The sequence below is a fragment of the Anaerolineales bacterium genome, assembly GCA_030583885.1.
In the GTDB taxonomy this organism is placed as follows: domain Bacteria; phylum Chloroflexota; class Anaerolineae; order Anaerolineales; family Villigracilaceae; genus Villigracilis.
The window spans coordinates 916,925-974,337 of the sequence record CP129480.1 but is presented as its reverse complement, the minus strand read 5'-3'; the positions used below and the strand labels follow the sequence as shown (position 1 = coordinate 974,337).

The following is a 57,413-nucleotide window of genomic DNA, read 5'->3' as shown; positions in this document are numbered from 1 at the left end:
CGAACTTCTGGAAGAGGCGGATCGCGCCTTCATTATAGGCAGCCACCACCGCAGTGACACGGTACAGGTTCAACTCGCCAAAGGCATAGCGCAGGAGCATGGTCAATGCCTGCGAGCCGTAGCCCTTGCGTCTATCCTCCAGCGCGCCGATCCCAAGGCGGACAAAGCCATTGCCGTTCGCCCAATCGATCCATTCCACAAGCGCCTTGCCGATGAAACGGTCATCTTCGCGGGCACGGATGGTGAAATAGAAGAGGTTCTTATCCTGCTCCATCTCCTTTTCGACAGCTTCATACTGTTTCTTCACCATCGCCGGCGAAAGCGGACGGACTGGTTTAAGTTCCATCAGGCGCATGAAATCAGTATCATGCGACCATTTGGATTCGATCTCAGGATGCGTTTCATGGTCAATGGGACCGAAACGGATATCCGTCGCTTCAAACAACTGGGTTTGAATGTCTAGCATTTCTCCTCCAAAACAACAAAAAAAGCCATGGGTCATCATTAACCCATGGCCGCTTTGCAAACGGTTAAATAAAAACGACCACGGGCTTGGCGCGCCGTGGTCGCGGGACAACAAGGTTGTTGCCTAGCGACGAACAGGCGCACTACGGCTATCGACACCAGCAACGCCGGTGAGAGAGGGGGGAATGTAAATCTTGTCCATAAACATTGGGCGTGCGCCTCCTTCCATAAGATGTGCTTTTTTCAAGTGGGTGTGAGTTTATCATGCAACCCGAAGGGGAGTCAAGACCATTTTTATCGGGACATATACATACAAGGCGGACTGTTCATCGCATTAAGCATGCACTTTGTCCGACAACCCGAACCATAATCGATCCGATCGTTGACAGGCCTCACCTGATAGAATAAAAACAAAACAGAAACAACAAGGAGAATGACCATGCTCAAGGAATTCAGGGAATTCATCATGCGCGGCAACGTGCTCGACCTCGCCGTTGCCGTTATCATCGGCGGCGCCTTCGGCAAGATCGTCACCTCGCTCGTCAACGACATCTTTATGCCGTTGATCGGTCTGTTGATGGGAGGCATTGACTTCAGCAAACAATCGATCCCCATTAGTGAAGAGGCAGCCATTGCCTGGGGCGCATTCGTGCAATCCATCATTGACTTTCTCATCATTGCCTTCGTCATTTTCCTGATTATCAAAGCCGTCAACAAGATGAAGAAAGCCCCGCCGCCCGCGGACACGACCACAAAAGATTGTCCATATTGTATAAGTGTCATCCCCATCAAAGCCACGCGCTGTCCGAACTGCACATCTGAACTTGACGAGTAAGGGCGGCCCGTCAGGCGCATCAAGATAAATGGTTCAAACAGGGCGGGTCACCCCTGCCCTGTAAACCATTTATATAAGGCGGGGGCAATGTCGTCGCCAGAGCCTTTATAATGTCTCTCATGGACTTCCTCGATAAACTCAACCCCCAGCAACGAAACGCTGTCACAGCGGCGGACGGGCCTGTTTTGGTCGTGGCAGGTCCCGGGTCCGGAAAGACGCGGGTGCTGACACAGCGCATCGCCTACCTCATCGCCAACGAAGGCGTCCGCCCGTGGCAGATCCTCGCTGTCACCTTCACCAACAAAGCCGCCAAAGAAATGGATGCGCGTGTCAAATCCATTTTGAACGAGCAGGCGACCGAAGGGATGATGCTCGGAACCTTCCACTCCATCTGCGCGCGGATTCTACGCCGCGAGTCCGAACACCTGCCGATTGAATCAAATTTCGTCATCTTCGATTCAGACGACCAGCAAAGCCTGACCAAAGCCATCATCCGCGAGATGAATTTGAATGAGAAGTTGTACCGCGCCCAAAGTGTGCATGCTTCGATCTCGCGCGTCAAGAACGAACTGATCCTGCCCGATGACTTCCCCATCAACACCTACCGCGACGAAGTGGTCAAGCGAGTATATACCGAGTATCAAAAGCGGCTCGTCGCCAGCAACGCCGTGGACTTTGACGACATTTTGGTTTACACCGCGCAACTTCTAGAGGACAACCCGCCTGTGCGTGACAAATACGCCCAGCGTTTCCGTCATGTCCTAGTGGATGAATTTCAGGATACCAATCTCGCGCAGTATGCGTTGGTGAAACACCTTGCATCACATCATAGAAATATATTTTGCGTTGGGGATCCCGATCAATCAGTGTACGGATGGCGCGGGGCGGACTACCGAAACATAAGAAGATTTGAGCAAGACTTTCCTGATGCACAAGTGATACTCTTAGAACAGAATTATCGCTCGCATCAAAACATCCTCGACGTGGCAATGGGCGTCATTGATCGCGCCAGCAACCGCCGCAAAAAACGCCTGTTCAGTCACCGCGGCGCGGGCGAGAAGATCTTCTTTTATGAAGCGCGTGACGATTACGGCGAAGCCTCCTTCGTTGTGGATACCATCGCGCAGCTCGTTGCCTCGGGAGATTTCGAGCCAAAAGATTGCGCGGTGATGTACCGCACCAACGCCATGTCCCGTTTGCTTGAAGAAGCCTTCTTGCAGGCACGCCTTCCTTATAAACTGGTCGGCGCACAACGCTTTTACGGACGCCGCGAAGTCAAGGACATGATCGCCTTCCTGCGCCTTGCCCACAATCCTGCGGACGAAGCCGCCCTCGGGCGCATCATCAACGTTCCGCCGCGCGGCATCGGCGAAAAGACTCTCACCACCCTGCACATGGTCGCACGCCAGAACAACACCAATGCAGGGAACATCCTGCTCGATCTTGCTCGTGGCGCAGAGTCACCTTTCTACAAATCCTTCACCGGGCGCGCCGCCGTCCCGCTCGCAGACTTTGGCGGCATGTTCACCAACTGGCATGCGCTCACGCAAACCGCCACCGTCGCCGAACTTTTCGACCGCATCGTGCGCGACATCAATTACAAAGAACACATTGTCGAAGATGACTCAGAAGAAAGCCTCGACCGCTGGGAGAATGTGCAGGAGTTGAAACGTCTCGCACTCGAATATTCCACGCGCACGCTCGATGAATTTCTCGAAAACGTCGCACTCGTCTCCGACCAGGACACGCTCACCGACGCCAACGCGCCCACCCTGCTCACGCTCCACGCCGCCAAGGGGCTCGAATATGGCGCGGTCTTCATCGTCGGACTCGACGACGGCATCATGCCGCACAGCCGCTCCTTCGACGAGCCCGAACAAATGGAGGAAGAACGCCGCCTTTTTTACGTCGGCATCACCCGCGCCAAAGACCGCCTCTATCTCCTGCGCGCCATTCAACGCGGCGGTCGCGGCATGGCGGAGGAAACCTTCCCCTCGCGCTTCATGGATGACATCCCAACGGATATGCTGGTCGGGCGCACCCGCACAGGACGTTCGATGCGCGGCGCACCATCCGATGTAAAGTGGTCGCTTCCTTCTTCGGGGAAATCTGCTCCTGTCACCCAAGCCTTGTACAAAGCTGGGACTCGCGTCCAGCACCCCATGTGGGGCGAAGGCATCGTCCTTGACACAAGAATGCAAGACGGTGACGAGATCATTGACGTGGTCTTTGAATCGGTCGGCATCAAACGTCTCGCCGCAAGTTTGGCGAATTTGAAAATTATCTAAACGCTCTAAGCGCCGTCCTCGGCGCTGCGGATTAAGGTGTAATTTCGATTTATGACTTTCAACTCCATTCACGACCCAACTCACCTTTACTTTGTCACAGCTTCCGTCGTTGAATGGATTCCCTTGTTCAAAAATCCAAAATACGCTGAAGTTATTTTGAGTTCGCTTTCATGGATGCAACAAGAGAAACGGCTCTTGCTTTTCGCGTTTGTTATCATGCCAACCCATGCCCATATCATCATCAAACCAGAAAAGCAAACCATGGGAGAAACTGTACAACAATTTGGCTCATATACAACGCATGAAATCCTCAGGAAAGTTCGGGAAGATGAAAGAAATGAATGGCTAAAGATATTTCAGCAACAAAAGCGCGATCCGCGTCATCATCACAGCATCTGGCAGGATATTCAGGCGAAAAATATCTTCTCCATGGAAATTCTTCAACAGAAAATGGAATATATTCATCAAAACCCGATAGCAAGGGATTGGAGATTGGCAAACGACAGGGCGGATTATGTTTATTCCAGCGCGGGCTATTATGACTATGGGAGGAGCCCAATCATTGGGATTACTGATATGAACGAATGGCAGGCTTCGACAGCTCCGCCGGGGACGGCGGAGGGAGCACAGTAATAAAGGAGACCCCCATGCAATACACCAACCTCGGCAAAACTGGAATGAAAGTCTCACGCCTGTGTCTCGGCATGATGACCTACGGCTCGAAGACCTGGCGCGAGTGGATATTGACCGAAGAAGAAGCCAAGCCTTTCGTGAAAAAGGCGCTGGATGCGGGCATCAACTTCTTCGACACAGCGGATGTGTACTCGCTTGGCGAAAGTGAAAAAATCACAGGTAATGTACTCCGTCACTTTGGCGTGAAGCGGCAGAATGTGATCGTTGCAACCAAAGTCCACGGGCAGATGAGCAATGATGTCAACGACCGCGGACTCTCCCGCAAGCACATCATGGACTCCATTGACAACTCGCTCAAACGCCTGCAAATGGATTATGTGGACCTGTACCAGATCCACCGCTGGGACTACAACACCCCCATCGAAGAGACGCTGGAAGGTTTGAACGATGTCGTCCGCGCGGGGAAGGCGCGTTATATCGGCGCGTCGTCCATGTTTGCGTGGCAGTTCTCAAAAGCACAGCATGTCGCCGAAATGAACGGCTGGACGAAGTTCGTGTCCATGCAGAATCACTACAACCTTGTGTATCGCGAAGAAGAACGCGAGATGATTCCGCTGTGCGTTGATCAGGGCATTGGTCTCATCCCCTGGAGCCCGATGGCGCGCGGATTCTTTGCCCGCAACAGCAAAAGCGGTGTAGAAACTCCTCGCTATAAAACCGACGGCTTTTTCAAAGAACTTTACGGGCGTGAAGATGATTTCAAGGTGGCGAACCGCGCTGCAGAAGTTGCAAAAGAACGCGGCATGACGTCCTCTCAAATTGCACTTGCCTGGGTGTTGAACAAGCCCCATATCGCCGCACCAATTATCGGGTCCAGCAAGATCGAGTATTTGGATCAGGCAATTACCGCGCTTGACATCAAACTCACGGAAGAAGAAATCAAACGACTGGAAGAGCTCTATCAGCCCCACCCGGTGCTGGGGCATACATAAATGTATTACCGCCTGCTCTACCTTGGCTTCAAAATCTATTGTTTCCTTTTTCGTCCCGTCCGCATGGGAGTGCGGGTGATGCTGGTGGAAAATGACGCGGTCTGGCTTGTCCGCCACACATACTTGCCGGGCTGGTTCCTGCCCGGCGGCGGATTGAATCGAAACGAAACCCTTGAGCAAGCCGCACGCCGCGAAGCCCGCGAAGAGACAGGTGCAGAATTGAACGGTGTCGCATTGCTGGGAGTCTTCACGAACTTCATCCAATGGAAGACCGATCACACGGTTGTTTTTTTATGCAAGGATTTCAAGATAACGGGAAAATCCGATGGTGAGATTGCAGAAGTACGGATTTTTCCATTACGTGAACTCCCTGAAAACACCTACACCTCCCACCACAGTCTGTTGGAAAAATACAGGACAGGAACATTGCAGTCAAAATTTGGGGAATGGTAGCAATTTTCAAAGCTGTTGTTGGCGGAGAATTTGCAGACGGTATAATACAGAAAAGACAATTCAACTTCAAAACGGACAATCAATGACATGGCAGAAACCCTGAAAATCGTCATCCCCATGGCCGGCTGGGGAACCCGCATGCGGCCGCACACCTGGAGCAAGCCCAAACCGCTGGTCAGCGTGGCGGGCAAGACCTCGCTCGAGCATCTGCTTGACATGTTCAAGTCCCTGCCTGACCCTGAAAACACGGAGTATGTTTTCATTGTCGGACCTTATCTCGGCGAGATGCAAATCCCAGCCTTCATTAAAGAGAACTACCCGAATCTCAAGGCGCATTATGTTGTCCAACATGAGATGAAGGGACAGTCCCATGCCCTGTCATTGGCGCGTGAATATTTAGATGGACCGCTGATCGTGTGTTTTTCCGATACTTTGATGGAAACGGATTTCTCCTTCCTTTCAAAGGAGGATTCGGACGGTGTGGCGTGGGTGATGCCCGTGGAAGATCCGCGCCGCTTCGGCGTGGCGGAGGAAGGCACAGACGGCTGGGTGAAGCGCTTCATTGAAAAGCCGCAAAGCATGGACAACAACCTCGTGGTGGTTGGGTGTTACTACTTCAAAAACTCGAAAAAACTTCTTGCCGCAATTGATGAACAAATGGAACGCGGGTTGATGCTCAAGGGCGAGTACTTTCTCACCGACACCATCACACTGATGATCGAAGGTGGAGCGAAGGTGCGCACGAACAAGATCAGCACCTGGCTGGATACCGGCACGATCGAGGCAACATTAGACACGAACAAGTTTCTCTTGGAGAAGATCGGTTCGCAAGCAGGAAAATTCAAAGGTTCAAATGTTGAAATCATTGGGCCTGTTGCCATTCATGAAAGCGCCGCAATAAGCAATTCAAAAATTGGACCGTTCACTTCGATCGGTGCGAATTGCAAGATCGAGAATGCTCAAATTTCAGAATCCATCGTCGAGGCGGATTGCGAGATAAAAGATGCAACCTTGACCCGCTCCCTCGTGGGCAGGCAGGCCAGGGTCAGGGGAAGAGGCGATGGCCACGTGTCGCAATTGAATATCGGCGACACAAGTTCGGTCACATCATAGAATCATGCACACAGTTGAATGCCGCTCGGATACGGAATACGCGGAGCGCCCGCTTTCGCTTGTGTGGCAGGGACAGCGCCATGAAATTGCGGAGATTTTTTCGCGCTGGCGCGGGCCCGCCGAAAAAGGATTTTGCGTCAAGACCGTGGAAGGTCTGGCGTTTGAATTAACGTACCAGGAAATTTCAGACGACTGGCACGTGCGACCCATTTAAACCTCGCCGCCGGGGACGGCGGCTGAGCGTAAGGAGGCTCGATGCAGGAAATCAGTGAAGTGCAAAGACTTTCAAAACGTGTGGCCGGGTTGAAACCCAGCGGCATTCGCAAGTTTTTCGATATTGCCGCGACGATGAAGGATGTGATCTCGCTCGGCATCGGCGAACCGGATTTCACCACGCCCAAGCCGATCCTGGATGCAGGCATCCGCTCGTTGCAAAACGGCGAGACGCATTACACATCCAATCACGGCAGGATCGAACTGCGGCAGGGTATTTCAGATAATCTGCAAAAATTATACAACGTGAAATATGACCCTGCGAGCGAGATCGTTGCAACGGTCGGCGTCTCGGAGGCGTTGTACCTCACGTTTACTGCGATCCTGAATCCCGGTGACGAGGTCATCATCCCCACGCCATGTTTTGTCTCGTATCAAGCCGAGGTCATCCTCGCCGGCGGCCTGCCGGTGGAAATCCCTGCGCGGCTTGAGAACAATTTCACCATTGACCCCGACGACATCCGCAAAGCCATCACGCCGCGCACAAAAGTTATCTTTATTGGGTACCCATCCAACCCAACAGGCGCTGTTGCTCCCCGCGAAGTGATGCTGGAGATCGGCAGAATCGCGGAGCAGCACGACCTGCTCGTCGTCTCGGATGAAATCTACGACCGCCTCGTCTATGACTTTGAACATGTCTGCTTCCCCGCATTGGATGAAGGCCTGCGGCGGCGCACAGTGTTGCTGGGCGGCTTTTCAAAAGATTATGCCATGACAGGCTGGCGCATCGGTTACGCCTGCGGACCAAGCGACATCATTTCGGGCATGGTGCGCATCCATCAATACACCATCATGTCCGCGCCCACCACCGCACAGGACGCCGCCATCGAAGCCTTGAAGACCGGCGAACCCTACGTGCAGGAAATGGTGACAGAATATGACCGCCGCCGCAGGCTGTTGGTGGCTGGACTTAACCGCCTCGGTCTTTCGACGTTCGAGCCGCGCGGCGCTTTTTATGCATTTCCCAACATCCGGGCATCCGGCATGGACGACGAGACCTTTGCGGAGACTCTCCTGCATGAAGAGGGGGTTGCCGTGGTGCCTGGCAATGCCTTTGGCCCCGGCGGGGACGGCTTTGTACGGGCATGTTACGCAACCGCATATGAAAAGATCGAGGAAGCCCTCCTGCGAATGGAAAGGTTCATGAGCAGGCACGGGTAGGAACATCAACCATAAAAAGGACGGATACCTCGAAAGGTATCCGTCCTTTTTATTCACCCCCATCCATAGCAGGGTATACTTCCAAAATGTTGGCGCGATTGATTGCAGTTTTGGAATCTGCAGGCAGAATCTTCTGGACCACAACGGGGGTTATCCTTCTGTTTATCGTCTCGGCACTCGATTATGTAACGGGCGCGGAACTTTCCTTTTCGCTTTTCTATTTAATACCCATTACCATTTTCTCGTGGGCGATCAAGGGCAACTCGGGCATCCTGGTTGCATGTATCAGCGCAGGGATATGGCTTGCGGTCGACATCCTCTCCGGCGCAAGATACTCGAACATATTCACCTATTTCTGGAACACCATCATCCGCCTGGGTTTCTTTTTATTCCCCGTGCTGCTCCTGAGAACGCTCGAACAGGAGAGGAGCCAGGCGCGCACGGATTTCCTGACCGGCACGGTCAACAACCGCCTCTTCAATGAGCTCATGCAAAGGGAGCTTGACCGTTCCATTCGTTATAAGCATCCCTTCACCATCGCATTCATTGACATCGATAATTTCAAAACCATCAACGATACATACGGCCACTCGTTCGGCAATACCGTCCTGCGCGCGATTGCGGAACACATCAAGAAAAATCTGCGGAAGACCGACATCATTGCCCGCATGGGAGGCGATGAGTTTGCCATCCTTCTCCCCGAGACGGATGCAACATCCGCCCGCACCGCCATTTCGAACATGGTTGAAAAATTATCGGGGAAAATGCTGGACCGCAAATGGTCTGTCACCTTCAGCATTGGGGTATTGACCCTGACCTCTCCCAACATCTCGGTAGACCAGATCCTGGGCATCGCCGATACGCTAATGTATTCGGTGAAAAACAACGGAAAGAATGGTGTCGAGTATTTGATTTATATGGATGAATAATATGGGGAATCCTGCCGCCCGGCCTGCGGCATTAATGTACCACAGTCAAAATACAGATCAGCGCATGGATACATCCGATATTTTGTATTTCACAGTAAAGAAGTCTTATGCAGCTCACTATCACCAATCTCGGCGAACAATACAAACGCGATTTCTGGGGGCTGAAAGATTTCTCCCCTGAAGTTCAGCCTGGCATTTTAGGCTTATGCGGACCGAACGGCGCGGGCAAATCCACATTCATGCGGATGCTGGCGGTCATCACCAAGCCAGCCAAAGGGACGATTCTATGGAACGATGTGGATGTCGTCAAATCACCCGATATGATGCGCGCGGTGCCCGGATATTTGCCGCATGAACCATACCAAATAAAAAATCCCGGGGGTACTCCCGGGATTTTTTGTACAGTTATGCATCAATCAGCTGACGACAACGACTTCGCTGGCTTGCGGACCCTTCGGTCCCTGCTCAACGATAAACTCGACCTTCTGCCCCTCTTCGAGATTCTTGAAGCCATCACCCTGGATCGCGGAGAAATGCACGAAAACATCCGCGCCGCCTTCACGTTCGAGAAAGCCGTAGCCCTTGCTTCCGTTGAACCACTTGACTGTACCTGAAATACGTTCTGACATCGTTTGCCTCCTTCGGCAAAAAAGAAATATGGAGGAACCGGTCCTTTCGCCAGAACAGATAAAACAAAACGGCCCATGGATTTGAACCCATGAGCCGATCGACATACTTCCAAAGCGAACGTACTGGTATCCTTAAGGCGCAACTTTATCATGTGCGCGAAAATGTGTCAATGGATGTTACGATTTCGCCAGGCTGAATTTATCCCTGCCGATGCGATAGTTGCCGTTGTGCTTCAAGACTTTTTCCACGAGGTCCTGCGGCACATCCACATAGGTAAAACGATCCTCGATGCGGATCTTGCCGATCGAACTGCCGGGGATATCGGCATGATGCGCAATCGTGCCGACAATATCATTCGGACGGACCCCATGCTCCCTGCCCTTGTTCATCTTCAGTCGGATCATGCCCGCCTCATGCGAGGTGCGCTTGTTCCCGGCCGCATCGCGTCTCCCTCTGACCTGGGTCCTGCCGCGACCAAATTCGCGTTCGCCACGCGGAGAGCGACTCTCGACCACGGCATCCACAACATTTGCAACGGGGCGCTGTTTCTCCGCCGCGCGGGATAACTTCAAGGCGGCGGCGGCAATCTCCATGGGGTCGTGACCTTCCTCCACCAAACGCGCGACCAGCTCACGCTCCTGCTGGAAACGTCCACGCCCAAGCCAGATCTTCATCTGCTCCAGCACCTGATTCTCGCGGCGTTGATTGATTTCCTGCGCGGTGGGAAGTTTGGCAAGGGTAAGCACCTGCCTGGTCATGGATTCGATCTCGCGCAAACGACGTTTCTCACGCGGAGCAAATAATGAAATGGCAATGCCCGTCTTGCCGGCGCGCCCTGTGCGCCCAATCCGATGGATGTACACCTCGGCATCGTCAGGCAGGTGGTAGTTGAAGACGTGCGAAATATTGTCAATATCCAAACCGCGCGCGGCAACGTCGGTTGCAACCAGCACCTTGATCTGCCCGGAGCGGAACCTGCCGAGAATCTGTTCACGCGCATTTTGCTCGAGATCGCCGTTCAAGGCTTCGGCGGGGAATCCGCGCGAGGAGAGCTGGCCGGCGAGTTGTCCCGTCTCGACACGGGTGCGGACGAAGATCAACGCGCTGGTGATGGGCTCCACCTCAAAAAGATTTGTCAACGCGGACAATTTGTCGCCTTCGTGGACGAGGTAATAGCGTTGTTCAGTGCCTGAAAGGGTAAGGGTCGATTTTTTTATGGTGACAGATTGAGGATCGCGCATGAAGCGGTCTGCCAGCGCACGTATGCGTGTGGGCAGCGTCGCGCTGAAGAGTGCCATCTGTCGGGTGGAGGGAGTCGCAGAGAGGATCTCCTCCACCGGTTCGATGAAACCCATGTTGAGCATTTCATCGGCTTCATCCAGCACGACGGTCCTGACGGCGCTCAGGTCGAGCACCTTGCGCGCCATCAGGTCAATGATGCGACCCGGTGTGCCGACGATAATATCCACGCCGCGTTTGAGCTGGTTGATCTGCGGTCCATAGGGCTGCCCGCCATAGACAGCCAGCACGCGCACTTTAAGATGCTTGCCGAAGTCGTTCATGGCGGCGGCCACTTGAAGCGCGAGTTCGCGCGTGGGGGCCAGCACCAGGGCCTGCGGCAGGCGTTGATGAATGTAATTGTTGAGCATGGGGAGGGCGAAGGCGGCGGTTTTGCCGGTGCCGGTTTGGGCCTGACCGATCACATCCACGCCGGTGAGCATGAGCGGAATCATGCCCAGTTGAATGGGTGTCGGCTCGGCATAGCCGAGTTCAGTGATCGCCTGCATGATCTCGTCACGCAGGTGGAGAGAAGAAAAATCGGTTGTCATCTTTATCCTTGTTGCAGGGACGCAGCGAGGCTGTGTCCCCACGGTTATGGGTTGTTTTGATGACTCCGCTTACTTTCTTCCTGTCAACAAGGTTTCCTTTTGCAAGGAAGCCCGCCCAACAAAAAAGCCCGATATTGTTTCATCGGGCTTGTCGTTCAGAGTGACCAAAACTATTTCCCAGAAATTCGCCCTCCATTGAGAGCGGACGAAAGTGTACCACAGATATTGCAGAATCTCTATTCCAATGTCTCCATGCTCAACAGCACCCATGCACCCTGATCTTTCACGGCGTAGACGCGGTACATCCGTTTTGGCTGGATGACCTCGAAAAACGAGTCGCTGAGCCTGAATTCGATGCCCTCCATTTTCAAGATGCAGGAAACGTTTGGCGATTGATGCCCACGGCGGTTGATGCCACCCTGCGACTTGAACGTCTCTGCGCATGCTTCGATCACCTGGATATCACCCAAGGGACCCGCTGCAAGCGGTGTACCCAAGCCCTTCGCCATCTCCACAGAAGATCGATACTGGCGCGGGACGATGACGAAAACGAACAGGACGGCAAGGATTCCCGCACATGCCATCACAGGCAGGAACAATCCACTCAGGCTGGATTGAAGAACATCAAAGACACCTACAAAATATAAAACCACGGCAAAGGCGACCAGTCCAAAACTGAAAACCAGGGAGATCAACGGGCTTTTGTTCTCGTACTTTACTGCATTGTATTGCATAAAATCGCGTTCGTTTTGGAAGCGTTGCAACTGGGCGGGTGAATAGCGTCCCTGCTGATTCTCTTTGAGATCAGCGGAAGAGAACATCCCCTTTTGCTCTAAAACATAATTGTGTTCATAGGCGGAATCCATAAGATGATCTCCTTATATGGTCATTAAAACAATCGCGGTCAATGCTGCGAAAATTCCAATCCACTGATTGCGGTTGAGACGTTCTTTAAGGAAAACCCACGCGAGAAAAACCGTTGCACCCGGGAAGAGCGAACTGATCACAGCGGCAACGTCCAACCGCCCCGCCTGCCCAGCCAGGATGAAGAAGAAATTTCCGCCGATATCGAGCAGTCCGTTCGCGGAGATGATGGGCATGGCGTTTAATTCGACCTTCCACGAGGAGCGGGTGAGCAGAAGGTACGTGACGACAAGCGCCATGCCGCTTGAGCGTGAAAGGATCATCTGCCAGATTGAGCCTCCATCGTACGTGGCTTCGTGCATGAAGACAAAGTAAAAGCCGAATCCAATGCCTGCGAGCAGGGGCAGTTTCAAGTCCGAGAGATGCGCCAGAATGTCCGTCATGCCGCCTTCGCTGTGGGAGATCATCCACACCCCGAAGAGGGCGAAGCCAAATCCGATGAAGGTTAAATAGCCGGGGAAGCCTTCGGTGATCATGCCAACCGCCACAGGCAGCGCCGCCGCCAGCAGCGCGGAAACGGGCGTGGCAATGCTCATCAAGCCGAGGGTCATGGAGTGATACAGCAGCATCAGTCCCATCGTGCCAAATACGCCAGCAACCAGCGCAAATATCTGTGCGCGGCGGTCAGGCAGAGGTTCGCCGACAAAGGCAAGCACGATAAAAAGAAAAAGTACGCCGACGACCTCGGCATAAAATACGGCGCGGTACGCGCCCACGCGCCGCGCCGCAAGCCCGCCCGTAAAATCGCCCGCGCCCCAACTGAGCGCGGATGCAAGACCAAAGATGATGGATAGCAATGTAATCTCCTGTTTCGGATTGCGGACTTCAGTCCGCGTTTTCACCATGCGCGGGCAGACTGAAGTCTGCTTTCCGTTTTTTTGCCCGCGCCAGCACCTTCTGTGCGCTCTTCACCAGCGGCATGTCGATCATTTTACCGTCGAGTGAGTACGCGCCTTTGCCCTCTTTTTGACTCGCTTCGAACATCCCGACGATTCTTCGTGCGTAGGCAACCGCTTCATCGGACGGAGTGAACGCCTCCTGCACCACCGAAACTTGATTCGGGTGAATGACCTGTTTCCCGCTGAAGCCTAGTCCTGCCCCGAACTCCGCTTCGGCTTTAAGTGCATCCAGGTCTTTGTAATCGATCGTGACTATATCAATGGGCTGCAAGTCAAACGCCGCGCAAGCGACGATGACCGCCTGCCGCGCATACAGCAATTCGACGGCATCCTTCGTGCGCGTCGCGCCAATGGACGCGGCGAAGTCCTCCCCGCCGAAGATGACCGCATCCAAACGCGGATGCGCTGCGATCTCCTTGAGATTCAAAATTCCCTTCGCGGTTTCCACGCCGATCAAAATGCGGATCGAATTGATTTGCCAGCCGTGTTTCAACTCGGCATCTTCGATAATTTTGCTTGCCCATTCGACTTGTTCAAACGATTCAACCTTCGGAATCACAATGCCAGCAGGATGATACGGCAGGACGGCTTCAATATCATCCTTCTCCCAGCCCGAACCGACCGAGTTGATGCGCGCCAGTTTTTCGCTCCCACCGAAGTCCAATTCCTGCAGCGCCTTGGCAATCGTGGCGCGTGCCTCCGCCTTCTTGTTGACGGCGGTGCCGTCTTCCATATCCATGCAAATCGAATCCACGCCCAGTGTGATGGACTTGGCGATCATCTTCCAGTTGTCACCGGGCATGTAGAGCAAGGCTCGTCGCGAACGCATTGATTCTCCGTTTCAAGGTTTGAATGTTGGAAAGTTGAAACGTTCAAACCTTCCGACCTGTAAACTTTCTAACTCGCTTTTTTCAAAAACATCGCCGTCCGTTCAAACTCGACAACAACCGTGCCATCGGGCTTTTTCCCCGTGCATTTGATTTTCACCAACCCTGCATTGGGTCGTGATTTGGATTCGCGCTTTTCAATAATTTCGCTTTCCGCATAGACCGTGTCGCCGTGAAAGACGGGGTTGGGATGCACGATTTTATCGTAGCCCAAATTTGCCACGATGGTGCCTTCCGTCAGGTCTGCCACGGTCAGGCCGACGACCAGACCGAAGGTGAAGATCCCATTCACCAGCCGCTGACCGAATTCGGTGCGGGAGGCAAAATCCTCGTTAAGGTGAAGCGGCTGGGTGTTCATCGTCAGCGCGGAGAACAGCACGTTATCCATCTCCGTCACCGTGCGCCCGCCGTGTTTGAACTTCATCCCAACTTCGAGTTCATCGAAATATTTTCCGGTCATTATGCCTCCATCTCGATCAGGATCTGTTCGCGCTCCACCGTCTGCCCTTGCGTCACCGAAACCGATTTGACCACGCCATCCTTCAACGCCTGAATGCGGATTTCCATCTTCATGGCTTCCATCGTCAAAAGAGTTTGACCCTTCTTCACGGCATCCCCCACGCCCACCGCAACGCTTCGAATCTGACCCGGCATCGGGGCGGTCAATCCCCCGGCATGGTCGTGGCGGACGCCGCGTTTTGCGCCGGATGTTTTCGTGAGCGCGGATGTGTGCCCGCCCACCGTCACCCAGCGCTTCGCGCCATCCAAAGAGATGTACGCTACAACCCGTTGACCGTCCACCAGCAGGTCCATCCTGCCATTCTCCGCGCGGAGGACATGAACGGATATCTCCCGCCCGTCCAGCACAGCCATGTACCCATCATCCGACGGATTGATCTCAATGGATGTTGTCTCGAAGGTCACTTTCATTTGAATATATTTATCCGTTCCTGCAGGGTTTTATCGAGATTGGTATAGATCAGGAACAAGCCGACCGTGTCGATACATCCATGAGTCAAAATAGGGAGCCAGAGATTATAGCCAGTGTAGATGAAGATCAATCCCATCATGAAGCCGATAACTCCCGTGCTGAGTGCGCCGCTCTGCCCCTGATACCAGTGCGCCAGCCCAAAGATGACCGAGGTGAGTACCAGGATAGCGCCAACAACAAGTTTCGAATTCCCGAACACGGCAATGAGTTCACCCATCATGTAGCCGCGGAAGATGACCTCTTCCACGAACGCCACTACAACCCAAACAACCACCAGCATCAGCAGGAAACCCTTCAAATTTCCGCGCAAACCATCGAACATGGAATGGTCGGTTTTGCTTTTCGTGACCCTGTCCGAGAACGGCTCGATCACCAGCGTGGAAAGCAGTTGGATCACCAGGCCCAGAAAAATGCTCCAAAGGACCGTCGTGATCCAGTTTTCCAGTGGAAGGAATCCCAAGCCCGCCAGCCCATCGCCTCTCAACCAGAGGGTGACGGCAATGATCAGCAGAGCGGCAACGATGCCAATTCCGGGCAGGCGGCGAAAGCTGGTAAGCAAGATTATTGTTGTAACAAGCAACAGGATTCCCATTGAGATCACGGTTCATCCTCCAATTCGGTATCCGCTTGCCTGTCGCCACGGGTTGAAGGGATCGGTTTCGTTCGAGACGGCGGATTGTGCCCTGCCGCCCACAAAGACCACATCCGCCAGGGCGGCGGCGATCAACATATTAAGTTCGGATGATTGCTGGGTCAAGCCGCCCGAGTCCAAAACCTTCTCCACCCACCTCGTGGACACTTTGCCTCGTTGAAAATCAGCATGTGCCAACACCGCCTGCATGAAGTCAATATTCGTCACCACGCCGTGGACGATAAAATCACGCAATGCGGTTTCCATCCTCCGAATTGCGGCTTCGCGAGTCTCGGCATGGACGATCAACTTCGCCAGCAGGGGATCGTAGAAATGCGTAACTTCACTGCCGGTCGCAAAACCGGAATCTACACGGATGCCCGGTCCGCGCGGTTCGATGAATTGCAAAAGCCTGCCCGTGCTCGGTAAAAATCCATCCGCAGGGTCTTCGGCATAGACACGGCACTCAATGGCATGTCCACGCGGGTGGATGTCATTTTGCGCAAAGGGGAATTTCCGGCCGGCCGCGATGCGAATCTGCCAGTGGACAAGGTCAAGCCCCGTGACGGCTTCGGTGACGGGATGCTCGACCTGCAGACGGGTGTTCATTTCGAGGAAGTAATATTGCGATGCCTGCGGGTCAAAAATAAATTCGACTGTACCCGCATTGAAATAATCCACCGCCTTGGCGGCTGTGACCGCCGCTTTCCCCATTTCCGCGCGGATTTCCGGCGTAAGCAACGGGGATGGGGATTCTTCGATGATCTTTTGATGCCTGCGCTGCACGGAACATTCGCGCTCAAATAAGTGCACGAGGTTGCCGTGTTTATCGCCAAAGACTTGAATTTCAATGTGATGCGCGTCCGCCAGATATGTTTCGATGAGCAATCGCCCGTCGCCGAAGGAATTCCATGCCTCGCGCCGCGCGGATTCAACGGCTTCGCTCAATTCGCTTTCGGCATCGACCACGCGCATCCCCTTCCCGCCCCCGCCTGCCGCCGCTTTGACAAGGACAGGATAACCGATCTTTTTTGCGACATTTTTGAAATCCGCAACTGACTCCAGGCCTTCGAAGCCCGGCACGGTCGGGACACCCGCTTGCTTCATCCTGATCCGTGATTCGGCTTTATCGCCCATCGCGCGGATCGAATCGGCTGAGGGGCCGATAAATGTCAGGCCGGCGGAAGCCACTGTCCCTGCGAAGGAGGCGTTTTCGGAGAGGAATCCGTAGCCCGGATGGATGGCATCCGCCCCGCTTTGAATGGCCGCATGGATGAGTTTGTCCGCGTTCAAATAGGATTCTTTTGGCGCCGCGCCGCCGAGAAAAATAGATTCATCCGCAAGTTGAACGTGCAGGGAATTCGCATCCGCCTCGGAATACACGGCGACGGTCTTTATACCAAGTTCGCGGCAGGCATGCACGATGCGGATGGCAATCTCACCGCGGTTGGCGATCAGGATCTTATTGAACATTTTCACCAGGGTAACCATTTTACTTGTTTTTCGCCCCTTCGGAATCACTCGGGATATCCTCTTATCGCTTGCGCGGTGCGGCTAATCCCCAGCCTGCTTCTGGATATTCAAAGGGGGGGTGTTTCCGAAAATTCCCATCCAGGCTGCCACGAACAAAGCCGTCAATATGATTTGAACAGGCGGCCAGGCATAATCATATAGGAAAAGAGGGGTCAGGTCGGTGATGGATGTGGAAAAAATGCGGTGTATCCACCAGCTGCCAACGATCGCGGAAAAGACCGCCGCTGTCGACACCATCATTTTCACCGCCCGCCAGCGGATCAGCCCGCCGATGGAATAGGAACAGGCAATCATAAAACAACCCAGGGGAATCAGGTATCCCGAGGGAATCGTATTGAGGTACAAAATATGGAAGAGCAGCAGGGCGGAACTCATTCCAAGCGCGCCGAATATGGATGCCAGGACAAAACGCAAAGGGAAGGAAGCCGTTTCAAAGCGCTCGACCGCCAGCCTTGAAAAAAAGATGCCAAAACTGAAAATAAAACCGATGATCAAGCCCTGGATGAGGGAGGAGGAGATGCGGGTAAGGTCCAAAAAATTTGGAAGCCGGTAGGTAAGGTAGATCTGCACGGCAATGCCCATGGTACTGCCGAGCAGGGCGGAGCCATATCCGGCGGCAAGTCTGGCGGACTGCATGGTCAATTGCTGGTTGATCCATTCAAGAAGAACCCGCGCCTTGATACCGCCGCCTATAAAAGAGGGCAGATCCCCCGCGGCGTTTTGGATCTCCAAAAGAATGGAGGAAAGGCGGCTGTATTCCGCATTTTTCAGGACGAACTCGACCGCGCTGCGGGAACGCACATGACCGATCAAACTCACAGCCTGCGCGCCCAAGTCGCTCTCATCCAGCGCAGCCTTCCCCAACGAGGCGCCCTGGGCAGGTTCAAGGACCGCATCGTTCCATTCCGTACTTCGCGGGGCGATCAAACGCACGCCGGATAGCAATTGGGACGAAAAGGCCGGGTTCCTGTTCCCAAACGCCAGTTCAAGCAGGCGCCTGGATAGTGACGATGCTTTGGTTCTCAACAGGGGCAGTATGCTTCGATCCCTGGAAAGAAATTTGATCACACGGGCTGCGATTACTTCATTTTTCCCCTCGAGCAGGGCGAGCACAACAGCCGCCCGGTCCCGCGGATCGGATGTTCCCCCCCACCATTCCTCATCCTGGTAGCCATAGGTGAGGGAATGATACAGCAGGAACTGCGCCAATGAACCCGCTGCAGGCGCTTCCTTCATTTTTTGCCGGTACAGGTGTACCATCGCAAAGCGTGTGGGTCCCAGCACTGGCTGCTTCCTGTTCGAATTCCAATCCGGGAATTTCTGTTCCAGCAGGAGCGGGGCATCCTGCATTGACACGATGTCGTTATTTGGGTCACCCTGTAATTCCAGCATGGAGGAACCATTTGTATTAAAAACATAATCGATCATCCTGACCACATCCCTTGTGGAGGAGGGCCGGTGGGCCGGGTCGGCTGAGGTGATGCGCCTCAAGGCGTCCTTTAATATGGAAGGCAGATCAGGGTTGATCTCACACGGGTCGGGCATTTCGGCCTTCGTGTAAAGCTGCTGCATGCCCAGCATCCTCTCCCCGTTCCAGGGCAATTGTCCCGTAAACAACTCATAAAGCATGACCCCAAAACTGAAGATGTCCGACTTAGCCGTCACCACCAGCTGTTTGTGTTGTTCTGGAGGCGAATAGGGTGGAGTCCCCCGCCCGGTATGCATGGCCTGGGTCGTAGTGGAGACGGTGCGTGCCAGACCGAAATCTGAAAGATAGCTGCGCTGATGCAGATCAAGCAATACGTTGGAAGGTTTCAGGTCGCGATGGACGATCTGGTTTTGATGGAGAAAATCGAGGGCGGAGGCGATTTCCAAAATATAGCGCAGAATATCCGCAAATGGCATGGGCTTCTCCCTGATCTTCTCATACAGGGAGCCGCCTGCAAGATAAGGAGAGACAAGGTAGCGCACCTGACCCACCAGGCCGTAATCATAGACCGGCAGAATGTGCGGGTGACGCAGGGTGGCCAGTTTCTTGAGCTGCTGCTCCAAAACGGCGTCATCCACCTGTTCCTGGCTCTCCTCGGGCACCTCGTTGAACTTGATCGCAACGATATCCCGCCTGTGGGAATCTTCAGCAGACCAGACAATGGCCTGTCCGCCCGTGCCGATCGGCTCAAGCAGTTGATAGTGATTGAATTTCAGGCCGGGACGGAGGTCATTGAGCATATGGCAGGGGGATGACTGGAAATGGAAACAGACAGTTCATGGCTTGAATTAGATCAAGGAATGAGGTTTTAGAAACACGTGTATTTCACATAAAAAATGACGCTCCATGAATTATAGCCCCAAACAGAGTGCGTCAATTAATTAATACATCATTGAGGCTGGGAGTATATATTAGTACGAACCTTCCACGTAACAACCAATACTGAATTCCGGGCGCAGCACATACGCAGGCGGAGGCGCAGCAAATGCCTCATTAAACTGAAGCAGCAATTCCATCGTGGCGCCGTCGGCAATGTCGCGATTGGTTTCCGAGCCGGTCCACGTGTCAGGAGGACTGTCGGAAAATTCGGAGGGAGTATTATTTGCATTTCCACTAAATACATCCACCCCAGCCAGTTGGACCTTGATTATTCTTTGGTCTGCCGGGATGTCGATCCACTCCACATAAAGCGAATCCATCCGGATCGTACCGCCGCTGGAATTGGTGATCATCATCCGGAGCTCGTTGGTATTGGGGCTGGTCACGCCTCCGGCGCTCACATTGCCGCACACTCCGCCCGTCGGCGTAAAGGTAAACGTCGGTGTGAATGTGAAGGTCGGTGTAAGAGTGAAGGTCGGCGTGAATGTGGAAGTGGGGGCCGCTGGTGTAAAGGTGAACGTCGGCGTGGGGGTGCGCGTGGGAGTGCGAGTCGGGGTGCGAGTCGGGGTGCGGGTGAATGTGCTTGTGGGTCCGCCACCGCCTCCGCCGGGGAGTGCAGTTGGAGGAGGCGCTAATGTCTTTGTGGGGGTCCAGGATGGGATCACCAGGATCGTCCCAAGAGGCGTCTGGGCAACGGGCGTGCCAGTCAATCCGGGGATGCGGGTGACCGTCGGGTTTGCAGTCGATGTCGGCGGGGTCTTATTGGTCGCGGTCGGCGTGATGCCGAGGCCCGCCTGGATCTGCTGCTGGGCTTGATTGCCGGTGACCGGGACAATTTGAGTTTCCTGGCAGTATTGACCGGTCATCTGGCAGGCGGTGTCCAGGTCCTCCTGGGAGATGGATACAGGCTCGGACGGCGCGCTGATCGACTCGGTCCCGTCTTCGCCTCCCAACTGGACCGAAACCTGCTGGCCGGCCCCAAAATATGTCTCCTGCCCATTCGATATAATGCGGCCCGCCCCGTCATACAGGTTTACGACCATCTTCCCGTTCTTTTGCGCGGTAATGGTGGCATCCCCCATCAGCGTGAGCTCGGCCCCATTGACCATAAAGATAGCCCCCTCCCCGTCCGGCACCGAGATCATAATGCCGTCCTGCGGTGCCTTCTCGCATTGGATCTGTCCGAGTTCGCTCGAGAAGAAAAAGGACTCAAGGTTTCCGCTCTCGTTATCGAGGGTGGTATTCCCAAAGACCACCATTGTGATGGTCTGGCCCGGCAATGAACGCGGCAAATTGGCAAAGACCTTGAAGACGGCGATCCCCCATTCATCACGGTCGGGCATAAGCGGGGAGGCGCTGATGCGCTGTATTTTTTGCACATCCACGATATCGCCGTTTTCCGCAAAACGGTCCGCTGCACCCGGCGCGAGGTCGGCCTTGAGCGTGTTGTGTCCATAACAGGCCTTGTTCGAGCCGAGCTCATCACAGTAACCGGCGGAGGCCTCGATCGCATTTTGAATCAATGCCTGGCAGCTGGCATTCCTTTCCGCCACGGCTGTCCCGGTCAGGCTGGTCGAAAATAGAATGGTGTCAAGGTATCCCGCCTGATACGATACAAATCCAAACACAACGGCGCACAGGATGGGCAGGGATAGAAGGATCAAAAGGAGCGAGGCATAGGATTGTCCCTGTTTCTTTTTCCCCTTTTGCCGGCGATTGCCGGCCAGGCCCGCGGAGGAACCGGGTATTTCGCCCCGTAAACGGAGCTCATCCAAACGCCGGCGGGCGGGATCGTAGCTGGGGTCGATCCGCAGGATGTTCTTGAGGCAGATCAGTTCCTCTTTACTGCTTGAGAGCCCGCGTTTCCAGAATAACAGCCAGGCGTCCAGATTCCCGCGGTCTGCGCGCAGGATGTCATGCAGGATTTTCCGCGCCTCACTTAACTGGCCGGCATCCAGCAGGTCGTTTACTTCGTTAAGCCCGGGCTCCACCGAATCCATCCGTCCGTCCTGTCAGCGATTCGCCTACCACGTAAAAATTAAAATCAATTTCAAACGACCCAATTGAACAACAGCGCCGCTCTTCAACTCATAGGGTTTTGACGGAAGAAGGCGGGTTCCGTTCAGGAACGTCCCATTACTGCTGTGCAAATCGATAATCTCATATCGGTTCTCCACCCTCTGGATCATCGCATGTCTTCTGGAAACACCCTGGGCAAAACCGTCAACCGGGGCAAGGTCCACAAACACTTCGATTGTATCCTTTGCCGCCTCTTCCAGCCGTCCTACATAAATGACATCATCATCATGCAGGGCAAACGGTTCCGTCTTGCCATGAAGAAAAAACGCCATTCCGTGGTACGCTGTTTTAAGTTCATAATCCTGATGGATCAGGTCGGTTGTGCGCCGGTTGGTTATGTTCCGGGTGGTTTCACGCCCCAGGTGCAAATCCACAAAACTTGCCCCGCAAAATTCACATATAACTGCACGATTGTCATTCGCCAGTTTACAGACCGGGCAGAATTTGGGCAGGGAGCCTGTTTGCATTTTTCCTCAATTCCATGCTTTTACTACAATAATATAGTACCCTACCAGACCTGTAAAATCAATTACAACCTCTATACAAATACAGCTTTTCACAATCACTTCCTATTGTATAGACAAAAACCGGTTGTAAATTTCCCTTTACAAAATCCTGCTTCCTTGGGCCTTCTTCAGCAAATCCAACAACTCCCTTTCACGAGCATCGCTCAAGCCCGCTTTCATCTCATAATCGGCGGGAAGCTCGGACGACCATGCGAGGATATCCTTGATGGTTTCGGCCAGCGGCGTCCATGTCAGCCCCGCATTGACAGCTTTGGAAACATCCACATGCGCGAACCCTGCATACTGCCCGGTATCGGGAAGCCAGACGGGCATGTCGCTCCAAGGCGCAACCTTGTGTTGATGCAGAAAATCAACCGAAGCCCATTTGAAATTCGCATCACTGCCGCTCACCATTTTACAGGTCTGAAATACCGTTTCAAGAGAGACCGTCTCGCCCGTCGCATGGAACACCCCGGAGACATCCTGCTCGATCAATTGGATGATGAAGTCAGCCAGATCGCGGACGTCAATGATCTGCGTCGGCGCATCGGGGCGGTCCGGCGCGAGCACCTCGCCGCCGCGCGCAATGCGCGAGACCCAATAGGTAAACCGATCCGTCGGGTCATGCGGACCGACGATAAGCCCGGGACGGATGATCGACGAGCTGATTCCAAACACATCCTGCACAGTCTGCTCACATAGCGCCTTCAACGGACCATACGTTTCGTCCGTGATTTCCTCCACCGTTTCATCTTCGAGCGTGCCAACCGTATGGCTTTCCCTGATTCCGTTTTTGGACAAATCAGCATATACGGAGATGCTGGAGATAAAGACATATCGCCCGACTTTATCCTTCAACGCCTCGGCGGACATTTTCACAACACGCGGGACATAGCCGCAGGTATCGATGACCGCATCCCACTGGCCCGATAACTGGTCGAGGTCCTTTTCACGGTCTCCCCGAATTTTTTTAATCTTCTGAAACAGGGCGGGGTTCGTCTGTCCGCGATTAAAGAGTGTAAGCTCATGCCTGCGGACCCGCGCAGAATTGACAAGGTGACGCCCCAAAAAACGCGCGCCGCCGAGGACCAGGATCTTCATGGTTTGATCCCCACGACCGTGAAGAGGGTATCTTCCGGTTTGACGGGGGTAAACGTGAATTCGCTGAAGCTTTGAATATCCTTGAAGCCCGCCTGTTCGAACAGGGCAACCGCTTCAGCCTGGGTGTAGGAAAGCGTGGCGGGAGATTGGGAATGCACCTCGGACTGGATCATCACGCCATCCTTGATAACCTCCCAGGTATCGCGGGTGTCCTCCATATTGGTTTCGGGGTCGAAACGCGACCAGCCTGTCCTGCGGATGGTTGCACCATCCTCGGGGCGCACAGCCTCCTGTTCGAATCCAGTATCCAGTGGGTCACCCTGCCTCCAGAGCGTCATGAAGGGCGAGGCCAGCGCCCCTCCCGATTCCAGATGGTCGTAAAAGTGTCTCATCGCCTGCAGGGCCTGGCCCGGCTTAAGCAATAACTGAATGGAACTGGAGGGTACCAGAATGGTGCGGTACTTGCGCGGGAGGCTCAGTTCCGCCATGTTTTGGACATACAGATTCGGCGTGAGATTCTTCCGTTTGGCGTTCAATTCGCACATGGCGATCATTTCCGGGGAAATGTCCACACCGTCGATATCGATTTCCTGTGCAAGATAGTCAAGGAGCAACCGCCCGCTGGAACAACCGACATCCAGGGCGGGTTGTCCATATTTTTTGATCACATCAAGGTAGAAAAAACGGTCAGCCCAATCGGATGTGTCGCCGCGCAGCAAGTCCCAGTATTTGACCATCAATCCGTGATACTCATAGGTTTGGGTTGTCATTTTTATTCATGCTCCTTATTGCATGCGGCTCAGGGTCATTTCAGTCGCCTTGGCTTCGCTTCCTTCGGGATTGATATTGTACGCCTTAATAACCAGATTATTTTTATCAACAAGTTCCACTTCGGTGCGCCAGCCCCAGTCCGGTCCGCCGCCGGGATCGGTGTAACTTCCGAGGAGCGAAAATCCCTTCTCCGTGCCGCCGCCTGTGCAGAACATAATGGCGGTATTGTTGTGGAACGAATCCACCCAGCTGGCCTCAAATTGGTCCGTGATGGTATTGTAACCAAAAGTGAACATGCCATGTTGAGGTTCGCCCTCGATGGAGGCTTGGTAGAGCAGGAGCGCAAAGCGGCCATCCAGCAGGATCTGGATGGTTCCCGCAACAGAGGATTCATCGGCAAGTTTATCAGGCTCAAGCCAGAGCTTGGAAGTGCCGCGCCAGTTGCCGGCCAGTTGGGCGAGGAGCTGGTGAGGGGAGGAAGTGGTGTGGGACATGGCAAGTGGATAGTAGATAGTAGAAAGTGGAAAGTGGGTTTAGGATTCGGGTATTGGTGATTGGAGAATTTCGTTTTCAAAATTGGATAATGTGAGGTAGAAAGCTTTTTCCTCGCGGATGCCGCGTTTCCTTTGGGTTGGGACAAATGAGTTGAGGATCTTTACGATCTGGGTTAGCACATTCATACGATGTAAAACCACTTCAGGCTTAATGGCATGGCGGACTTTGTAGAGGCGGTCTTTTGCTTCGCGGGCTTCGCCGAGAGCGTATTCAAAGTAGCGGGCGCGATCTTACCTGTGGAGCGGGAGTATCCTTCGGCGATATTCGCGCTAATGCCGTCAAGGGAACGGCGAATCTGGTCTGCGGCATTGCGGGTGGATGGATTCTTGAACAAGGCTTCTGTATCATTCCAGGTAATGTCGGCGATGAAGAAACCAAGCCGATAGACTTCCAATCCCCACAACGGGTCTTGGGTAATCTCTTCCGGCACGGTCTTCTTCCACTCCTGATAGTTCAAACCATCCTCACTTTCCGCTCACTACTTTCCACTCACCACTTTTTACTTTCTACTTTCTACTCACTACTTTCTACATCCTAAACACACCAAATCCCTGCTCTTCAACAGGCGCATTCAACACAACCGACAGTGCCAACCCCAGTACTTGTCTCGTATCTACCGGGTCGATGACACCGTCATCCCATAATCGAGCGGATGAATGATAGGGACTGCCTTCGCGCTCGTACTTTTCCAACAACGGGCGTTTGAATTCTTCCGCTTCCTCCGCGCTGAGGGCTGGCTTGCCTTCACGGGCGAGTTGATCCTGCTTGATGGTGAGCAGGACGTTGGCGGCTTGTTCCCCGCCCATGACCGAGATGCGGGCGTTGGGCCACATCCACAGGAAGCGCGAGCCGTAGGCGCGGCCCGCCATGGCGTAGTTGCCTGCGCCGAACGAGCCGCCGATGACGAGCGTCAACTTGGGGACGCGGGTGGTGGCAACCGCATGGACCATCTTCGCGCCGTCCTTGGCGATGCCGCCCGTTTCATATTCCTTGCCGACCATGAAGCCGGTGATGTTTTGCAGGAAGATCAAGGGGATGCCGCGCTGGTCGCAGAGTTCGATGAAGTGCGTCCCTTTCAGCGCGGACTCGCTGAACAGCACGCCGTTATTGGCGATGACCCCGACGGGGTATCCATGAATGCGGGCGAACCCGCAGACAAGGGTCGTGCCGTACCGCGCTTTGAACTCGCGGAATTTGGAACCGTCCACGATGCGGGCGATGATCTCACGCACATCGAAGGACTCTTTGAATGCCCGCGGCAGGACGCCGTACAATTCGTCAGCGTGGTACAAGGGTTCTTCGGGGGGAGCAACATCCAGCGCGGAAAGATGCGAATGCACATGCCCCCGCGGCAACGTTTCCACGATGCTGCGTAAAATTTCGATGGCATGATCGTCATCTTCCGCGAAATGATCCGCCACGCCAGATTTGCGCGTATGGACATCCGCGCCGCCAAGCTCCTCGGCAGTGACATCCTCCCCCGTGGCGGCTTTGACGAGCGGAGGTCCGCCGAGGAAGATCGTGCCTGCACCTTTGACGATGACCGCCTCATCGCTCATGGCAGGGACATACGCACCGCCCGCCGTGCAGCTGCCCATGACAGCGGCAATTTGCGGAATGCGCCTGGCGGACATGCGCGCCTGATTGTAGAAGATACGCCCAAAATGATTGACGTCTGGAAAGACTTCATCCTGAAAAGGTAAATTTGCGCCGCCGGAATCCACAAGGTAGAGACAGGGCAGGTGGTTTTCCTCGGCGATCTGCTGGGCGCGCAGGTGTTTTTTGACGGTCAGCGGAAAGTACGAGCCGCCCTTGACCGTGGCATCGTTGGCGATGATGAGCACCTCGCGGTTGCTGACGCGTCCGATGCCCGTGACGATGCCCGCACCCGGCGCTTCGAGGTCGTACATACCGACCGCCGCGAGCGGGGAAAGTTCGAGAAACGGCGAACCGGGGTCGAGCAGGCGCTCGATACGGTCGCGGACGAAGAGTTTACCCTGTTCTTCGTGGCGTTTGCGATACTTCTCGCCGCCCCCCTGACGCACTTCCGCAAGGCGCTCACGCAATGTATGAGCGAGCCCGTTGTTGTGTTTTTTGTTTTCAAGGAATTGTGGATCGTTCGGAGAAACGGATGTTTCCAGGGTGTCCATGCGCCGAGTGTAGCATAAATGGGATGTCATTGCGAGCCTGCGGGAGGCAATCCCAAACGAAGCTGGTTTGCAGGAGATTGCTTCGCTCCACTCCGCCCGCAATGACAAAATCAATGATGAATGTCAGTTGTAATTTGATGCGATTTCTGCAAAGATAAAGTATCTTCAACAAAGGAGGTTGACTGATGAGACCAGTGTATGCGATCTCAGGCGGGGTGTCGAAGTTTGCAAAAGCCAGACCGGACAAAACCTTCCAGGCGATCATCAAAGAAGCATATGACTATGCAATCGCCGACATCGGATTGGACTTTCCGACGTTCACGCGCGCCGTGGATGGTTCCGTCGCCTCGTACTTCTCGGATCATTTCACCCGACAATTGATGGCCGGCATCATGGCACAGGACTACCTTGGGCTGTGTCCCAAGCCGGGGCATCGCGTGGAGGGCGGCGGCGCAACGGGCGGATTGTGCTTCCAGGAGGCGTGGAAGTCGGTCGCTTCGGGTCACATGGACGTGTGCGTGGCATACGGCTTCGAGACCATGTCCCACGTGGAAACGTGGAAGGGAAACGAGTTCATCGCCCTGGCCTCCGACGTGTCGTTCGATTATCCCGTCGGAGGTTTTTATTCGGGGTACTACGCCATGATGGTGACCCGGCACATGAAGGAGTTCGGCACGACCGTCGAGCAGCTGGCGCACGTCAGCGTGAAGAATCACATCAATGCCCATCACAATCCGTACTCGCAGAAGCGCAACCGCTACACCATTAACGATGTTCGCAATGCGCCGATGGTGGCGTGGCCCCTGACGCGGCTCGACATCTGCGTGATGTCCGATGGCGCGGCGGCGGTGATTCTCTGTTCTGAGAAGGGACTCAAAAAACTCGAAGCCGCAGGTGCGAAAGTGACGCGTCCGCTCGTGAAGGTGACGGGCATCGGGCGCGGCACGGACATGATGCGCATGGCGGACCGTCCGCATGTGGATTATGACTTCTTCATGGAGAACTACGCCACCGAGCAGGAGAAGTCATCGCATGAGACGAAGACGTATTACAAAAAACTGTGGGGTCACGGCACGCGTTATCCTGGAGTCCATTCGTTCCGCGCGGGACGCACGGCGGGCAACATGGCGTGGAAGCATGCGGGCATCCAAGACCCGTTGAACGAATTGGATTTCGTCGAACTGCACGATGCGTATACCTCAAGCGAAATCCAGACGTATGAAGACTTGGGATTGTGCCGCTACGGGGAGGGCGGTCCATTTGCGGAATCGGGCAGGGCGTTTTTGCCGAACATTGACTACGGCTTGAAGTTGAAGGACAAACCCGTCTGTGCGGTCAATCCCTCGGGCGGACTGATCGCCTGCGGACATCCTGTCGGCGCGACGGGACTCATGCAGGGCGTCTTTGCGGTGTGGCAGTTGCAGGGGACGATTCAAAAACATTTCCGCGACGACCGGCTTCAAGTGAAGGATGCGAAGCGGGGCGCCATCCATTCCCATGCCGGGACCGGGACATACGTCTCCGTCTCCGTTTTGGAAAGGGAGGGTTAAGTCATGGCCAAGCTGCCGTCACAACGAGAAGAAAGTTTAGGCGGGTTCGTCGTGCATGGGATTCCATTCCCCGTTCATACAGACGAGGAGTCATTGGAATTTCTGAAGAAGATGGCGCCGATCCAGATCGAGCAGGAATATAGAATCACATACCTGCATTCCTACGGACAGGACAGCCCGTGGTTCGCGGCGCTGACGAATAAACGACTGCTCGCGTCGCGCGACCCCGCAAGCGGATACACCACCGCCAACCCGCGCGGTCACGACATGTATTCAGGCGCGGAGACCAAGTGGGTCGACATCACGAACGTCCCAGCGCATGTGCATGCGTTCACGGTCTGTTATTTCGGCTCGCAGGAGTTTTTACCTGAATGTCCGTTCGTGCTGGCCTTGATCGGGTTCGAGGGTGTGGACACGCTGCTGCTCACGCGCCTGATGGGCGTGAACCCCGATGCGCCGTCGCTGGATTGGATCGGCATGCAGGTCAGGCCGCGCTTCCTGCGCAATTCGAAGTTGAAGCCGACGGATGTGTATTTCGTTCCAGCGAAGGAGTGATTGGGAGACTTAAGATTGATGGGTTGTTAGCGAATAAAGGGTGGTTAGGGGGATGAAGCATGGAGGATGGTTAATGGGGACGATCACAGTGCAGCAAAATACATGGGCTTCCGAGACGACTTTGTCCCGAAGCCCATGTTCCATTTACCATGATCCATCTTCTCAACTCATTGCCTAATGCGAAGTCCCCAAAGAGTATGTATGAAGGAAGAAGAGGAAAAAAGAAAGGGGAAAGAAATTTCCCAATCAGCGGCGCATGTATTTGCGGTGATCCTTTTTTATCAATTCCAACGCAGCGTTGTGGTCGATCGGCTTGTTGAAGAGAAAGCCCTGCCCGTAATCGCACTTCATCTCGATCAGGCTGTTGACCTGGTTTTCGGTTTCGATCCCTTCGGCGATGACGTTCATCCCCAGGCTGTTCGCCATGGCGATAATCGCGCGGATGATGGGGATCGCGCTGCGGTTGACGCCGAGTGTGCTGACGAACGAGCGGTCTAATTTGAGGTTGTCCACGGGCAGGTGCCGCAAATAGCCCAGTGACGAGTACCCGGTGCCGAAGTCGTCGATGTCGATCCCCACGCCGATCTTGCGGAGGCGTTCGATCTTTATCACCGCCACCTCCATGTCCTCGATCAGCGTCATCTCTGTCAATTCCAGAGACAGGCTGTTCGCCGGCAGTTCCGTTGCCTTCAGGATTTCATCGATCTGCTGGATCAGGTCGGGTTGGGAAAACTGCCGGCTGGAAATGTTGACGCTGATGGTCAGGGGCGGATCCATGCCGAATTGGACCTGCCATTGTTTCGTCTGCCGGCACGCCTCGCACAGCACCCATTGACCGATGGGGATGATCAGCCCGGACTCCTCGGCGGCTTTCATGAAGTCGGCTGGGTACAGCACGCCCCGTTCGGGATGTTCCCAGCGTATCAAGGCTTCAAAACCGCTCAACCTATGGGGCTTCAACGAGAAGATCGGCTGGTACTGGATCTGGAACTCCCCGTTGCGGAACGCGCTGCGCAGGTCGCTCTCCAGTTTCAAGACGCTCTCAGCCTGCTCCCTCATCCCGATGTCGAAGACCCTGAAATTGTTCTTCCCGCCAACCTTCGCGTTGTACATGGCGATATCCGCATCCCGGATCACGTCGTCCGTTCGTTCGTATCGCTGCAGGCTCATCACCACGCCGATGCTTGCGGTCATGTGGATGGTGTTCTCCTCCGCCTCGAACGGGGCTGCCAGGCTGCGCTGAAGCCGTTTTACGATGGTGACGACCTGGTCGCTGCCTTTGACGGCTTCGAGCAGGACGGCGAATTCATCCCCTCCCATGCGGGCAACCATGTCCATTGTGCGGATGGAATGTTTCAACCGCCGCCCCATCTCGATCAAAAGCAGGTCGCCGACGTTGTGTCCCATATTGTCGTTGATGATCTTGAATCGGTCGAAATCCAGGTAGAGCACCGCGAACAGGTCGCTGGGATAGCGCCTGTTCCACTCGATGGCATGTTCGAGGCGGTTCATGAACAGCCTGCGGTTGGGCAGGTTCGTCAACGGGTCGTGCAGCGCCTCGTGGATCAGGCGTTCCTCCGCCCGGATCCTCTTTTCCATCTCTTCATGCAGGATCTTCCGTTCCTCCCTCAACTCCTCTGCCTGCCGATGGAGGCGGTCCAACAGCCCCTTGATCCAGCCGGTCCCCATGCCGACCAGGGTTATGATCAGACTGCCCGTCAGGAAGTGACTGATGGTTTCGGTGCTGGGATACCCCATCAGGCGGGACATGAAAACATTCAGAGGGAAGCTGAGGATTCCAAACACCAGTCCGCCGTATACCCCCAACAGCCATCCGATGACGACCAGCGGAAAGATGCACAACGCCGCAACTATCCCGCCGATGGAAGGGTAGAGTACGTAGAAAACAAGCGCGTACACCCCCATACTGAGGAGCGCAATTCCAATGCGGGGATAAACCTGGGCGGGGACTCTCATATCACTGCTCACGACGCCGTCCGCACGTGCGGCGGTTGTTTCTCCAATTCATGTCTGGAGCGGGCTGGCGGGGAATGTGAAGACCGGAAGACAGCTTGGTGTGAGTCTAGCATAAATTTTTAGTTTTCAGGCTGCCATGTTGGAACGTTCAAACGTTCAAGCGTTCCAACATCGCAACTGCTTCCTAATACGCCACCTTGTAAGAATACAACGAACCTTTAAGGCCGCAAACTTCACCATGGTTCCACCAGACTGGCAGCCCAAGAGAATCAGCCAAAGCCCGGCATAGTGCATCCGGGCTGAAGTGCGGATTCGGTCATTCCTCATTTCCAAAAGAAAAATTTGCCGACCGCACCCGATAAAAATGCAAGGTTTGGCGCACAGCGCAGTACAGCCGTACCATTGAACCCGATTCCGCGGCGGTATAGAATCGATTTAAAGGAGAAAAAGATGAACTATTTGAAACTGCAATATCTTTACCTGCTCAATTCGGGTCTGTCCCTTATTTTTGCACTCGGCCTGCTCTTCATGACTCCCACCCTGCTCAGCCTGTTCGGGTTGAACGAGAATGCCGCCACAAGGCTGCTGGCTCAATTCATCGGAGCGGGGCTGATCGTCAGCGGGCTGGTGACGCTGCTCGCCCGCGAGGTGACCGACCTGCAGGCGCGCGCCGCGATCAATTACGCCCACCTGATCGCGGGTGTGCTTGCCATGGTCATCACCCTCAATGCCATCCTGACAGGCGTGATGAGCGGAGCGGGCTACCTGCCGGTTGCGGTCTTTGTCATCCTGGCGATCGGATTCGCCTATTTCCAGTTCTTTCGTCCGATGGAATGACCTCATTTGACACACTATCAGCCGCTCCACACGGGGCGGTTTTTTCCTGTGATACCATCAGGGCATGAATCGAATATTGGTGACCGTTTTATCGGTATCCGCCTTCCTCACCGCCTGCCAGCCTCAGGCAACTCGCCTCACCGCATCCACCCCAACCAGTACGCCCATGCGCCTCATCCCGACGCCGAGATACGACGTCCCGCCGACGACCAGCCCCACGGTCACGCCGGAGGCGACGCGCACGCCTCCAGCCACGCGGACAGCGGAATCCACGTCAACGGACAGTCCAGCCACTCTGATGGAGACTCCCGACAACACCTGGATGACCCTGCCCGTGCTTCCATCGCCTGATGAAAGCATCCGTGAGATCTATGAACTTGGGCAATCGCTCGGCAACGACCCGACTGCCGTTTCCATCTTCGGTGATTGCCAGGCGCGCCCCGAAGAATTCCTGGGCATCTACGAGGCCGACCCGCTCGCGCTGGCGAGCCTGCCGCCCGAATTGCGCAGCGTCGTGGACAATTTCGACGGATCGTTCAACCGCGAGAGTCCCACCGCGCGCGACGGCACCACGCCCGGCGCCCTGCTCTGGACCCAATGGCATCGCGGCAGGTTCGGGTGCACCTTCGCCGAAACGCCGGTCGAATGTGAACTGCGCATCCACAACCCGTCGTTCGTCATCATCCAGATCGGCTCGCATTTCGAATCGCGCAACACCGAATACCTGCGCCGCGTCATCACCCAGTTGATCGAGAACGGCGTCGTCCCGATCCTTGCCACCAAGGCGGACAACCGCGAACTCGACCACCGCATCAACCGCGACATGGCGCTGCTCGCCGGCGAATTCAATCTGCCGCTCTGGAACTTTTGGGCGGCGCTGAACGACCTGCCCAACCGCGGGCTGTACACGCGCAGTGACCGCCCATACCAGGGCGATATCTACCTGAATGAAGAGGCGCAGGAGATCCAACGCAGGACCGGTCTTGCTGCGCTCAATCTCGTCTGGCGCGCCGCAACGGGGGAATAAAAAGGATGACCGCAAGGGTCATCTCAACTTTACAACCTTCAAACTTTCGAACCTATATTAACCCTTCAACGGCGGCGCATCCTTGTCGTATACAAAGACCTGCACATCCATTCCATCCGAATTCAACATGTCGATCGCGGGTTGAAAGGTCGCATCCTTGATCTTTTGCATATCTCCCGCGGGCGCATACACCGAGAGCCGCGCCTCTTCATCCGACATCTTGGCGACTTTGATCTCCGCGCCGGCACAGGCGGCTTTGATGAGGTCGGTCATTTTTTTTATGGCATCGTCAATCATCATAAGCGGCTCCCAGTTTCAAAATTATACAACAGTTCATCCCGCGTTCAGCTTTGCCACGGTCACGCCTTCGCCGCCTTCCTTATCCCCGCCCTCTTCGAAGGATTTGACATACGCATGACCGCTCAGCGCGGCGCGTACCGCCTGTCGCAATTTCCCCGTCCCTTTGCCGTGGATGATGCGCACGAACGGCAGGCCCGCAAGATAGGCCTGCTCCAAATAGCGCTCCATCTTATCCAATGCGTCATCGGACATCAGTCCGCGTAAATCCACTTCCATGCCGGGCGAGGTGGACGATGGACGGTGGATGGTGGACGATGGTTGCCGAGCTTTTTCGGTCTGTGCACTATCGTCCACGGTCTGTCGTCTGACCAAATCGGACAACCTGGCCCGCACGCGGATCGTCCCAATTTGGACTTCCGCATCAGCCTCGCCCAGGGCTGTCACCACGCCCTCGGCATTCAATGTGCTGACATTGACTTTCTCGCCCAATTTCAAGAACTGGTTGGCGGTCACTGAGAACTGACCACTGCGCCGCTCCACAGGTGCCTCAACCTTCCCTTCCATCTCGCCGATCTTCTCTTCGATGGCTCGAATGGCCTGCAAAGGCTGGCCGGCTTTCTTCAACTGCGTTTTCAACGAGTCGATATTTCGTTTCAGAACGGCCACTTCCAACTCGCCCTCGGCACGGGTTTTGGCAAGCGTCTCACGGCGTTCGTCTTCTATTTTTTCGAGCCGCTTTTCAAGATCAAGCGACTGCTTTTCAAGTTTGGCGCGCGTTTTCTCCAGCTTCTCACGCTCGCGGGAGGTGCGGTTGCGCTCCTTGCGGATGTCATCCAGCAGTTTATCGGCCCGCAAATCCAGTGGATTGATCTCCGCGCGCGCGGATTCAATGATGGATTGCGGGAGTCCCAGTTTCTGCGCGATGGCGAGCGCATTGGACCTACCCGGGAGTCCCAGGGTCAGCTTGAAGGTGGGGCGAAGCGTTTTGATGTCGAATTCAAGCGAGGCATTGACCACGGCCTCCGTGGAATGGGCGAAGGTTTTCAATTCGGGGTAATGCGTGGCAACCAGAGTCATCGCGCCTGTATCCAGCAAGTGAGTGAGGATCGCACGCGCAATGGCCGCGCCCTCCTGCGGGTCCGTGCCCGAGCCGAGTTCATCGAAGATGACCAGCGAGCGGTGATCGATCTGCTTGAGGATGCGAATGATGTTGGTAATGTGGCCGCTGAACGTGGAAAGCGACTGCTCGATGGATTGCTCATCACCGATATCGGCATGGACCGAATGGAAACAGGGCAGCTCGGAGCCGCTTTGTACGGGGATATGAAGTCCGCTTTGCGCCATCAACACCAGCAGGCCGACCGTTTTCAATGAAACCGTCTTGCCGCCCGTGTTGGGACCTGTGATCACGATGGCGCGCGTCCCTTCACGCGGGTCAACGTCAATGGGCACAACGGTATCAGGGTGGAGAAGAGGATGACGGGCTTGAATCAGTTTCAGGTTTGCAGGTTGAATGTTGGAAGGTTGTTGGATTGCAGCTTTTGAACTTGCAACTTTCAAACTTTTCAACTCATTCAGTACTGGCTCACTCGCCTTCAAGTCATCTGCATATTTCGATTTCGCAAAAATCAAATCCAGCATGGCAAGGTTTTCAACACCATACTTCAATTCAGCGGCATGTTCGCCCACGAGTGCGGATACTTCAGCAAGGATGCGGCGTTCTTCATCGCGTTCCTTTAATTCCAGTTCGCGGATTTCGTTGTTGAGTTCCACGACTGGCAAAGGCTCGACGAACAACGTCGCGCCGCTGGCGGACTGGTCATGGATGACCGCCTTGATACTCCCCTTGAATTCGGCGCGCAATGGAATCACATAACGGCCGTCCCGCTGGGTGATGATCGGTTCCTGTAATTTCTTCGCCGACTCGGTCAGGTAGCGCTGCAGGCGGGTCATCAAACGTCCGTGTGCCACCTTGATCTCGCGGCGCAGGGAGGCCAGTTTGGGCGAAGCGGAATCCAATACTTCGCCGCGGTCTGAAAGCACGCGCGTGACCGCATCCACGATGCCGTGGGATTCCGGCAACGCCTCGGCGAGCTGCGCAAGGCGTGGATATTCGAGATAGGGCCGGGGTTCATCCTGAGCGCTCTTAATAGCGGGGCTTTTCTCAGACCCGCCCCTGCTTTTTTCAAATGATTTTTTTATTTCACGGCAGGAGATGAGCGTAGATTTGATGTCGAGCAAATGCTGGGGATCCAGCACGCCGCCGCGCGCGGCGAGGTCCGCGGCCGGGCGGATGTCATGTGCGCCGCCGATGCCAACATCACGCACGGATAACAACTTGCGCGCCTCGGTCGTCTCCGCAAGGCGGGCGCTGGCGAGGTCGAACGAGTCCGTGGGCTCAAGAGCACGTGCCATTTCCATCGAAGCGGAAAAATCGCAGTAGCCCGCAAGCCGTTCGAGAATCTTCGGGTATTCGAGTACGTTGAGAGTCTTGCTGTCCATGCTGGGGATTATACTTCGCTCTGTCAGGATACATCCTTTGAAGGAGGGGCGACCCTCCAGGAGAACAACATGAGACTCAAAAACAAAACAGCCATCATCACAGGCGCCACCAGCGGAATTGGAAAAGCCACCGCGCTTCGTTTCGCGGACCAGGGAGCCGACCTGGTCTTAACCGGCAGGCGTTCCAGCCTGGGCAAAGCCGTCGAAGCGGAATGCAGGCGGAAGGGAGTCCGATGCATTTTCGTGGAGGCGGATCACACAAAGACGGAGGACTGCCAGAGGGTCGTGGATGCCGCGCTTAAGGAATTCAAGCGCATCGATATTTTGTTCAACAACGCAGGCATCGTCACCAAGGGGACCGCGGATACCACGACCGAGGAAGTCTGGCAGGATACGTTGAACATCAACGTGACAGCGGTGTGGCGCATGTGCAAGCTGGTGATTCACGAAATGAAAAAACAGGGCGGGGGCGCCATCGTCAACAACGGCTCGGACTGGTCTGTGGTGGCGGGGAAGGATGCGTTTCCGTATATCATGAGCAAGGGCGCGGTGGGGATGATGACCAAGGCCATGGCGCTGGATTACGCACGCGCAGGCATCCGCGTGAATGCGGTCTGTCCCGGCGATACGTTTGTGGATCGCTGGATCGAGAAGGGATATTTCGAAGGCTCCGACCCGGTGACAATGGAAGAAGCGATGAAGGAATCCAGTGCATATATTCCGATGGGCCGTTTTGGAAGACCCGAAGAGATCGCCAATGCGGTTTTATTCCTGGCATCGGACGAGTCGTCGTTTATCACAGGTCATTTGCTGCTGGTGGATGGCGGCAATACGGCTCAGTAGTTTCCTCATTTGATATAAATTCAGATACAATCGGGGCATTAATCACTTGGAAGTGAGGAGAGCACAATGAAAGACAAGCCTTTCGCGTCGATGGATCCGAGACAGATTGTCACCAGCATTACCGCCGGGCTTGTGATCGGATTGATCGTGGTGGTGCTGAGCATTTCGCTCGCCACGCTCGTATTCACGGGTGAAATGAGCTCGTATGTCCCGCGCGGCATCGGTATCTTTCTATTCGGCGGGCTCAGCATGGCGCTGGTCACATCGTTTCTGGGCTCGTTGCCCGGCACAGCCATCGGTCCGCAGGATGGTCCCGCCGCCCTGCTTGCAGTTGCTGCAGGAGGCATCGCCGGCGGGCTGGCAGGCTCCGCCAGTGCGCAGGTTGTCTTTTCGACAACACTGGCGGGCGTCATGATCGGTTCACTGATCACAGGCTTGATCTTTCTGCTGATCGGCCAGTTCCAACTTGGGAATCTGGTGCGCTACATCCCCTATCCGGTGGTCGGCGGGTTCCTGGCCGGCACCGGCTGGCTGTTGACTCGCGGCGCGATCGAAGTGATGGCCGGCGAGACGTTAAACGTTCAGACTCTCCTCGGCCTGATGCAGTCCGATAAGCTTTTGCTCTGGCTGCCGGGCACGATCTACGCCATGATCGTCCTGGTCGTTCTGCGAAAGGTCAATCATTTCCTGGTCTGGCCGGGAATCGTCTTTAGCGCCGTCATCCTTTTTTATGCAGCCTTGTTTGCAACCGGCACATCCATTGAACAGGCGCGCAGCATGGGACTGCTGCTGCAATCCTTCCCCTCGGGCGGACTTTGGAAACCGTTCACACTTGCCACCTTAAATCAAGTGGATTGGAACATCCTGGCGGGTCAGGCGGATAAACTAATTCCCGTGCCTTTGGTCAGCCTGATCGCATTCCTGTTGAACGCCACAGGTTTGGAACTGGTCGCCAAACGCGATATTGACCTGAATCATGAATTACGCGTCACCGGGCTCGCCAATCTGGCGGCAGGGTTGGGCGGCGGGCCGCCTGGATATCATTTATTGGGCGCCACGGCGCTTGGCCAGCGCATGGGGGCGAAATCCCGCATCGTTACCGTCACCACCGCGCTGGTTTGCGGGCTGGTGTTAATTGCAGGCGGCGGATTTGTCAGTTTCCTGCCTGTTGCATTGTTGAGCAGCCTGCTTTTGGTATTGGGCTTGTCCTTCCTCATCGAATGGGTCTATGACGCCTGGTTCAAACTTCCCCGCGCAGAATATCTGGTCGTCATGATCAGCCTGGTGGTGATCGCGGCGACGGGATTTCTTGAAGGCGTCGGGGCGGGGATCATCGCGGCCACCATTTTGTTCGTCATCAAATACAGCCGCATCAACACCGTCCGTGATACGCTGAACGGGACGATCTATCATGCCAAGGTGGAACGACCCGCGATTCAACGCGAGATCCTGCACAAATACGGCATGGGCATCCACATCTTCCGCCTGCAGGGATATATCTTCTTCGGCACATCGGATAAACTGCTGGGGCGCGTCCGCGAGCTGCTGGAGGATACCATTCACAGGGAACATTTCATCGTGCTGGATTTCCACCGCGTCCACGGGCTGGATTCGTCCGCTGTTTCCAGTTTTACGCGCATGCAGCAGCTTGCGGAACTGCACGATATTTATCTGGTCATAACACAAGCCGCGCCGTCCATCCGCCAACAGATGATCCAGGGCGGATTCACGCCCGGTCAACGCGTGCAGATCTTCCCCACACTGGACCATGGCGTGGAATGGTGCGAGAACATGCTCCTGCAAAAGCATGAAGCCTCCACACAGTTCATCCAGGTCGGCATCAAGGGTCAGTTGCGCAGGACCTTCCCGAAACCCGCATTGATCGACCGCCTGCTCACGTATCTCGAACGCATGGAAGTGGATGCAAATATGTACCTGATGCGGCGCGGTGATCCCCCGGAAGCCATGTACTTCATCGAGTCTGGCCGGTTGAATGTACTGCTTGAAACAGACCAGGGCGAAATGACGCGTTTGAGGAATGTCCGCAGCGGGACAGTGGTCGGGGAGGTGGGCATGTACCTAAAGGGGAAGCGCACCGCAAATGTGGTCACGGAGCAGAAAAGCGTGCTGTATCGTTTGACAGCCGAGGCCATGAAACAAATGGAAAACCAGGACGCAGAGACGGCTTCCGCCCTGCATGAATGGATCGCCCGCCTGCTGGCGGAACGCATGGCGGATAACGCCCGCGCCATCGAAGCCTTGCTGGATTAAGAATGTTTGAAGCACATACCACGAATTCTCGAAGACACCAAGTCACGAATTTTTCTTCGAGTCTTCGAGCCTTTGCGGATTTGTGGTGAAAAAGACTTCTTAGCCCCGCGCCGAAGAAAACAAGGAGAAATAATGATCGTCGTTTCAGATATGATGGGCACGCTCACCACCGGCTCGCCATTTTTAGGGCTGGTGGACTGGGTCAAACATAACCAAAGCAAACTTCGCGCGTACTGGTATATCGCGTCCATTACGCCGTCGTATCTGCTTGCAAAAAACGGGTTCATTGACTGGCAGACATGGGGGCAGAAGTTAATGGTGGACAGTCTGGGCTACATCAAGAATGCCACGCCGGAAAACGTCGAGCAGGCCTCGGAGTGGACGGTCGAACACAACCTGTGGAAGAAACGCCGCGAGGACGTGGTGACACGGCTCATCAAACACCGCGAAGACGGCGCAAAGGTCTACATTGCCAGCAGTGTGGTCGAACCGTTCATCCAGCCGTTCGCACGGCGCATCGGCGCGGATGTCATCGGCACGCCGGTGGAGATCGTGAACAGACGCGTGCGGCTGGTCAGCGAGTTGATGAAAGACGAAAAGAAGATCGAACAGGTGCTTCAGCGCCTCGGCGTGGACCGTGTGGATGTTGCCTACGGCGATACGATCCTGGATGTTCCCCTGCTCGAACATGCCGACCAGCCTGTGGCGGTCTATCCCGATGCGAAGTTGAAGGCCATTGCACTGGAGCGCAGGTGGGAGATCATCGGCGATACGCCAAAGTACGGTTGATTCAACTATTCAACGCCCGCACGAACGCTTCCGCCATCTTTTGGATGTTGATCTCTTCCGAAACAATGCGGAACGACTCCGCCCCCATCCTTCGCAAACGCGCCATGTCCGATAGCGCGTTTTTCATTGCGGCAACCAGCGCATCATAATTTTCAGGCTCGATCTGCCAACCGTTCGACTCTCGAACCAAATCATCCTGCGTGCCATCCCCTTTTGCAACGATGACCGGCAGGCCGTGACTCATGGCTTCCTGAACTGCAAGTCCCCCGCTTCCCGGCAGGACAAACAAATCTGCTTCTGCGAAATAGGGCTTTATCTCCGCCCCATGCTTTCCGCCGATATATTCCGCGGATGGATAGACCTCCTTTGCAAGCGATTCCATTGCCGGGCGTTCGGGTCCATCGCCGACGATGATCAAACGCGGTTCTGGGTCCATTTGCGCGCAGGCGTGCAGGAGGAGATCGATGCGTTTTCTTGCCTGCAATCGTCCCACGAACAAGAGCGTTGGTCGAATGCCAAAAGTCGAAGGTCGCGGCGGCATGGGAAAATCAGGAGCAGGCGAGACCGCATTATGCGCCACGAAAATCTTCTCACGCGGAAACCCGAGCGCGGCATATTCATCCGCGCCGCGCCGGCTGTAGGAAAGCAGGGCGTCAAATTGGTTGATGAATGCGAGCCTGCGTTTTCTCCGAATGCCATGCACGGGCGGCGAACCGAGTCCCCAGCCGATGACCCTTCGTCCGCGGGCCTGCATCCACTTGACGGCGGCGGGAGTGGCGAGATAGCGCGGGTTTGCCTCCACGATCAGTGTATCGGGATTCCATTCTTCGAGCCATTGAATGAAATTCCTCTGATAACAAAGGTAGAACGAGCCGCCAAACAGGTGGATATTTTTCGCCTCGACGTGCTTTGCGATTTGAGTCGTTCCGCCCGCAATCATTTCAATTGGACGGGGCTGACCGGCAAACAAACTCATCCCGCCTTCGCAGTGTCCGGCAAGCAGATCGAAAAACGGGACACGGTAACCCGGCAATACGCGCTGCTGCAAACCCAATTTTCCTTTGAAGTTCATTCCGCCTCGCAACGCGAAAAGATCACCGCATATTCGTCGCGGTATTCTTCGCACCAACGACTCGACTTCGAAACCGCCTCCACCAGCCTTGGCTGTGCCGCCTGCGAAAGCAAAAGCAGGTTGATGCCCTCGCGGTCGAGCATCTCCTGCCAGCCTTCGGCACTGGTCACACGGACATATTCCTCCCATTGCCCCTGCGAAAAACTATACATGCGCGTGTCCATCCAGGTGGGGCGGGAAGGCAGGGCAAATTGCAGGTACGAGCCGAAGGCGTAATCGTTCCAGAGCGGACCCGGCAGATCCTCGCGCGTTTTCAGATATTCCACCGCTGCGATGGGCGTGGTGGATAGCTCATACAGCGGCGCGGCATTTCTCCACCACGAGTCACGGACGCCCGGCAGGAGGAAAAGCGGCAGGAGGAACATAACAATTGCAATCGTCAGGTTGAGGCGCGGATTGATCCGCTCGATGGGTCGGTCGATCCATTTGTCGCTCCATTCGGCGGTCAATTTTGCAGTGAACATCGCCAGCAGGAACATGAACCAGATCACATAGCGGATGCCCGAAAACGCCAGCCAGCCGAAGCCAAGAAAGAGAATCCACTCCAGCGTGGACAATCTTCGGTTGGAAAACGCAGCCAGGGGGACGAAGAGAAGCGTCCATCCAAAAAAGAGGTTCATCTGCCAGCCTGCATTCGTCGGCGGACGCCACTCCACGCTGAACAAATAATCCGATGGATTGTTGAGGATGAAGACGAGATACTCCCACACGCCCAAGCTGTGCGGGTTGAGCAGGCTGACGGCAGACATCGCGATCAGAGTAATGAGCATGGATTTTCGATTCCCGCTCCCGGCCACGAGCGCCGCGCCCGCCAGAAGAAAGGGCAGGACGAACGATCCATGTAAATTCACCCAAAGAAAAACCGAAAGCGGCAGGAGAAACAAGGCGCGATTATTCCCCTTTTGCCATTTAAGGATGGCAAACAGACACAGCACGAACAACGGATATGCAAACAACTGCGGACGCATCACCCAGTTGTTGGACGTGGCAAGCCCGAGCAAAATCAAAAATATGGTTGCCGTCCGCGCGCCGCTGAAAGAGCGCATCAAAACCCAGAGTAAGCCATACGCCAGCCCAAGTAAAACGCAGCGCAGGAGGAAGGTCAACGCCGCGCCGCCCGCCTCATAGACCAGATAAAAAATAATTCCAGACAGCCACTGCTGATAAAAGATCGGCTGCCCCGCGCGGCTGTGACTCATCGTGTCCACAATGGGAACCGCACCTTCCCTCAAAATATCGCTCCCCAACCGCAGATACCACCAGTAATCCTGCACAGGGACGGACAGCAGGAACGAAAGTCCGATCAACGGCAGGAGGGCAATGCTCAGCCAGAGCAGGTCGTAGGAGCGGGATGCATTCATAATTATTTTTTCGGGACCACAAAGTCTTAAAGACGCAAAGTCACAAAGATTTGTTTGAGATTAGAGGATGATACGGCGAATTCCGTTCTTGATCAATGAAACGTTGAAGTTGATAAGAAATCCAAGGCGGTTTCCTGTCAACTTCAAATACGTCAACTCTTGCGAATGATGGACATTCTCTGTGCGCTCGACGGATTTCAACTCACATATGATGCGCCCTTCCACAAGCACATCGAGGCGAAATCCTTCTGCATACTTAATGCCATCGTACACCAAAGGAACAACAACCTGCCTCTTGTAATTCAACCCTCTTTTTTCAAATTCATGGCACAAACAAGTTTCGTAAACGCTTTCCAATAATCCTGCACTTAAATTTTTGTGAACTGTGCAGGCAGAATCAACGATCAAATGTGCACTCCGCTCGTCATCAGGCGGATTGGGAATCGCAGGATTTGTCGGCATGTGATCCTCCAATGATCTTTGTGTCTTGGTGTCTTGGTGTCTTGGTGTCTTGGCGGTTTATCCAACGTGTGGAGCAGGGTACGCGGGCGATTTATGCACATGCACCACCTTCCAGTCACCGTCCATCTTAATCATCACGCGGCTTTCATTATGCGCGGCGACTTTCACACCTGAAGCAAGTGCTGTGCTGATTAACAAGGTATAACTTGCAACTGCTGTATCGCCATAACGCTGGATCAACAAATTCGCCAGATCGAATCGCGTCTTGCCCGTCTCCTCCGCGCCGAAGACCGAGCCGCGTTCCGCGTTGGATGTCATCATGAATTCATGGAAAGGCAGTCCATCCAAACGGTGCGGCGTGACCCACCACTCGTACAGCGTCAGATCCTCCGCCGTCGTTTCGTGATAGGACCCAATGTCGTTCGTCATGATTCCCTGCAAATGCTTGAGTAAAAATTCTTGGACCTCATTATCCATGGCTCAGTCCTCCAGCAAGACCTTCAAATAAGAATCGACCATTTTATCGAGACCGAACTCCGCTTCCGCACGCCTGCGTGCCGCCGCCCGGAATCGACTCTGTTTCTCGAGCATTTCCCCCGCGGACATCGCCAGCGCGTCCATGTCGGGCGTTTCCAACTTCCAGGGATTCGCCCCGTATGGAACGATAACCCCCGCTTCATTGCCAACCAATTCCCTGAGCGAACCTGTGTCGAAACCGATGACGGGCAATCCGCATGCCAGCGATTCGATGACCGAGTTTGGACAGGGCGGGTTGACCTCCGCACAATACATCAAATGGGCCGACCGCGCCAGCTTGGGTATTTCTGTGCGAGGAACCGTACCGAGAAATTTCACAGGGACGCTGCTTTGCATTTTGTGTTGTGTGGCTTCATCCACCGTGCCAGCCACGAAAACTTCCATCGGGTATTTCGCGGACATTTTCTCCGCCACGCGTACGGCATGGAACAAGCCAGAGTTCAATCCACGCGCGAGGCTGCCCTCCAGCAATAACATGCGATGGACATTCGTTGGGCGTTCATGTTCGCCATCTGGCGAATAGATATCCAAATCCACGCCGTTGAGGATGACGGCAGCGGGAGCTTTCGCAATGCCATACCAGTCCACCCACCACTTGCGGATGAACCGGCTTTGATAGATTACCCTGTCCACAAAGCGGTCCCGGATGAGCGAAAGCATGATGTTCCCGTACTCCGCGCGGACGGTGTATTTCAGTCCCGACCATCTGACACGCTGCACCCAGTTGATCCCGTCCAATCTTTGGATGATGCGAATGCCCCGTCGACGGATCCTGTTCAGGTCAAAAAGGAAGCGAGTGCCTGCAATGACGAGCAGGGCGTCGGATTTGTCGCCAAGATCGTAGGTCACATCGATCCCGCGGGACTTTAATCCCTGCTCGAATTTCAGTCGAAAGGAAGCCATGCCGCCCGTCCCCTGTACGAATGGCGTAATGCAAATACGGGTCATACATAAAATTATAACCGTAGGGGCTCAGCGGCGCTGAGCCCCGGTTTTGAGGGATGCAGCAAGGCTGCATCCCTGCGGATTTATGGTATCCTTTGTTCAATACTATTCAGGGAGCATTCGTTCATGTATATCGCCATCGAAGGGGTGATCGGCGTGGGCAAGACCACGCTTGCCCGACTGCTGCAGCCGGTCTTTGAAGCGGAAGTCCTGCTGGAGATCTTTGAGGAGAATCCGTTCCTTTCCGATTTTTATGCGGACCGCGCGCGCTATGCCTTTCAAACACAGATCTTCTTTTTGCTCAGCCGTTATCGTCAACAGAACAACAACGTCCCGAAAATTCTTGCCGGGCATAAAAACCTGATCGCAGATTACACCTTCGCAAAGGACGCGCTCTTTGCAGGCATCAACCTGAAAGGCGACGAGCTGGATATGTACCACAAAGTGCATGAGGCGCTCGGCGAAAAAATCCCCAAGCCCGACCTGCTTGTCTATTTACAGGCCGGCACCGACACCCTCATGAACCGCATCGCCTTCCGCGACAGACCCTACGAACGGCAAATGGAACGCAGTTACATCCACGAGCTTAACAATGCGTATGAGGTATTTTTTTCAAAACCCTATGACCATACGCCCGTCTTAAAGATAGACACGAACGGCCTCGACATTATCCGTAACACCGAGCATTTTCAATTGATCGAAAACCGCATCCGCCAGACCTTGAACCTGACTCCGTTTCAGGCAAGTCTGCCCTTAAAATAACCAGGAACTCATGCGCGTTACCCGCGACTCCCTCCTCCGCATTGCCAAAGAGACCGCCCAGGAGCGGGCCTATAACGATGCGGACATCATCGCCGCCTATCTGACCGGCTCCCTGTTGAACGTGGATCCCATGCTCGGCGGCACCGCGGATATTGATATTGTCCTTGTCCACAAAAACCAACGGACAAAGCCCCGCGAGCTTGTAAAACTGTCCCCCGATTTTCATCTCGACATCAGCCGCCGCGCAAAGGACGAGTTCAAATCCCCGCGCGACCTGCGCGGCGATCCCTGGCTTGGCTACGAAATGTACGACCCGATCCTGCTGTACGAGCGCGAAAAGTTCTTCGACTTCGTACAGGCCAGTCTGCGGGCAGGTTTTGAATTCGAACAGCCGCCGCTCATGCTCCAGCGCTGCCGCAGGCTGCTTTCACACGGGCGCGAGATTTGGATGGACCTGTCCGAGCCCGATCAGGCCGCGGAACCAGCGAAAATCAGAAAGTATATGAAATCCCTCTTCCATGTCATCAATGCCCTGGCAGAATTAAACGGACCGCCCATCCAGGAACGCAGGCTGCTGCTGGAATTCCCCGCCCGCGCCGAAGCCGCGCAAAAACCGGGCATGGCTGCCGGCGCATACGGTCTGATCGGCGCGAATAACGTGGATGCCGGCAAGGTAAAAAGCTGGCTGCCGGACTGGATGGCCGCGTTCACCGCCGCCTGTGACGATAAAAACACGGACGCACGCATTCACAAGACCCGCCTGAATTATTACGAAAAAGCCGTCAAGTTCATGCTGGAAGGTGAAACGCCTCTCGCCGCGCTCTGGCCCCTCCTGCATACCTGGACATTATCCACCTCCGTGCTTGGAGGCGACCACCTGAAATTCTGGCAGAACGCCTGCAACGATCTCGGTCTGTTGGGGGACGGCTTTCAGGAGCGCGTGCAGGGACTCGACCACTTTATTGACGAGATCGAGATCGCATTCGAAGAGATCGCCGCCGCGAACGGACTGGACAGCGGACCATTGGCAGGTTTGTAAATGCGTGTATAATCAGCGCCAATGTACCGAGGAAATCCCCCGCTTCATCCATTGTACAAGTCCCCGGTGGACGCGTTGTTTCTTTTCAATTTTCGTTCTCAAAAAGCCTGACAGACACCTGTCAGGCTTTTTCTTAACATTATCGCGGGTAAGGGCGACCCGCCTTGTGAAAGCAGGATGTCCTGACAGTCATGGAAGGGTCGCCCTTACATTCGAATGGAGCGTTACATGAACAGCTTTACCGACGTAAAACTGGAGATCTTCACCCCGCAGGAACATACCTTAAAGATACGCGACGTACTTGCAAGAATCGGTGTGGGCGTGATCGGAAACTATGATCATTGCGTTGCCATCTCGCAGGTGACGGGTTATTTCCGCCCGCTGGAGGGAGCGGAGCCGTTCGATGGCAAGGTCGGCGAGATCAAAGTGACCACGGAGTACAAACTTGAAGTCAATTGCAAACGCGAGTTGGTGAAGGATGCGATTGAGGTGATAAAGCGCGTGCATCCCTACGAAGAACCGCTGATCAACGTCATTCCGCTGGCGAATCATCTTTTCGGATGAAATAACGTGTGTCAAAACAGAATCAGCCTCACCCGGCTTGAGACGCGAATATCGAATAACGAATATCTAAATCCAAAGGAGTAAAAATGCCCACAGACCCCCAATCCCCCTACCTGCCGTTCGGTGAGAATAAGAACGCCGCGTGGTATGGCAAGGACATCATATCCGTCAAGCAGTTCAGCCGTGACGACCTGGAGTACGTGTTCGGCGTGGCACACGAGATGCGCGGCATGGTCGAGCGCGTCGGGACGTTCGACCTGCTGAAAGGGAAGATCCTGGCGAACCTGTTCTATGAACCGTCCACGAGAACGTCGTCGTCGTTCACTGCCGCGATGGAGCGGCTCGGCGGGAGCGTCATCCCGATCAATGAGGTGAAGTATTCATCGGTGACGAAGGGCGAGAGCTTGTCGGATACGGTGCGCACGCTCGAATGTTATGCCGATGTGATTGTGCTGAGACACCCCGAAACGGGATCGGCGGCGATTGCGGCGAAGGCGGCGCGCAAGCCCGTCATCAACGCGGGCGACGGCACGGGCGAACACCCCACGCAGGCGCTGCTCGATACGTTCACGATCTTCGAGGAACTCGGCGCGGGTCAGGTGGACGGCATGACCGTGACCATGCTCGGCGACCTGAAATACGGGCGCACCGTCCATTCGCTGGCACGGTTGTTGTCGTTGTTCAAGGTCAAGCTGAATTACGTCTCGCCCGATATTTTGAAGATGCCAAAGGAAGTGATGGACGAGGTCGGCGCGAAGGGCATTCCGCAGGCGGAGTTCAGCACGCTCGAAAAAGTGCTGCCCGAAACCGACGTGCTGTATGTAACCCGCGTCCAGAAGGAACGCTTCGAAGACCCCGCCGATTATGAAAAGGTGAAGAACGCGTTTGTGATCGACCCTGCCATCATGAAAGCCGCCAAGAAGGATATGATCGTCATGCACCCGCTCCCGCGCGTCACCGAGATCAGCATGGACTTCGACGATGATCCCCGCGCGGCGTACTTCCGTCAGATGGAGTATGGGTTATACGTGAGAATGGCATTGCTGGCGATGGTATTGGGCAAGGCCTAGTGTCAAGTTCCAGGTGTCAAGTGTCAGGTACCCTGAAACGTGGAACCTGACACTTGACACTTCTTAATCCTCCGCCGCCCTTGCCATTTCCTCAGGCTCAAAGACCACTTCCTCTTTGCCGGTCAATTTATCGTCAATTTTGGAAACGATCAAACGTAAATGTCCGTTATGCGCAACATAATCCAGATCATCGGCAGGGACGGCAAGCACCGGGCAAAGCGTAAAGTTCTCAATCCATGTTTCATAAAGATCATTCAGGTTTTGCAGGTACTCGGGTGTGATCCTGCGTTCGTAGTCGCGTCCGCGCGAATTGATGCGGTACATCAGCGTATCCACCGAGGCACGCAGGTAGATCACCAGGTCCGGCGGGGGCAGGAATTGTACAGCCGTTTCATACAGCTCGCGATAGGTCTGATAATCACGGTCGGCAATATTCCCCTGTTGGTATAGATTATGTGCAAAGATTTCCGCATCTTCATAGACACTGCGGTCCTGCACCACGGAATTGGGATGCTGTGCCAGATTAAGATGCGAGCGCAGGCGATGCGTCAGAAAAAAGACCTGTGAATGGAAGGCCCAGGCAGACATATTCTGGTAAAAATCCGCAAGATAGGGATTCTCCGTGACCGGTTCATAGAACGGGTCCCAGCTCATCTGGTCGCACAACATTTTTACAAGCGTGGATTTTCCGACACCGATATTGCCTGCGATCGCTATGAATTTTTTCATGGGATTCTCTCAATAGGGAATTTTTTATCTCCCCCATCTTACCACCGAGTAAATCAAATGCGCGGGATTTTAAGAATAAAAAAGGCGGGTTCATCACCCGCCCACAAAGCTCAATTACTGTGGAATTTCTCCAGCCAGTTCCTGGTCTATCAACTGCTGGAAATTGGAGAAAGGCTGGGCTCCCACGATTGCCAGTCCATTGATAAAGAAGGTGGGCGTGGACTGCACGCCCAGGGTGAGCGCGAAATCCATATCCTGTTGGATGAAATCATCATGCTTTCCGCTGTCAAGACAGGCGGAAAATTCTTCGACATCCAGACCAAGGTCTGTGGCATATTGAATATAGATATCCCGCCCCAGCAAATCGCTGCTGAACAATAAATCGTGATACTCCCAATAGGCATCCTGGTCGTTGGCGCACAGCGAAGCCACCGCGGCGGACATGGCATTGGGATGAATGGATGTCAGCGGCAGGTTGCGGTACACAAAGCGGATCTGCCCGGGGTACGCTTCCAGCAATGGGGCATACGTCTCTTCAAAAAAGCGGCGGCAGAATGGGCATTCGAAATCGCTGAACTCGACAATGGTGATCGCCGCATCCTGCGGTCCGCGGCTTGGATATCCCTCCGTGGGAACATCATAGCGGACATATTGCGGCTGTTCCGTGACGGGCGCCTCCACAACAGGGCCCGAGGGCTGGTTTGCGGCTGGCGCCGGAGGCGCGGCTGTGACAGCCGCACTGCGTCCCCACAATACGTAGCCGACGAACAGACCCACAGCAAACGCAAGGACAACCAGGACGGAATAAAAATGACTGCGCTTGAAGGTGATAAAATCTTCAGCGTCCGGCATTGCCTGCTCCTCCATAACGACAGGAACGGGTCTTTTCTCAACAGAGGTGGATTTTTTTGTTTTTGTAGGCATAGTGGCGTGGATTATAGCCCTCCTGCGGGATTTGTGGAGTAGTACTTAAGTTTATATAATATTGCATCATTTTGGTGCGATCCGCGTACATCCTAAGGAGGCTCTGATGACAAATCAAACAAAAGGAAGAATACCCTGGTATCTGTGGCCCTTCGCGGCCATATGGAAACTGCTCGCCACCATTGTGGAAATGACGGGGCGCTTCGTGGCGATGGTGCTTGGCATCCTGCTAATCCTCGTCGGCATGCTCGTCAGCCTGACGATTGTCGGCGCAATCGTGGGCGTGCCACTGGCCATCATTGGTCTGCTGCTTTTCCTGCGCGGGATATTCTAATTATTCCTGGCTCATTCGAGGACAATTCCTCGAATGAGCCTTTTCCTTAAGAGACATCCAGCTTGGGCTGCGAATCCTTTTTAGCGGGCAGAATCAGGCTGCGGGCCGGGCGGGAGGCGATGGCCTTTCGAATGGCGGGAATCCGAAGGATCAGAAATACCGCGAGGATGAGTCCATAGATCAGCGGGCGGACGATGTCACCGGATAACGAGAAGAGGTCGCCTTTCTTGCTCCAGGCATAGTGCAGGACGGCGAGGGGGGCGATCAGGTACACAAGCCGATGCAGGCGCTTCCAGTTCTTGCCGAGGCGGACCTTCCAAATGTCGAAGGAAGTGAACGCGAGCGGGATGAGCAAAAGAAATGTAACCATCCCGACGACAATGTACGGCTTTTGCAAAACGGTCTGGGCGATCAGACTCCACGCAAGGCCGTAATCCAGATCCACAAAGATGATGACGTGGATGGTTGCATACATGAAGGCGTACAGGCCGAGCGTGCGGCGGCGTTTGAGCGGTTCGTTCCACTTGAAGAGGGTGTTAACGGGTGTGCAAAACAGGGAAAGCACCAGCAATGTGAGGGCGTGGCGTCCCGTGCGTTGTTCCAGTTCCTGAATGGGGTTGATCGAAAATGTATCCGTGAATAATTGGATAACGATCCATGCCAGGGCAGACCACGCATAAACATGAATGGCAATTTGAAGCGGGGTATAGCGTGAAGGGAATTTCATCTTTAGTAATGCAGCTTAAGGTCCATACCCTCATACAGACTGGCGACCTGCTCGCCGTATCCATTGAAAGGCAGGGTGGGTCTGCGGCTGAGCTCGCCGATGCGCCGCTCGGAAGCCTGCGACCAGCGCGGATGATTCACCTCGGGGTTGACATTGGCATAAAAACCATATTCATTGGCGGCGACTGTATTCCACAGGGTGCCGGGTTCATCAGCCGTCAACTCGATCTTGACGATGGATTTGATGGATTTGAATCCGTATTTCCACGGAACGACCAGACGGATGGGCGCGCCGTTCTGCGGCAGGATGGTCTCGCCATAGATCCCGGTGGAAAGGATCGTCAGGTCATGCATGGCTTCATCCATGCGCAGGCCCTCTTGATAAGGCCAGGGATAGAACGGACTTTTCAATCCGGGCATTTCCTCGGGGCGATGGATGGTTTCAAAGCGTACATACTTTGCATCGGAGGTCGGCTCCACCATCTTGAGCAAGCTCGCAAGCGGGAAACCATTCCATGGAATGACCATGCTCCACGCCTCCACACAACGCAGACGGTAAATGCGTTCCTCCTGCGGGAATAACCCCAGCAGGTCCTCCACACCAAAGGTTTTCGGCCTGGCCACCAGACCGCCCACCTCCACCGTCCACGGGATGGTGGTGAAGTCTTTGGACAGGGATGCAACCGCTTCCTTGTTGGTGCTGAACTCATAATAATTGTTGTAATTGGTGATGTCTTTCAGGAAATTGGCGGGGTTGCCCAACTCGTCGGTTCGTACGGGACCTGTTGCAGGCTCCGCGGCCCCCACCACAGTCTCCGCCGCGGATGGCGCACACGCGGCAAGCGCCGCACTCCCTGCAATCAGGCCGGCCGCCTTGATAAAGTCACGCCGCGAAAGGTAGACATCCTTCGGCGTGATCTCATGGGAACGAACAGGGACGGATTTCAATGGGTTGTTCATGCCTCTCTCCTCTACATAAAATCAATGAATAAGACGCCCCCATTCTAAGGAAACTTCCTTATATGAAGATGATAGGTTACTTAAGAATTTGAGGTGCGGGCTAATATGCCAACCGGCCCGATGTTAAAAAAGGCTCTTCGTTTTACACGAAGAGCCTTATCATATTGGGATGCGCACGCATTAGGTTGAAAACGATTCCACTGCAGATTGCATGTTCTCATAATTGGGAATGTTCTGCAAAAAGCCGGTCACACCCAAAACATGATAAACATGCGGAGGTGCATTACACAGCTTTACTTGCGCCACTTTATACTCCTGGCCGGCAGGCGTATATATTTTATAGACTTTCTGCATGGCACGCATTCCCGCACTGGTGAGCGTATCCACCCCGGCCAGGTCAAGAAGCAGAAATCGGGACCCTTCATCATATGCATCGCGGGCCGCTGCAAGAAGCGCCTCCTCGCCCTGTGCATCCAGCCAGCCGCTCAGGTGAAAGACAGTGACCGGCACCTTCCCCTCCACCTGTTCCATAACGATTTTCAAGGTAACGACCATGGCTCCTCCGACGATTAACGGTTTATAGGTCTTATTCACTGGAACGTGAACGTTTCGCCTCGCTCGAAGCGGATATTTGATCCGCTCCGATAAAGCGTGACATCCCCCGCCCCGTACACCTGCCACTCACCGCCCGCATCATTGACCATGCCGGTGGATTCATCGATGCCGATCAACGTGGATTCGGGCAATAATTGTCCAAGTTGATTTGCCCAGGTTTTACCAAAATTATCATGGTGCGGTAAAACACAGGCATTGGTGATCAAGTTCAAGCCGCGCAGTAATTTTCTTTCATGGGGATCGTAATAATGCTCGCATAACACCATTGCCCCCGCACTGCTCCCCGCGATCACCCCGCCTGCCTGATGCACCTCCAGCGCGGCTCGCCAGCAGGCGCTGTTGGCAAGCGTCTGCGCCAGATAACGGGGATAACCTCCCAGCAGATAGATCAGGCGCGAGGTCCGAATGGAGGCGGCGAGGGCTGCATCGTCCGCAGTGTTCAGGTCAATCACATCCGCTATAAAGACATTTTTGGCGCCCAGTTTTTTGAACCAGCACAGACCATTATTCCCCGCCCGTTGATGATTGCGGTCCGGCGCGGCGGCTGTGGGGATGATGCAGACCGGCGCATCGAACCCGCCGGCCAGCTCCATCGCGCGCAGATCCGGCGCGGACATTGCCCCGCCAAACTCCGCACCGCCCGCCAGTAAGAGATGACCCATTACTGCGCAGGGAATGAATCAAGCGCTGCCTGCATGGTTGGATAAATGCAAATGCTTTGCAAAAAGCCCGCAATGCTCAGCACATAATGAACCTGCGGGGACGGCTGTGCCAATACAAAAAACGGTGACTTGAATGTTTCATCCGCATGTTCAGCGCGCCAGACTTGCATCACATCGTTCGGTGTGAACATTTTATAAATGGTGTGCAGGGCGCGCAGACCCGCACTGGTCACCATATCCACGCCCTTCAGGTCAATCACCAAAAACCGCCCGCCGGAGTCCATCACCTCGCGTGCACGCTCAACGGCAAGAGTTTCTGTCTGCCCATCCAGGCTGCCTTCAAAATGCAGGATGGGCACGGGTCCTTCGGTCTTTGTGATCTTGAGCATATCCGTCATTCTCAAACCTCCGTGATGCATTCCATGGCTTTTGTTACAGTGGTGGCATTATACATCATGTAAAAAGTTCCCCGCGGACTTCCACGCGGGGAACTTTCAAGCTTGTAAAAGAATGGATTACTTCTCGAGTTTTGTCATCTCGAAATTGTCAAAGGTGACATTGGCGCCGTTTGGCAGGCTCTCCGTTGCCGCAAACAGGCCGACCACGCCGCTTGTGTAGGTCGAATCGGAGACGCTGTCAATTTTCTGCCCGTTCACATAAAGCGTCATGGAACCGTTGGCGCAATCCAAACCGAGGCGCATGGAACTTGAGCTGTTTGAGATCACGCTCGAAGTACCCTTCTTGAGGACTACATCATCCCTCGCCACCGCCGCCAGAAGGAAGGCATAATACCCATCGGGAGATACGCCGACGTAATAAAAGGAGTTCGTGGAACCCTGTTCGTTGCAAACAAAACCAAAAAATGCCTCGGGGTCCGTACTTTCGTTCTTCACATCCACTTCCATGTGAACATTCTCATAGGATTCGATGTCGGGCGTGGACCATGTGACATAGTATTCGGTAAACACCTTCATTTGCAAGCCGCCGTTCGCATATTCCACCGAACTGGAGCTGTCTGTGCCGGTCCCCCAGCCGCTGCTGCTGCTTGAAAAATTATCCTTCGGCAGGGGATTCAGCAGCGAGTCGACATCCGGGACGGCACAAGCCAGGGAAGCCAGCACAAGCATCAAAATGGAAACAAAAACCTTCAAGTTTGGACTCTTCATAATAAATCTCCTTTGATAATGTGAGTGCTATTCTAGCATCCCGCGCAGTATTGCAAAGGGTACTTAACTCCCATTTATTCTCCGCGTTCCACCGTCACCCGCATTTGAGTCCCATCTGTGCTGATGTCGATCCAGCCATTGCGGTCGGTCCGCAGCAATGAAAACCCGTCCAGCGATTCCAGCACATCCTGCGCAGGCAATCCATCCGGGTCACCTGCGGCAACGCTCAACACCACCAACTGCGGGGCCATGTTCTCGAACAGGTCGGGCGGGTTGGCCGGCGCGTAACCTGATTCGGACAACAGCAAGACATCCACTTTCCCAATCGCATTGCCAAACTCAAGCGACTCGAGCATCCCTTCGCTCAGACCGATGGGAAGCAGGGCGCGAAAACCTCCATGCTGGATGAGAACCACGCTTCCACGCGGACCTGTTGCCTGAATCTCGATAAAGGAATTTTCTCCCAGCACGAGCTTTTGCCCCGCCTCCGCGCGGGTGACGGGGATGCCGTTCAATGCAAAGAACTCATCCAACCTCTGCGCGGAGAACGAAGCCTGTGTATTGCCGCTCCACAGCACATTCTCGGGCGGATAGATCTCCACCACGCGCGGCAGCGCTGCCAGTTGATTCTCCTGCGTGGACGCGATGATGAGCCAGTCCAGATTGCGCGAGAAGAGCGGCAGCCGCCTGCCGAGTTCGTCGGAGAGATCGGTCACGCTCGCGCCGCCATTGATGAGGATGTTGCGTCCTTCGGGCGTTTGGACGAGCACCGCATCCGCCGAGCCGGCTTCGAGGAAGGTGATGTGGAATTGCCCATCGCCAGCCGTGGCGGAGGCGCGCCAGAACAGGATCATGCAGATGAAAAGCAACGAGAATGCGGAGGTCAACGCCACGGCGCGGAGCGCGCCCGCCGTCCGCTGGAACCAGTCTCGGATGTTTGACCAGCCAAACGTTATGGAAAGAAGCGTGGCAAAAAATACAAGGACAAACCAGATCGATGAATTCCCAAGGATGATGACGCCGTGCGGCACTTTGTCGAATAATTCCACCACACGGATGGAGTAGGCGGAGAATGGCCAGGCGATCCATGCGATGAGCTGACCGAGCGGATGGAAAACCACGCTGACCAGTAATGCCAGCCCGCTGACAATCATCACCGGCGGCTGGACCGGCAGGATGAACGGGTTGGCGATGAACGATATGAGCGAAATGCGTTTGAAGTGATATGCCATGATCGGGATGGTGGTCAATTGCGCGGCGAAGGTGAGGACGATGTTTTCGTTGATGATACGGGCAATTGTACTTGTATCTTCCTTGATTATTCGTTCGATGATGCGGTTGGTGAAGTTCGAGAACGGTTCGGAATACAGGATGAGACCGAGCGTGGCGAAGAACGAGAGTTGAAAACTGACGTCCCACAACACCAGTGGATTGATGAGCGCCATGAGCAGGGCAACCGCCATGAGCGCGTTCATGCCGTCGTTGCGCCTGCCGACCTGCCGCGCAAAAAGCGAGACGCTTCCCATGAACGCCGCGCGCATGACCGCCGCATCCCCGCCGACGAGGAAGGCATAGAAGAAAATTCCAACGATGGCAAGGACTGCGCCGATGCGTTCACCAAAAAGATTCTTGAAGATGGAAAAGAAAAGTCCCGCAATGATGGCGATGTTGAATCCCGAAATGGCGATGATATGCGCTGTGCCGGTGTCCTTGAACGCCTGTTGAAGTTTTTCCGAAAGTCCCGCCTGCTCGCCGAGCAGGATGCCTGCCAGCAATGACGCTTCGGGGTCAGGGAAGAGGCGGTAGGTTTTTTCGAGCAATCTTGTTTTGAATTTGTAAGTCTGTACGTAGACGGGATTCCCGCCCGCGCCGGGCAGGCGCGTGACTTCGGATTGGGTCATGTACGAGTGGATGCCGAAGCGCGCAAGATATTCGCGATAGGAAAATTCCTCGTTTTCGGGCGGTGTCTTCAATTGTCCACGCAGGCGGACCCGCTCGCCGTATTCGTAGGTCTGGTTGATCGGTACACGCACGAGCAGCAAGCCGGAAGCGGGCATGTCGCCGCTGCCCGTATCCACGGCTTCGACTTCGATGCGGAGATTGGTGTAACTGTCACGATAATCTGGGAGTCGGGTCAGTGTGCCTGTTATCAGCAGATCGTATTCGCGGTCGTTGTAAAAGGCGATGTGAAAAGGATCAATGTTCGGCTGGCGGAACTGGTAGTAGGCGGAGCCAAGGAAGAGAAAGATGGGCAGGGTCAGGATGAAAAGGTGAGGGATGAGAAATGAGTAAAGAGTGGGATGTAGTGAGTGGAAAGTGGAAAGCGCAGGATGGGTGGTGCTGGATGAACGTGATACGATAGTGCGCAGGAAGAGGGAAATAAAAAAGAAAGCCAGCGCGATCAACGCCCATGTCCCCAGAGGAAACGAGACGTTGTGTGCGAGGATGATTCCCGCAAGGAAGGATAGGGAAATCCATACCAAGGGCATGGCGTGGATTTTACATTAGATTATCCCAATGCCACATCCAGAATCATCATGGCCGTATATCCAGGCATCGCGCCGCCCCTGGCAATGTGGATATCCTTCTCGAGCTGTGATTCGGGAATCAATTCCTCGATGACGACGTAGATCATCGCTCCTGCTGCGAAAGCAAGCGCATACGGAAGGATCGGCTTGATAAAGATAACGGCGGTGGCTCCCAACACGCCTGCAGGATGGGGTTGAGTTCCGGGAACCATTCGATGAACATATTTTTTTACCACAACGGGTCACCAAGAAAACCTTTGTGTACCTCACCGCACTTGCGTACGGTGCAAGTGTAGTGACCCTTCGTGGTTAAGATACATACTCCGATTATAAAACTCCCCCTTCAATCCCAACCCTGACAACCCTCCTCCGAAATAATGTCATTCGCATCATGCCACGACGTTATATAATGCCCACGGTCGCACATTGCGCTTTCCCAGTGTTGAAGAAGCGCAATTTGTGACCACGCTGGGTATAATCCATCATCATGGCTGAAAAGAAACTCATCCTTGTCACGGGTGCAACAGGGTACGTTGGAGGCAGACTCGTACCGAAACTGCTCGAAGCCGGCTACCGTGTGCGCTGCCTCGTGCGCGACCCGTCCCGATTGCAGGGGCGCAGATGGCTCGATCAGGTTGAGGTCACAAAGGGCGATGCGTTAAATCCCGATGACCTGGTCAAAGCCATGCAGGATGTCTCCGCCGCGTATTATCTCATCCACGGGATGCAGGGCGGCAGGGTCAACGCGGAACGCGATCTGCAAGCTGCGCACAACTTCGCTCACGCCGCCGAAGAAGCACAGATCGAACGCATTATTTATCTCGGCGAACTCGTTGACCCGACCGCAAATCTTTCGCCGTATTTGCGCGCGCGTCACGAAACGGGCTATCTGCTTCGCTACAGCAAAGTGCCGGTCACCGAAATTCGCGCGGGCATGATCATCGGATCTGGCTCCGCGTTATTTGAGATGATCCGCTATCTGACCGAACGCGAGCCTGTGCTCGTTTGCCCGGCATGGTTCTTCTCGCAGGCGCAGCCCATTGCCATTCGGGATGTGCTCGCTTATTTGGTGGATGCGCTCAAGACCCCCGACAGCATTGGCCGCGTGATCGAAATCGGAGGCCCGACCCGCCTCACCTACGCAAGCATGCTGCTTGGTTATGCAAAGGAACGGAATCTCCGCCGCTGGTTGATTCCGACTCCGTTCCACGCCCCGCGCCTCTCCGCGTACTGGGTGCACATGGTCACAC

General features: G+C 54.8%; 58 protein-coding genes and 1 pseudogene (2 of these 59 running past the window's edge). 23 read left to right on the top strand and 36 right to left on the bottom strand.

The annotated features are described in order from the left end of the window. Positions 1-466, bottom strand: the 5' portion of a protein-coding gene (locus QY332_04945) for a GNAT family protein (GenBank protein ID WKZ37273.1). It extends 113 nt beyond the left edge of the window; 466 of the gene's 579 nt are visible here — the first part of the coding sequence; the start codon lies at positions 464-466; its stop codon lies off the left edge, out of view. A 438-nt stretch (positions 467-904) separates the two neighbouring features. Between QY332_04945 and mscL the strand changes: the two genes are divergently transcribed. The 10 genes and pseudogenes from mscL (at position 905) to QY332_04895 (ending at position 9,486) form a co-directional block, all read left to right on the top strand. Then, complete coding sequence (gene mscL, locus QY332_04940; GenBank protein WKZ37272.1) at positions 905-1,300, top strand: large conductance mechanosensitive channel protein MscL; 396 nt, start codon at positions 905-907, stop codon at positions 1,298-1,300. 110 nt (positions 1,301-1,410) lie between these two features. Then, positions 1,411-3,588 carry a UvrD-helicase domain-containing protein gene (locus QY332_04935; GenBank protein ID WKZ37271.1) on the top strand — a complete coding sequence of 726 codons (2,178 nt, stop codon included), beginning with the start codon at positions 1,411-1,413 and terminating at the stop codon, positions 3,586-3,588. A gap of 51 nt (positions 3,589-3,639) precedes the next feature. After that, positions 3,640-4,221 (top strand): hypothetical protein, encoded by a 582-nt coding sequence (locus tag QY332_04930; GenBank protein ID WKZ37270.1) that lies wholly within the window; start codon positions 3,640-3,642, stop codon positions 4,219-4,221. A gap of 14 nt (positions 4,222-4,235) precedes the next feature. Then, positions 4,236-5,213, top strand: a complete 978-nt coding sequence (locus tag QY332_04925; protein WKZ37269.1) for an aldo/keto reductase — start codon at positions 4,236-4,238, stop codon at positions 5,211-5,213. Further along, positions 5,214-5,666, top strand: a complete 453-nt coding sequence (locus QY332_04920) for an NUDIX domain-containing protein (protein ID WKZ37268.1) — start codon at positions 5,214-5,216, stop codon at positions 5,664-5,666. A gap of 87 nt (positions 5,667-5,753) precedes the next feature. Beyond that, a complete protein-coding gene (locus QY332_04915; protein WKZ37267.1) occupies positions 5,754-6,779 on the top strand; it encodes a sugar phosphate nucleotidyltransferase in 1,026 nt (341 codons plus the stop codon). Between the two features lie 4 nt (positions 6,780-6,783). Next, positions 6,784-6,993 carry a hypothetical protein gene (locus tag QY332_04910; GenBank protein WKZ37266.1) on the top strand — a complete coding sequence of 70 codons (210 nt, stop codon included), beginning with the start codon at positions 6,784-6,786 and terminating at the stop codon, positions 6,991-6,993. Positions 6,994-7,034: 41 nt separating this feature from the next. Further along, positions 7,035-8,213, top strand: coding sequence for an aminotransferase class I/II-fold pyridoxal phosphate-dependent enzyme (locus QY332_04905; protein WKZ37265.1), 1,179 nt, complete (start codon positions 7,035-7,037; stop codon positions 8,211-8,213). Positions 8,214-8,299: 86 nt separating this feature from the next. After that, a complete protein-coding gene (locus QY332_04900) occupies positions 8,300-9,142 on the top strand; it encodes a GGDEF domain-containing protein (GenBank protein ID WKZ37264.1) in 843 nt (280 codons plus the stop codon). A gap of 107 nt (positions 9,143-9,249) precedes the next feature. Beyond that, a pseudogene (locus QY332_04895) lies at positions 9,250-9,486 on the top strand (ATP-binding cassette domain-containing protein). Positions 9,487-9,558: 72 nt separating this feature from the next. On the opposite strand, the gene QY332_04890 reads toward QY332_04895, so the two are convergent. The 17 genes from QY332_04890 to QY332_04810 all read right to left on the bottom strand — a co-directional run bounded on the left by QY332_04890 (position 9,559) and on the right by QY332_04810 (position 27,026). Then, positions 9,559-9,771: a cold-shock protein gene (locus QY332_04890; GenBank protein WKZ37263.1), complete on the bottom strand. Its 213-nt coding sequence runs from the start codon at positions 9,769-9,771 to the stop codon at positions 9,559-9,561. Between the two features lie 177 nt (positions 9,772-9,948). Then, entirely contained in the window at positions 9,949-11,601 is a 1,653-nt protein-coding gene (locus tag QY332_04885; protein ID WKZ37262.1) for a DEAD/DEAH box helicase, read from the bottom strand. Between the two features lie 236 nt (positions 11,602-11,837). Continuing rightward, the gene (locus QY332_04880; GenBank protein WKZ37261.1) at positions 11,838-12,467 is read right to left on the bottom strand and encodes a hypothetical protein; all 630 of its coding nucleotides are present in this window, start codon (positions 12,465-12,467) and stop codon (positions 11,838-11,840) included. Positions 12,468-12,479: 12 nt separating this feature from the next. Beyond that, positions 12,480-13,322 carry a DMT family transporter gene (locus QY332_04875; protein ID WKZ37260.1) on the bottom strand — a complete coding sequence of 281 codons (843 nt, stop codon included), beginning with the start codon at positions 13,320-13,322 and terminating at the stop codon, positions 12,480-12,482. A gap of 28 nt (positions 13,323-13,350) precedes the next feature. Further along, positions 13,351-14,253: a CoA ester lyase gene (locus QY332_04870; GenBank protein ID WKZ37259.1), complete on the bottom strand. Its 903-nt coding sequence runs from the start codon at positions 14,251-14,253 to the stop codon at positions 13,351-13,353. Positions 14,254-14,321: 68 nt separating this feature from the next. Further along, positions 14,322-14,771, bottom strand: a complete 450-nt coding sequence (locus QY332_04865) for a MaoC family dehydratase (GenBank protein ID WKZ37258.1) — start codon at positions 14,769-14,771, stop codon at positions 14,322-14,324. After that, positions 14,771-15,241 (bottom strand): biotin/lipoyl-containing protein, encoded by a 471-nt coding sequence (locus QY332_04860; protein WKZ37257.1) that lies wholly within the window; start codon positions 15,239-15,241, stop codon positions 14,771-14,773. Before QY332_04860 ends, QY332_04865 begins: the two co-directional genes overlap by 1 nt. Continuing rightward, positions 15,238-15,894, bottom strand: a complete 657-nt coding sequence (locus QY332_04855; GenBank protein ID WKZ38462.1) for a CPBP family intramembrane metalloprotease — start codon at positions 15,892-15,894, stop codon at positions 15,238-15,240. The genes QY332_04860 and QY332_04855 overlap by 4 nt, the downstream gene beginning before the upstream one ends. Before the next feature lie 12 nt (positions 15,895-15,906). After that, entirely contained in the window at positions 15,907-17,406 is a 1,500-nt protein-coding gene (locus QY332_04850; GenBank protein WKZ37256.1) for an acetyl-CoA carboxylase biotin carboxylase subunit, read from the bottom strand. Between the two features lie 81 nt (positions 17,407-17,487). Next, a complete protein-coding gene (locus tag QY332_04845) occupies positions 17,488-19,695 on the bottom strand; it encodes a serine/threonine-protein kinase (GenBank protein ID WKZ37255.1) in 2,208 nt (735 codons plus the stop codon). 171 nt (positions 19,696-19,866) lie between these two features. Then, positions 19,867-21,834 (bottom strand): hypothetical protein, encoded by a 1,968-nt coding sequence (locus tag QY332_04840; GenBank protein WKZ37254.1) that lies wholly within the window; start codon positions 21,832-21,834, stop codon positions 19,867-19,869. 24 nt (positions 21,835-21,858) lie between these two features. Continuing rightward, on the bottom strand, positions 21,859-22,380 hold the full coding sequence (locus tag QY332_04835) for an FHA domain-containing protein (GenBank protein WKZ37253.1): 522 nt from the start codon (positions 22,378-22,380) through the stop codon (positions 21,859-21,861). A gap of 138 nt (positions 22,381-22,518) precedes the next feature. Beyond that, a complete protein-coding gene (locus tag QY332_04830; GenBank protein WKZ37252.1) occupies positions 22,519-23,520 on the bottom strand; it encodes an NAD-dependent epimerase/dehydratase family protein in 1,002 nt (333 codons plus the stop codon). Then, the gene (locus QY332_04825) at positions 23,517-24,290 is read right to left on the bottom strand and encodes a methyltransferase domain-containing protein (GenBank protein ID WKZ37251.1); all 774 of its coding nucleotides are present in this window, start codon (positions 24,288-24,290) and stop codon (positions 23,517-23,519) included. The genes QY332_04830 and QY332_04825 overlap by 4 nt, the downstream gene beginning before the upstream one ends. 15 nt (positions 24,291-24,305) lie before the next feature. After that, the gene (locus QY332_04820) at positions 24,306-24,785 is read right to left on the bottom strand and encodes a DUF1579 domain-containing protein (GenBank protein WKZ37250.1); all 480 of its coding nucleotides are present in this window, start codon (positions 24,783-24,785) and stop codon (positions 24,306-24,308) included. Between the two features lie 182 nt (positions 24,786-24,967). Next, on the bottom strand, positions 24,968-25,303 hold the full coding sequence (locus QY332_04815) for a four helix bundle protein (GenBank protein WKZ37249.1): 336 nt from the start codon (positions 25,301-25,303) through the stop codon (positions 24,968-24,970). Positions 25,304-25,373: 70 nt separating this feature from the next. After that, complete coding sequence (locus tag QY332_04810) at positions 25,374-27,026, bottom strand: carboxyl transferase domain-containing protein (protein ID WKZ37248.1); 1,653 nt, start codon at positions 27,024-27,026, stop codon at positions 25,374-25,376. 155 nt (positions 27,027-27,181) lie between these two features. Between QY332_04810 and QY332_04805 the strand changes: the two genes are divergently transcribed. Both QY332_04805 and QY332_04800 read left to right on the top strand, forming a co-directional pair. Continuing rightward, the gene (locus QY332_04805; protein ID WKZ37247.1) at positions 27,182-28,546 is read left to right on the top strand and encodes a hypothetical protein; all 1,365 of its coding nucleotides are present in this window, start codon (positions 27,182-27,184) and stop codon (positions 28,544-28,546) included. Positions 28,547-28,549: 3 nt separating this feature from the next. Next, the gene (locus QY332_04800) at positions 28,550-29,101 is read left to right on the top strand and encodes an OB-fold domain-containing protein (protein WKZ37246.1); all 552 of its coding nucleotides are present in this window, start codon (positions 28,550-28,552) and stop codon (positions 29,099-29,101) included. Between the two features lie 246 nt (positions 29,102-29,347). Here QY332_04800 and QY332_04795 read toward each other — a convergent pair whose 3' ends face one another. Beyond that, on the bottom strand, positions 29,348-31,078 hold the full coding sequence (locus QY332_04795; GenBank protein WKZ37245.1) for an EAL domain-containing protein: 1,731 nt from the start codon (positions 31,076-31,078) through the stop codon (positions 29,348-29,350). Between the two features lie 450 nt (positions 31,079-31,528). Between QY332_04795 and QY332_04790 the strand changes: the two genes are divergently transcribed. Continuing rightward, positions 31,529-31,915: a hypothetical protein gene (locus QY332_04790; protein WKZ37244.1), complete on the top strand. Its 387-nt coding sequence runs from the start codon at positions 31,529-31,531 to the stop codon at positions 31,913-31,915. Positions 31,916-31,979: 64 nt separating this feature from the next. Further along, positions 31,980-32,942 (top strand): hypothetical protein, encoded by a 963-nt coding sequence (locus QY332_04785; protein WKZ37243.1) that lies wholly within the window; start codon positions 31,980-31,982, stop codon positions 32,940-32,942. A gap of 57 nt (positions 32,943-32,999) precedes the next feature. On the opposite strand, the gene QY332_04780 is transcribed toward QY332_04785, so the two are convergent. After that, positions 33,000-33,242: a hypothetical protein gene (locus QY332_04780; protein ID WKZ37242.1), complete on the bottom strand. Its 243-nt coding sequence runs from the start codon at positions 33,240-33,242 to the stop codon at positions 33,000-33,002. A 33-nt stretch (positions 33,243-33,275) separates the two neighbouring features. Beyond that, complete coding sequence (locus tag QY332_04775) at positions 33,276-35,744, bottom strand: endonuclease MutS2 (GenBank protein ID WKZ37241.1); 2,469 nt, start codon at positions 35,742-35,744, stop codon at positions 33,276-33,278. A gap of 69 nt (positions 35,745-35,813) precedes the next feature. Between QY332_04775 and QY332_04770 the strand changes: the two genes are divergently transcribed. From QY332_04770 to QY332_04760, 3 genes are all read left to right on the top strand, one after another. After that, positions 35,814-36,587, top strand: coding sequence for an SDR family oxidoreductase (locus QY332_04770; GenBank protein WKZ37240.1), 774 nt, complete (start codon positions 35,814-35,816; stop codon positions 36,585-36,587). Between the two features lie 66 nt (positions 36,588-36,653). Beyond that, positions 36,654-38,858, top strand: coding sequence for a SulP family inorganic anion transporter (locus QY332_04765; protein ID WKZ37239.1), 2,205 nt, complete (start codon positions 36,654-36,656; stop codon positions 38,856-38,858). A 132-nt stretch (positions 38,859-38,990) separates the two neighbouring features. Further along, complete coding sequence (locus QY332_04760) at positions 38,991-39,647, top strand: haloacid dehalogenase-like hydrolase (protein ID WKZ37238.1); 657 nt, start codon at positions 38,991-38,993, stop codon at positions 39,645-39,647. Between the two features lies 1 nt (position 39,648). On the opposite strand, the gene QY332_04755 is transcribed toward QY332_04760, so the two are convergent. The 5 genes from QY332_04755 to QY332_04735 are packed head-to-tail and all read right to left on the bottom strand — an operon-like array spanning position 39,649 to position 44,087. Continuing rightward, on the bottom strand, positions 39,649-40,719 hold the full coding sequence (locus tag QY332_04755) for a glycosyltransferase family 4 protein (protein ID WKZ37237.1): 1,071 nt from the start codon (positions 40,717-40,719) through the stop codon (positions 39,649-39,651). After that, complete coding sequence (locus tag QY332_04750; protein ID WKZ37236.1) at positions 40,716-42,140, bottom strand: hypothetical protein; 1,425 nt, start codon at positions 42,138-42,140, stop codon at positions 40,716-40,718. The genes QY332_04755 and QY332_04750 overlap by 4 nt, the downstream gene beginning before the upstream one ends. 60 nt (positions 42,141-42,200) lie before the next feature. Beyond that, the gene (locus QY332_04745) at positions 42,201-42,602 is read right to left on the bottom strand and encodes a GxxExxY protein (protein WKZ37235.1); all 402 of its coding nucleotides are present in this window, start codon (positions 42,600-42,602) and stop codon (positions 42,201-42,203) included. Between the two features lie 57 nt (positions 42,603-42,659). Then, positions 42,660-43,079, bottom strand: coding sequence for a nuclear transport factor 2 family protein (locus QY332_04740; protein ID WKZ37234.1), 420 nt, complete (start codon positions 43,077-43,079; stop codon positions 42,660-42,662). 3 nt (positions 43,080-43,082) lie between these two features. Next, entirely contained in the window at positions 43,083-44,087 is a 1,005-nt protein-coding gene (locus QY332_04735) for a glycosyltransferase family 4 protein (protein WKZ37233.1), read from the bottom strand. A gap of 123 nt (positions 44,088-44,210) precedes the next feature. Here QY332_04735 and QY332_04730 point away from each other — a divergent pair, with 123 nt between their 5' ends. The 4 genes from QY332_04730 (at position 44,211) to pyrB (ending at position 47,519) form a co-directional block, all read left to right on the top strand. Next, positions 44,211-44,846 (top strand): deoxynucleoside kinase, encoded by a 636-nt coding sequence (locus QY332_04730; protein ID WKZ37232.1) that lies wholly within the window; start codon positions 44,211-44,213, stop codon positions 44,844-44,846. Between the two features lie 10 nt (positions 44,847-44,856). Then, a complete protein-coding gene (locus QY332_04725; protein ID WKZ37231.1) occupies positions 44,857-45,885 on the top strand; it encodes a hypothetical protein in 1,029 nt (342 codons plus the stop codon). 228 nt (positions 45,886-46,113) lie between these two features. Next, positions 46,114-46,449, top strand: a complete 336-nt coding sequence (locus QY332_04720) for a hypothetical protein (protein WKZ37230.1) — start codon at positions 46,114-46,116, stop codon at positions 46,447-46,449. Positions 46,450-46,535: 86 nt separating this feature from the next. Next, on the top strand, positions 46,536-47,519 hold the full coding sequence (gene pyrB, locus QY332_04715) for an aspartate carbamoyltransferase (protein ID WKZ37229.1): 984 nt from the start codon (positions 46,536-46,538) through the stop codon (positions 47,517-47,519). Between the two features lie 63 nt (positions 47,520-47,582). Here pyrB and QY332_04710 read toward each other — a convergent pair whose 3' ends face one another. Together QY332_04710 and QY332_04705 are read right to left on the bottom strand one after the other, a co-directional pair. Next, positions 47,583-48,248 carry a deoxynucleoside kinase gene (locus QY332_04710; GenBank protein ID WKZ37228.1) on the bottom strand — a complete coding sequence of 222 codons (666 nt, stop codon included), beginning with the start codon at positions 48,246-48,248 and terminating at the stop codon, positions 47,583-47,585. A 114-nt stretch (positions 48,249-48,362) separates the two neighbouring features. Continuing rightward, positions 48,363-49,100: a DsbA family protein gene (locus QY332_04705; protein WKZ37227.1), complete on the bottom strand. Its 738-nt coding sequence runs from the start codon at positions 49,098-49,100 to the stop codon at positions 48,363-48,365. Between the two features lie 178 nt (positions 49,101-49,278). On the opposite strand from QY332_04705, the gene QY332_04700 reads away from it, so the two are divergent. Then, complete coding sequence (locus tag QY332_04700) at positions 49,279-49,506, top strand: DUF5362 family protein (protein WKZ37226.1); 228 nt, start codon at positions 49,279-49,281, stop codon at positions 49,504-49,506. Positions 49,507-49,552: 46 nt separating this feature from the next. Here the strand turns inward: QY332_04700 and QY332_04695 are convergent, their stop codons facing one another. From QY332_04695 to QY332_04660, 8 genes are all read right to left on the bottom strand, one after another. Beyond that, positions 49,553-50,233 carry a protein-methionine-sulfoxide reductase heme-binding subunit MsrQ gene (locus tag QY332_04695; GenBank protein WKZ37225.1) on the bottom strand — a complete coding sequence of 227 codons (681 nt, stop codon included), beginning with the start codon at positions 50,231-50,233 and terminating at the stop codon, positions 49,553-49,555. A 2-nt stretch (positions 50,234-50,235) separates the two neighbouring features. Beyond that, positions 50,236-51,192, bottom strand: coding sequence for a protein-methionine-sulfoxide reductase catalytic subunit MsrP (gene msrP, locus QY332_04690; GenBank protein ID WKZ37224.1), 957 nt, complete (start codon positions 51,190-51,192; stop codon positions 50,236-50,238). Between the two features lie 180 nt (positions 51,193-51,372). Continuing rightward, positions 51,373-51,747: an STAS domain-containing protein gene (locus tag QY332_04685; protein ID WKZ37223.1), complete on the bottom strand. Its 375-nt coding sequence runs from the start codon at positions 51,745-51,747 to the stop codon at positions 51,373-51,375. A 35-nt stretch (positions 51,748-51,782) separates the two neighbouring features. After that, positions 51,783-52,469, bottom strand: coding sequence for a Type 1 glutamine amidotransferase-like domain-containing protein (locus QY332_04680; protein WKZ37222.1), 687 nt, complete (start codon positions 52,467-52,469; stop codon positions 51,783-51,785). Continuing rightward, entirely contained in the window at positions 52,469-52,858 is a 390-nt protein-coding gene (locus QY332_04675) for an STAS domain-containing protein (protein ID WKZ37221.1), read from the bottom strand. Before QY332_04675 ends, QY332_04680 begins: the two co-directional genes overlap by 1 nt. A gap of 126 nt (positions 52,859-52,984) precedes the next feature. Then, complete coding sequence (locus QY332_04670; GenBank protein WKZ37220.1) at positions 52,985-53,635, bottom strand: hypothetical protein; 651 nt, start codon at positions 53,633-53,635, stop codon at positions 52,985-52,987. 74 nt (positions 53,636-53,709) lie between these two features. Then, complete coding sequence (locus QY332_04665) at positions 53,710-56,124, bottom strand: ComEC/Rec2 family competence protein (GenBank protein ID WKZ37219.1); 2,415 nt, start codon at positions 56,122-56,124, stop codon at positions 53,710-53,712. Positions 56,125-56,144: 20 nt separating this feature from the next. Then, positions 56,145-56,375: a hypothetical protein gene (locus QY332_04660; protein ID WKZ37218.1), complete on the bottom strand. Its 231-nt coding sequence runs from the start codon at positions 56,373-56,375 to the stop codon at positions 56,145-56,147. 275 nt (positions 56,376-56,650) lie between these two features. Between QY332_04660 and QY332_04655 the strand changes: the two genes are divergently transcribed. Continuing rightward, positions 56,651-57,413 carry the 5' portion of a DUF2867 domain-containing protein gene (locus tag QY332_04655; GenBank protein ID WKZ37217.1) on the top strand. The gene runs 704 nt beyond the window's last position, so only the first 763 of its 1,467 coding nucleotides appear in the window; it begins with the start codon at positions 56,651-56,653; its stop codon lies beyond the right edge, outside the window.

Bases quoted from the DNA above. Each gene is read 5' to 3' on its own strand.
- QY332_04775 (WKZ37241.1), bottom strand. From the start codon at position 35,744: ATGGACAGCAAGACTCTCAACGTACTCGAATACCCGAAGATTCTCGAA.
- QY332_04870 (WKZ37259.1), bottom strand. From the start codon at position 14,253: ATGCGTTCGCGACGAGCCTTGCTCTACATGCCCGGTGACAACTGGAAG.
- QY332_04740 (WKZ37234.1), bottom strand. From the start codon at position 43,079: ATGGATAATGAGGTCCAAGAATTTTTACTCAAGCATTTGCAGGGAATC.
- QY332_04730 (WKZ37232.1), top strand. From the start codon at position 44,211: ATGTATATCGCCATCGAAGGGGTGATCGGCGTGGGCAAGACCACGCTT.
- QY332_04860 (WKZ37257.1), bottom strand. From the start codon at position 15,241: ATGAAAGTGACCTTCGAGACAACATCCATTGAGATCAATCCGTCGGAT.
- QY332_04735 (WKZ37233.1), bottom strand. From the start codon at position 44,087: ATGACCCGTATTTGCATTACGCCATTCGTACAGGGGACGGGCGGCATG.
- QY332_04820 (WKZ37250.1), bottom strand. From the start codon at position 24,785: ATGTCCCACACCACTTCCTCCCCTCACCAGCTCCTCGCCCAACTGGCC.
- QY332_04825 (WKZ37251.1), bottom strand. From the start codon at position 24,290: ATGACAACCCAAACCTATGAGTATCACGGATTGATGGTCAAATACTGG.
- QY332_04800 (WKZ37246.1), top strand. From the start codon at position 28,550: ATGGCCAAGCTGCCGTCACAACGAGAAGAAAGTTTAGGCGGGTTCGTC.
- QY332_04850 (WKZ37256.1), bottom strand. From the start codon at position 17,406: ATGTTCAATAAGATCCTGATCGCCAACCGCGGTGAGATTGCCATCCGC.
- QY332_04910 (WKZ37266.1), top strand. From the start codon at position 6,784: ATGCACACAGTTGAATGCCGCTCGGATACGGAATACGCGGAGCGCCCG.
- QY332_04675 (WKZ37221.1), bottom strand. From the start codon at position 52,858: ATGCTCAAGATCACAAAGACCGAAGGACCCGTGCCCATCCTGCATTTT.
- QY332_04925 (WKZ37269.1), top strand. From the start codon at position 4,236: ATGCAATACACCAACCTCGGCAAAACTGGAATGAAAGTCTCACGCCTG.
- QY332_04685 (WKZ37223.1), bottom strand. From the start codon at position 51,747: ATGGTCGTTACCTTGAAAATCGTTATGGAACAGGTGGAGGGGAAGGTG.
- QY332_04920 (WKZ37268.1), top strand. From the start codon at position 5,214: ATGTATTACCGCCTGCTCTACCTTGGCTTCAAAATCTATTGTTTCCTT.
- QY332_04670 (WKZ37220.1), bottom strand. From the start codon at position 53,635: ATGAAGAGTCCAAACTTGAAGGTTTTTGTTTCCATTTTGATGCTTGTG.
- msrP (WKZ37224.1), bottom strand. From the start codon at position 51,192: ATGAACAACCCATTGAAATCCGTCCCTGTTCGTTCCCATGAGATCACG.
- QY332_04705 (WKZ37227.1), bottom strand. From the start codon at position 49,100: ATGCCGGACGCTGAAGATTTTATCACCTTCAAGCGCAGTCATTTTTAT.
- QY332_04880 (WKZ37261.1), bottom strand. From the start codon at position 12,467: ATGGATTCCGCCTATGAACACAATTATGTTTTAGAGCAAAAGGGGATG.
- QY332_04790 (WKZ37244.1), top strand. From the start codon at position 31,529: ATGAACTATTTGAAACTGCAATATCTTTACCTGCTCAATTCGGGTCTG.
- QY332_04700 (WKZ37226.1), top strand. From the start codon at position 49,279: ATGACAAATCAAACAAAAGGAAGAATACCCTGGTATCTGTGGCCCTTC.
- QY332_04915 (WKZ37267.1), top strand. From the start codon at position 5,754: ATGGCAGAAACCCTGAAAATCGTCATCCCCATGGCCGGCTGGGGAACC.
- QY332_04845 (WKZ37255.1), bottom strand. From the start codon at position 19,695: ATGCTCAATGACCTCCGTCCCGGCCTGAAATTCAATCACTATCAACTG.
- QY332_04855 (WKZ38462.1), bottom strand. From the start codon at position 15,894: ATGGGAATCCTGTTGCTTGTTACAACAATAATCTTGCTTACCAGCTTT.
- QY332_04750 (WKZ37236.1), bottom strand. From the start codon at position 42,140: ATGAATGCATCCCGCTCCTACGACCTGCTCTGGCTGAGCATTGCCCTC.
- QY332_04760 (WKZ37238.1), top strand. From the start codon at position 38,991: ATGATCGTCGTTTCAGATATGATGGGCACGCTCACCACCGGCTCGCCA.
- QY332_04755 (WKZ37237.1), bottom strand. From the start codon at position 40,719: ATGAACTTCAAAGGAAAATTGGGTTTGCAGCAGCGCGTATTGCCGGGT.
- QY332_04695 (WKZ37225.1), bottom strand. From the start codon at position 50,233: ATGAAATTCCCTTCACGCTATACCCCGCTTCAAATTGCCATTCATGTT.
- QY332_04835 (WKZ37253.1), bottom strand. From the start codon at position 22,380: ATGCAAACAGGCTCCCTGCCCAAATTCTGCCCGGTCTGTAAACTGGCG.
- QY332_04710 (WKZ37228.1), bottom strand. From the start codon at position 48,248: ATGAAAAAATTCATAGCGATCGCAGGCAATATCGGTGTCGGAAAATCC.
- QY332_04930 (WKZ37270.1), top strand. From the start codon at position 3,640: ATGACTTTCAACTCCATTCACGACCCAACTCACCTTTACTTTGTCACA.
- QY332_04725 (WKZ37231.1), top strand. From the start codon at position 44,857: ATGCGCGTTACCCGCGACTCCCTCCTCCGCATTGCCAAAGAGACCGCC.
- QY332_04905 (WKZ37265.1), top strand. From the start codon at position 7,035: ATGCAGGAAATCAGTGAAGTGCAAAGACTTTCAAAACGTGTGGCCGGG.
- pyrB (WKZ37229.1), top strand. From the start codon at position 46,536: ATGCCCACAGACCCCCAATCCCCCTACCTGCCGTTCGGTGAGAATAAG.
- QY332_04900 (WKZ37264.1), top strand. From the start codon at position 8,300: ATGTTGGCGCGATTGATTGCAGTTTTGGAATCTGCAGGCAGAATCTTC.
- QY332_04885 (WKZ37262.1), bottom strand. From the start codon at position 11,601: ATGACAACCGATTTTTCTTCTCTCCACCTGCGTGACGAGATCATGCAG.
- QY332_04890 (WKZ37263.1), bottom strand. From the start codon at position 9,771: ATGTCAGAACGTATTTCAGGTACAGTCAAGTGGTTCAACGGAAGCAAG.
- QY332_04830 (WKZ37252.1), bottom strand. From the start codon at position 23,520: ATGAAGATCCTGGTCCTCGGCGGCGCGCGTTTTTTGGGGCGTCACCTT.
- QY332_04660 (WKZ37218.1), bottom strand. From the start codon at position 56,375: ATGGTTCCCGGAACTCAACCCCATCCTGCAGGCGTGTTGGGAGCCACC.
- QY332_04840 (WKZ37254.1), bottom strand. From the start codon at position 21,834: ATGGATTCGGTGGAGCCCGGGCTTAACGAAGTAAACGACCTGCTGGAT.
- QY332_04680 (WKZ37222.1), bottom strand. From the start codon at position 52,469: ATGGGTCATCTCTTACTGGCGGGCGGTGCGGAGTTTGGCGGGGCAATG.
- QY332_04935 (WKZ37271.1), top strand. From the start codon at position 1,411: ATGTCTCTCATGGACTTCCTCGATAAACTCAACCCCCAGCAACGAAAC.
- QY332_04720 (WKZ37230.1), top strand. From the start codon at position 46,114: ATGAACAGCTTTACCGACGTAAAACTGGAGATCTTCACCCCGCAGGAA.
- QY332_04805 (WKZ37247.1), top strand. From the start codon at position 27,182: ATGAGACCAGTGTATGCGATCTCAGGCGGGGTGTCGAAGTTTGCAAAA.
- QY332_04770 (WKZ37240.1), top strand. From the start codon at position 35,814: ATGAGACTCAAAAACAAAACAGCCATCATCACAGGCGCCACCAGCGGA.
- QY332_04745 (WKZ37235.1), bottom strand. From the start codon at position 42,602: ATGCCGACAAATCCTGCGATTCCCAATCCGCCTGATGACGAGCGGAGT.
- QY332_04765 (WKZ37239.1), top strand. From the start codon at position 36,654: ATGAAAGACAAGCCTTTCGCGTCGATGGATCCGAGACAGATTGTCACC.
- QY332_04780 (WKZ37242.1), bottom strand. From the start codon at position 33,242: ATGATGATTGACGATGCCATAAAAAAAATGACCGACCTCATCAAAGCC.
- QY332_04795 (WKZ37245.1), bottom strand. From the start codon at position 31,078: ATGAGAGTCCCCGCCCAGGTTTATCCCCGCATTGGAATTGCGCTCCTC.
- QY332_04785 (WKZ37243.1), top strand. From the start codon at position 31,980: ATGAATCGAATATTGGTGACCGTTTTATCGGTATCCGCCTTCCTCACC.
- QY332_04665 (WKZ37219.1), bottom strand. From the start codon at position 56,124: ATGCCCTTGGTATGGATTTCCCTATCCTTCCTTGCGGGAATCATCCTC.
- QY332_04865 (WKZ37258.1), bottom strand. From the start codon at position 14,771: ATGACCGGAAAATATTTCGATGAACTCGAAGTTGGGATGAAGTTCAAA.
- mscL (WKZ37272.1), top strand. From the start codon at position 905: ATGCTCAAGGAATTCAGGGAATTCATCATGCGCGGCAACGTGCTCGAC.
- QY332_04810 (WKZ37248.1), bottom strand. From the start codon at position 27,026: ATGACATCCCATTTATGCTACACTCGGCGCATGGACACCCTGGAAACA.